The organism is Corynebacterium sp. HMSC30G07 (genome assembly GCF_001806945.1).
In the GTDB taxonomy this organism is placed as follows: Bacteria; Actinomycetota; Actinomycetes; order Mycobacteriales; family Mycobacteriaceae; genus Corynebacterium; species Corynebacterium riegelii.
The window spans coordinates 116,203-171,361 of record NZ_KV786480.1 but is presented as its reverse complement, the minus strand read 5'-3'; the positions used below and the strand labels follow the sequence as shown (position 1 = coordinate 171,361).

Below are 55,159 nucleotides of genomic sequence, written 5' to 3'. Positions count from 1 at the left end.
CGCCCTCAAAGTGCTCAAGGGCCTGCTGCAGTTTCGCTACCTTGCTGGCAACATCGCGCTCCTGGCTATGCGTCATCGTCCTCATCGTCGAAGTCAACGTTTGGCACCATGTCAATCGCGTCGTCCGTCAGCGCGTCATCCTCGTCCGTTTTACCCGCGTACTTGCCAACGCCCAAAGCCTTGAAAATCTTGTCCTCAATCTCATCGGCCAGTTCAGGGTTGTCCTTGAGGAATTGACGGACCTTCTCCTTGCCCTGGCCCAGCTGCTCCCCTTCGTAGGTGAACCAGGAGCCGGACTTCTTCACAATGCCGTTGTCCACGCCCATGTCAATGATGGAGCTTTCGCGCGAAATGCCCTCGCCATACATGATGTCGAACTCCGCGATCTTAAACGGCGGAGACACCTTGTTCTTGACCACCTTGAGCTTAGTGCGGTTACCAATAGAATCCTGGCCGTCCTTCAGCGTCTGGATTCGGCGCACGTCACAGCGCACAGAAGCGTAGAACTTCAGTGCCTTACCGCCTGTGGTGGTCTCGGGGGAACCGAACATGACGCCAATCTTTTCACGCAGCTGGTTGATGAAGATGGCGGTGGTGCCGGAGTTGTACAACGCACCGGTCATCTTGCGCAGCGCCTGAGACATCAGGCGGGCCTGCAAACCAACGTGGCTGTCACCCATCTCGCCTTCAATTTCCGCCTTCGGTGTTAGCGCCGCCACGGAGTCAATCACGATGATGTCAATGGCACCGGAGCGCACCAGCATGTCTGCAATTTCCAGAGCCTGTTCACCGGTATCTGGCTGGGAGACCAGCAGATTATCTGTATCCACGCCCAGCTTTGCCGCATAGTCCGGGTCAAGCGCGTGCTCCGCATCGATGAACGCCGCGATACCGCCTGCCTTTTGGGCCTGTGCGATGGCGTGCAGTGCAACCGTCGTCTTACCGGAAGACTCCGGGCCGTAGATTTCTACTACGCGCCCGCGTGGCCAGCCGCCAATGCCCAGAGCAACGTCGATAGCAGTGTTGCCAGAGGAGATGGACTGAATCGGCGGGCGCTTTTCCTCGCCCAGGCGCATGATGGCGCCCTTGCCAAAGTCCTTCTCAATCATTGCCATTGCCGCATCAAGTGCGTTTTGGCGGTCATTGCCCGCAGCAGCGGTCTTCTTCTTTGCAGCCATGTTTTCTCCTTAGGATTTTTATTGCTTATAGGTATTAGACGTTGGCTACCGGTGGTTCGGTTCCCTCGCAGCCGAAATTCATCCTAATTTCCTCAACACACACGAAATACCATACACGCAAGGGTGTTCGATTAGAGGTAGGGGCGCGAAATATTATTTCCCGGGCCGGTCTACTCCCAAGCGCCGTTCCGCTGGCACGTCAAAGGCATTGCACAGCCCCTCCCACACCTCGCGCGGATCGACACCACTTTCGATGAGCTCACTTGCCGTCATATCGCTAGAGGCAAGCACCTGGGAACGAATGATCCATTCCGCACGCTCCGGGCCAAACTCATCACGAACAAGCTGATGAAATTCCGTCAATCGCATACGGCCAACCTACCTAAGCACCCCTCAATACCACGCATTGAACAGCGTTCAGGTAGGTTTTTCACATGACCAACTCTGAATCACCCCAGGCGAATGCCGCCTCAACGTCCCGCAGCTCTACCGCAACTGCAACTGATATCGCCTACATCGCCGTCTTCGCCGCCATCATCATGGTGCTTGGCTTTGTTGCCATCCCCGCCGGAGTATTCGGTGTGCCGATTGTCCTGCAGAATGCCGCAGTGATCCTGGCCGCCCTAGTGCTGGGCAGCCGCCGCGGTTTCCTCACCACGTTGCTCTTCTTGGCTGTCGGTCTTGCATTTCCCGTTCTTGCAGGTGGCCGCACCACGATTGCCGCGCTCGGCGGCCCCACCGCGGGTTACCTTGTTGGGTATCTCATTGCAGCGCTTGTCGCTGGCGCCATTGCATACCGCGCACCGTTTTCCGCAAACCGCGCTGTAACCACCGGTATCTTCATCGTGGCTGGCTACCTCGGCCTATTCATGCAGTACCTCTTTGGCGTGTTCGGCATGATGCTTCGCCTGGACTTGACCTTCGGTGCCGCATGGGCAGCACAGTTGCCATTCCTTTTGCCGGATGCAATTAAGGTGGCCGTCATGATTGCTATCGCCCTTGCTGTCCACACCGCGTTTCCGGACCTTCGCGGCAAGCTCGGCAAACGCTAATGCCCACCATCGAGTTCCGCGGCGCAGCAGTCACCTATGACGACAAGCAGATCCTCGCGCCGCTCACCCTCAGGCTGACCGAGCAACGCATCGGCATCATTGGTTCAAACGGGTCCGGCAAATCCACCGCTGTGCGCCTGATTAACGGCCTTATTGAGCCGACTGAGGGTGACGTGCTTGTCAACGGTTTGTCTACCGCGAAGGACGCAAAGACTATCCGCAAACAGGTCGGTTTTGTCTTCTCCGATGCGGAGAATCAGATTGTGATGCCGCGGGTTGCCGATGATGTCGCATTCTCTTTGCGCCGTTTCAAGCTGCCCCGCACCGAGGTCCAGTCACGCGTTGCTGCTGTCCTTGAGCGCTTCGAGCTAGCCAGTCACGCCGAGCACTCCCCGCACACCCTCTCCGGTGGAGAAAAACAAATGCTGGCACTCGCGTCAGTGTTGGTCACCGAGCCGGAAACCATTATTTGCGACGAACCAACGACTCTTCTAGATCTACGCAACCGGCGCCGCATCATCCGCGAGCTCATGGCCCTCGACCAGCAGCTCATTGTGGTCACACACGATCTGGACATGCTGCGGGATTTCGACCGTGTCCTGGTGCTCAACGATTCGCAGCTGCTTTTCGACGGCACCCCGAACGCCGCCATCACTTTCTACACCGACCTGATGGAAGCGAAGCCGTGATCAGAGAACTCCCCCTAGGCGTCTACGTCCCTGGCAACACGTGGCTGCACCGCACGAACCCCGCTTGGAAGTTCGTGGCGCTTGTGGCATTCATCATTGTCGCAACGTTTGCTCCAAACGCCCCGTGGCAATCCATGACCGCTCTGACCTTGGTGATGGCGCTGTACATGTGGGCTCGTATCCCGATTGAGGTTGCCTGGCGTCAGCTGGTGCCATTGCTGCCAGTGTTGATTTTCCTCGGCGCGTTCTTGGTCTGGCAAAACGGCGTGGAAGCTGCATTGACCAGCATGATCTCGCTTTTGGCTACCATTGCCGCGGCAAACCTTCTGACGCTGACCACCACAGTGGAGGCGCTACTCGATTCCCTAGATAAGGCAATGCAGCCACTAGCTCGATTCGGCGTGCCGGTGGATCTGATCAGTTTGACCATTGCTCTGACGATCCGCCTCATCCCCCTGATGCTACAAACGGCCAACGAGGTGCTCGACGCACGCAAAGCGCGTGGCGCCGGCTTCTCGGTGGCCGCCTTTGGAACCCCCCTGGTTATCCGCGCCGTGCGACGTGCCCGCATGATTGCGGAGGCACTTGTCGCGCGCGGCGCGGTGGATTAACCCCGCGAGACGAAACGCTACTCGCCGCGCAGTTCGCGCATACGCTGCGCAACTGCGTCATCCGAAACCTCGGCGCCAGCGTTATTGCCCTGCTCAATCGCCGGCTTCGCACCAGAGGTCAGCTCACCAGCCATCTCGGCGCGGATCTGCTCCAGGCGGCCGTGGCCAGCCATCTGGATACCGGCCTGCTCAACCTCAGCCATGCGGCCCTGAATCGAGTTCTGGGCCAGCTCAGCCTGGCCAAGCGCGTTGGCGTAGCGGCGCTCAATCTTGTCACGCACCTGATCCAGGTTGGGGCCCGACGCAGTAATCGCGTTCATGGACTGCATGGTCTCGGAGACCTTCTCCTGCATCTTGGCCTGCTCAAGCTGGCTAAGCAGCTTGGTGCGCTCATTGACCTGCTGCTGCAGCTGTGCCGCGTTGCGCTCAACTGCCTGCTTCGCAGAAGCCGCCTGCTGCAGAGCCTGGTCGTGCAGCTGCTTGGTGTCCTCAACGCCCTGCTCCGCGGTTACCAGCTGCGCTGCAAACGCCTCAGCAGCATTCTCGTACTCCTGTGCCTTCTGCGCGTTGCCCTCGCCGCGGGCCTTGTCGGCCAGCTGCAGTGCCTGGCGGGTATTGGCCTGCAGCTTCTCCACGTCCTCCAGGCGGCGGTTAAGCTGCATCTCCAGCTGACGCTGGTTGCCAATCACGGCAGCTGCCTGCTGGGACAGTGCCTGGTGCTGGCGCTGGGCCTCATTAATTGCCTGCTCAATCTGGACCTTCGGGTCAGCGTTTTCCTCGATCTTGCTGTCGAAGAGCGCCATCAGGTAGTTCCAGAACTTCTTGAACGGGTTCGCCATTGGTTACATAAACCTTTCGTGGAAAATTACATTTCTGCGTCCCCACTTTAGACGCGATGGGCGCGCCCCGCTTGCGCTACTCCCCCTGATAACCCACAGCGACGGGCTTAAGCCTCTGCTGCCGCAGGAGTTGTCGTACGCAGTTCCTCCGCCAAAGACGGCAGGGAGAGGTTTGCCACAGCCTCAAGCAACACCTCAGACACCGTGGTATCCAGCGCCTGGCAGATGGAGGCAAGCACCTCAGAGGACACTTCCTTGCGGCCGCGCTCAAGCTCCGAGAGGTACCCCGGGCTCACCAGTGCTTGGGTAGCTAGCTCACGAAGTGACACGCCCTTGTCCGCACGAAATGCACGCAGCGACATCCCCAGTGCTTCACGCAGCAGGGGTTCCTTCACCGGCGCGGTTGGGATAAGGGGCGCGGTGGTTAACGGTTGGTCTAGAAGCAGAGTCGTTGTTGCCATCATGAGTTCTAACGGATCAGCCCTTCAGTTTGTTCCCCAAGTGCGTGCAACACCCCGATCAGCGCTGCATCCACGGCTGAATTCCTAATGTCATTGCGGGTTCCTGCAATCACACGCTGCGGCTCAGCCGCATCTGGAACCAGCGCGAACCGAGTCTGGCTCGGCGGCAACAAATCCGCAGCCAAGCTGGATGCAGTCCAGCTCGGCCCTGCAAGGCCAATCCAGACCTCACCCACCGGGTGTCCGTCTTGGAGGTCAGGCCCTGCCACGCCAGTCAGCGCAGCCGCCCAGTCAGAACCACATGCTTGCCTGCAACCACGAGCCATCTCTCGTGCCACAGCCGCAGAGACCACACCTTCGCGTTCTACAACCTCGGCTTCTACCCCAGCGAGTGCAATCTTTAAGTCCGTGGCGTAGGTGATCAGTCCGCCGCGCAGCACGTCAGATGCTCCCGGGATGGCTGCAACACGGGCACTAGCCAAACCAGCAGTCAGTGACTCACAAAAGGAGATGGTTTGGGAGTGGTTCCGCAGTGCGTCTACAAGCAAAGGCTCAAGCATTAGCTTTCTCCGCATCAATCAAATACTGGATACCGGTCACCACCGTCACGGCAGCGGCAATAATCATCACCACGAGTGTAGGAATATCCATCCACGCTGGCAGCGGGCAAAGGTAGAGCGCAATACCCACGGTTTGCAGGACGGTCTTGAGCTTGCCGCCTTTCGACGCCGGGACGACGCGACCACGCCGCAACATCCACATGCGCCAGAACGTAATGCCCAGCTCACGCACCACAATGACCACGGTGATCCACACGGGCAAGGTGGATGCGATGTTGAGCGTGACCATGGCGGTGATCATCAGCGCTTTATCTGCAATCGGGTCAGCGATCTTGCCAAAATCCGTGATCAGACCGCGGGCGCGGGCAATGTCGCCATCCAGCTTGTCTGTAATCATCAGCGCGACGAACAGGCCGAAGGCCCACCACCAGCGCTGATCAAGCACCAACCATGCAAACACCGGGATAAACAGGATGCGCAGGCTGGTCAACATGTTTGGCAGATTCCAATTGGACTGCTTGGCCGTAGCGTTACTCACGCCATCCACCCTAGACTGCCATTCATGAGATATTTCGCTTGCACCTATACCTACGGCCCTGACGCCCAGCTTGTGGACGAGACGAGGCCCCACCACCGCGAGTTCATCGCAGGCCTGCTTGAGGCCGGTCACATCGTCGGCTCCGGGCCGTACCTTGAGGGCGGACAGGCCCTGATCATCATTCAGCTGCCGGATACCGCAGGGATTGCGGAGGCCGAAGCGTTGATGAATCAGGACCCGTATGTGACCGCTGGTGCGCTGGCAAACCGGGACATCCGTGAGTGGAACCCGGTCTCCAACATCTTCAGCTAGCTTTTCTTGCCGCCGCGGGCGACATGCAGGTGGTCGGTTTCGCGTGAGCCGGTCGCCGTGTGGTCGCCCTTGCCGGAGGTAGCCGGATCATCAATCCACGCAATGTGGTGGCCGAACTTGTCCACTTTGCGACGGTTGCCGTGATCATCAAAATCAATGTGGTAATTCTTGTCATCCGCGGAGCGGCGTCCGGCCTTCACATCAGCACGGTCCTTGATCACGGACGCCACTGCGGTGATAACCAGCACACCCACGATCACGCCGAGGGAGGTGACCGTCCCGATTTCCGGCACGCCCAAGCCCTCTCCGCCGTTGATGAAGGATAGATTGTTCTCGTGCAGGGCGTGCAGCAGCAGCTTCACGCCGATGAAGCCGAGCACGACTGCCAGGCCGTATGGCAGGTAGACGAGCTTGTCCAACAGGCCGTTGAGCAAGAAGTAGAGCTGACGCAGCCCAAGCAGCGCAAACGCGTTGGCGGTGAACACCAGGAACGCTTCCTGGGTGATGCCGTAGATGGCCGGGATGGAATCGAATGCGAACATCACGTCGATAAAGCCAATGGACAGCAGCGCGACGAACAGCGGGGTTACAGCCCGCTTGCCAGCCTGTGTGCGTGATACCAGTCGGTCACCGTGGTACGAGCTGGTCACCGGGATGACCTTGCGCAGGGTCTTGACCACAAACATGTCGTTCGGGTCCGGATCCTCCTGGTCGGTCGCTTCGTCATACACCAGCTTGATCGCGGTGTAGATGAGGAAGGCAGCGAAGATGTAGAACACATCCGACCAGGCCTCAATGATCACGGCGCCAAGCAAAATGAACAGCAGGCGGAAGATCAGCGCCATCACGATGCCGATCAGCAGCACCTTCTGCTGGTACGCACGAGGGATCTTAAACGCGCCCATGATCAGCGCGAACACAAACAGGTTGTCCACGGACAGCGAAAGCTCCGTGATGTAACCAGTGAAGAACTGAATGCCGTGTTCTGCGTCCCACAGCCACCACACGATGCCGCCAAAAATGCAGGCCATGGTCATGTAGAACGCCGCCCACCCACCGGACTCCTTCATGGAGGGCTCGTGCGGGGTGCGCACGTGGGAAACGAAATCAAAAATGAAAAAACCCAGGATCACTGCAGAAGTGATCAGCCAGATGGACAAAGGCACATGCATAAGCTTTCCTCCGGTCAGAAGTTACGTTGAAATGACCGGAGGTCTCCCCCACCTCAATGTTGCGGGGCGGCCCAGACCGGGGCGCGAGATGCGCTGCCGTGCTGACGATCCGGGCACTTACGGGGTACTCCCCTCCAAGCGCGTCTCACTCTACACCACATGGATTCGGAAGCTCGGCGACACTAGCCTGTGGAACCCAGGTGGCCTAAATGGCGAACGGGTCCTCGTTCGGGTCGAGGTGTAGACGCAGCTCGATCGCGTCCGCCACCTCGCGTGCGACCGCCTCGCCGCATTCATCAGCAACGAATGCCGCCGCCATGTCTGTACCTGCTGAGACTCCTGAGGATGTCCACCGGTCGCGATCATGCACCCAACGCGCAGAGCGGCGCCAATCGATGTCCTGGCCGAAGCTCGTGGCCCACGCTAACGCGCGCTTGTTACTCGTCGACCTTGGAGAAGACTTCCAGCGGCCCCGCTACGTCTAGAAGCTCGAAGTCCTCAAACAGGACGAAGACAATGTGCTTGGACAAGCGCGGCTTCACTACCTGCTGCATCTAGAACGCGCCGCCGGTCGGGTTGTACGTCGCCTGCACGGTGCGGGTGTCATCATCCGTATCGGAGTCACCGCTTGCTTGCGCCTCATCCTGCTCCAGACCTGCTTCCTTCGGCGCTTCGGCAGGATCGGCTCCCTTGATCATCCAGATGATCGTCTCAAGCTCCTCAGGCTTGACCAGCACCTCGCGAGCCTTCGAGCCTTCGGAGGGGCCGACAACGCCACGCGATTCCATGAGGTCCATCAGGCGACCCGCCTTGGCAAAGCCGATGCGCAGCTTGCGCTGCAGCATGGAGGTCGACCCCAGCTGGGAGGTAACCACAAGCTCGACCGCTTCGAGGAGGTCGTCGAGGTCTTTACCAATGTCATCATCAATAACCTTGGCTTCGGCCTGCTTGTCCTCGGTCACACCTTCGACGTACTCGGGCTCATCCTGGGACTTCGCGGCGTCTACAACCGCCTGGATTTCCTCATCCGTAACAAACGCACCCTGCAAACGCTGCGGCTTGCCAGCGCCCTGCGGAATGAACAGGCCATCGCCCATACCGATGAGCTTTTCTGCACCCGCCTGGTCCAGAATGACTCGCGAGTCCGTCAGCGAGGAGGTAGCAAACGCCAGTCGCGACGGCACGTTGGTCTTAATCAGACCGGTCACCACGTCTACCGACGGGCGCTGCGTTGCCAGCACCAGGTGGATACCTGCCGCGCGGGCTTTCTGGGTGATGCGCACGATGGAGTCTTCGATCTCCTTCGGTGCCGTCATCATCAGATCCGCCAGCTCATCTACCACACACACAATGAAGGGGTATGGACGCATCTCACGTTCAGAGCCCGGAGGCGCCGTGATCTCACCGCTGCGAACCTTGCGGTTGTAGTCCTTGATGTGGCGCACGCGCGCGGACTTCATGTCCATGTAGCGCTGCTCCATCTCCTCAACCAGCCACTGCAGCGCAGCTGCTGCCTTCTTCGGCTGCGTGATAATCGGCGTGATCAGGTGCGGGATGCCCTCATATGGCGTCAGCTCCACCATCTTCGGATCCACCAGAATCAGGCGCACTTCCTCCGGGGTCGCGCGGGTAAGCAGCGACACCAGCATGGAGTTCACAAACGCTGACTTACCGGAACCAGTAGAGCCCGCGACCAGCAGGTGTGGCATCTTCTGCACGCTGGCGGAAACGAAGTCGCCTTCGATGTCCTTACCAAGGCCGATGAGCATCGGGTCCGGGTCAGCCGCCACCTTCGGCGCGTCCAGCACGTCACGCAGTCGCACCATCTCACGGTCCTGGTTAGGCACCTCAATACCCACAGCAGACTTGCCCGGGATCGGAGTCAGCAAACGCACATTGTCCGTAGCCACGGCATACGCCAGGTTGGATTGGAGGTTGGTGATCTTGGAAACCTTGACACCTGGGCCCAGCTCAACCTCGTAGCGGGTCACTGTCGGGCCACGGCTAAACCCGGTCACGGTCGCGTCAACGTTGAATTCCTCAAACACGTCCGTGATGGCCTCGATCATGCGGTCGTTGGCCTCAGTGCGCGTCTTCGGAGCATTGCCGGGAACCAGCAAGCTTGTCGACGGCAACGTGTATTCCCCCGCCGCCACCTTCCGTGCCTCCTGCTGCGCAGGGTTCACCGGCGTTGTTGGTGCCTGTTGCTTTGCAACCTCAGACTTCGGCGTGCTTGCCGGCACCGCGGCAGCGTCAACGCCACTTCGAGCAATGATGGCCTGGCGCATCGCCTCACGCGAAGTCCCAACAGCATCGGGTGCTGGGACTGTCGGCTGCGGTTGTGTGACCGGCTCACGATCCAGCACGCGTGTCTCTTCGACAGCCGGCGCGGGCTTGGCCGCAGGCTTTCGTTCCGGCTTCGGCGTATCAGCTACGTCTTCAGCAAAGTCGTAGACCGTATCCCCGTCTGCCGGGTAGTTATCCATCGGCGTACGGGCTGGTGCAGGAGCAGGCGTCGGCGCTGGTGTAGGCGCAGGTGTCGGTGCCGGCGTCTGACGCACTCGTGGACGACGCGACGAGCGTGGGCGCTCCACCACCGTCTTCTCCTCAGGCTCACGTGGGCGGCGTTCACGTCCCTCGGCTATGTCCTCAAGGTCTCGGTCAACGTGACTGTAGCGGTCATCGCTGTCAGCGTCTGCGTCTTCATCCTCGAAGAACTCTTCCTCGCCTTTCTCACGCATCCTGGCAAAGAGCCCAACAAGGTAGTCATAGGTCTGACGGGTAGTAATGCCGGTTGTTTTGAGTGCGCCGTACACAATAAGCAGCGCAAGCAGTGGTACCGCCACAAACGGAGTAAAAGCTACAGACAGGACACCACCGACGAGTGTGCCAATAGCGCCGCCGGCAATCTTGCGTGTCTCCCAGTCCGCCGGAGTGCCCGCAAATACGTGAATCATGCCCAGCATGCCCACCGCAATGATACTGATCCCCAGTGCCACGCGGCCACGCACGGCATTTGGCGTACGCACGTTGAGCATCAGCGCAATCGCAATACCTACCAGGACAATCGGCAGGATCAACGCACCGGCACCAATGACCCAGTGGCAGGCCTGAGCGATCACACTACCGACGGGTCCAGCGATATCCATCCATACGGACGCACCAATAATTGCGGAAAGTCCGATAAGTACAAGGCCCCATGCATCGGCGTGAACATTGATATCTTCACTGTCACGTTCCCTCATGGGATCTTCCGATTCCTCCTGGACTTCAACCTTTGCGCGAGATTCTCTCCTGCGCGGTACATCTTCTTGCTCAGCATCATCAAACGAGGAGTCAAACGGATCAAAGTCCGCTTCCTCTTCATCGCGTCGACGGCGACGCCCGCCCCCAAAACCCGCGCCGAGACCAGCGACAGCGGATCCCACCCAACGGGTCGCAGACCCCAGCGTGCTGCCAACAACCTTGGTTGCAGAACCGACGCGCTCATTGGCAGTGTCCGCGGCGACCATAGAAGAGGTCGGCGGATGTGTCATGGACGCGGGCGCACCATAATCACGGTCACGTGAGGCTGCGTATCGGCTGCTCGAATACCCCCTTGACGCGGGGTGCGAGCGCGGCGAACGTGGTGCCGGGTTTTTGACAGACATGGGTGTAACTCTAATACCTCAAGTCACACACGTCACAGTTGCCACACCGGCACGGTATTTTAAATCTGTCGCTTCAGCCCCTTGAGCGCCGATGTGTTGCCGCTAAAACTCACATCAACCGCATCGCGACCGCTCACCCACAACAGCAGTTCGCCTGGCGCTCCACTAACTCGGAGCACGTTGTCTCCTCGCTCAGCCACCCCAGCCTTGCCACCCGCAGTAATAGGCGGCAGATCCTGCGGGGTAAGCACCACAGGTACTTCGCTGCCACGCAATGTCAACGCGGCAAAACGTTTCACGTAACGCATCAAATCAGCATTGACAGCCTTGCTGAATTCGCGCGACTGAACCACTCCCCCACCCCGACGCACATCCTCATGGTGGATGAAATGCTCCGCACCATTCATCTTCGCGTCTACAGGCGCAAGCAGCGCCGGCGGCCCGGCCACCCATTCACGCACAACATCCCCGTACGGCCGCGCCTTCTGCTTCTTCGTCTCGCGCTCCAGCAGCGGCTTGGCCGCCGGGATCAAAATCCCCGGTGCGGCCCATGGCTTACGCTCACGGATCAACAAATGCACGGCCAAATCTTGGGTGGCCCAGCCGTCGTTGAGGGTTGGGGCGTCCGGGCCAACGTCCAGAAGCAAAAGCCCCAGACGCTCACGCTCTCTTTGTGCGAAAGTCATGCCCCTTAGCCTAGCCGCACAGGTGGAGCAGTTAGAACGGCAGCGAAGATCCGCTCCCGCTAGACAGCTGCCTGCTCATATCGTTGTAGCCGCGGATAACTGGGGCGAACTGTGCCACAGTTGGATCCACAGTCACCTGGATACCGCCCGTGCCCCAGCCGAGGTCAGTAGCTGGCTTGCCGTCAACGTAGCAGCCGCTAATGCCGCCCTTGGCGTTCATCAAACACATGATGGTGTCCTTGTCATAGTGACCAATCACGCGGATGCCCTGCACGCTTGGGTTGCGGAAGTTCGGATCACCCGGACGAATCACGTCGTAGTTCCTCCAAGCCGACGCGTAGCCAGGCTCAAATGGAACCTCGGTTCCCGGTGGCAGCGGGCGACCACCCGTCCAATCCACATCCTCGTCCGCGTGTGCCGCGGGCGCAAACATCATCGTGGCTACAGTCGCAGCAGCCGCCAACATTCCGGCAGTCTTCTTTGCGGTTCTCTTTGCAGTCCTCATGCCCCAAAGTGTTGCACGCCCCGTCCAGGCGTGTCTACCCCCTTAGACACACGTCACCCGCGCGGGACAGTTCCCGCGACGTGCTCGGCTGCCCGGTCCGCCCCAGTCAACAGATATGCAGGTCTAAATATGCAGGAGTAATGGTCAGAGCACTTTTTCAATAAGGGGCCCGTTAATGAAAATTGGCCGTGACCTGCGAACCTGCATATCTTCCCCTGCATATTTGTTCCAAGGACTGCCTCCAGGCCCGGCTTCAACGACGCACCCCCGGCCCGCGTGAAGAAGTTGGGTTTGACCCCGAAAGCGTATCTACCCCCTAGACCACAACATTGTGCGGCCCTAGGGGGTAGTACGTGCGATGGCTAACGGTTAGAGCGACTCGCGGGACGCTTCCACGTCCTCATCATCAATCGGGCCCAGATCAGCGGCCATTGGGACGATAGTCGGCAAAATCACCGGCTCACGCTTGTACTTCTGGGAAATAGCGCGGCCTACCTTGCGGCGCAGCTGCTGCACCATACGCATCGCATCATTTTCACCCTGGGCAGCCAAGTCATCCATCACGGCCTCGACGGCTTCGATGAGCTTCTTGTTGAACTCACGGTCATCATCAGACCAGCCAGTGGTGGACACAGTCGGCGATTGCAGGAGGCGACCCGTACGGTCATCAATCACACACGTAATAGACAACGCACCACCGGCGGCCAGCGAAGTACGATCCGCCAGCACGTCCAGGTCCACATCACCCATGGTCTCGCCATCAACGTAGAGCTGACCCACCTGGTACTGGCCAACAACCTTGATCTTGCCCTTGGTCATATCCACAACCACGCCGTTTTGCGCAAGCGCGGTGTTCTCCGGGCGCACGCCCGTAGAGATAGCAAGCTCCTTGTTGGCGCGCATGTGGCGCCACTCGCCGTGCACCGGCATCGCGCACGTCGGACGTGCAGCGTTGTACAGCGCAAGCAGCTCACCTGCATAACCGTGGCCAGACGCGTGGACGTGAGCCTCCGCGTTGGTGATCACGTTGGCACCAATCTGGGCGAGGTTGTTGATCACGGCGAAGACCGCTTCCTCGTTGCCCGGGATGAGCGAGGAGGAGAAGATGATCGTGTCACCGTCACGAATCGTGATCTGGCGGTGCTCGCGACGTGACATACGGCTCAGCGCCGCCATCGGCTCACCTTGCGTACCAGTGGTGATCAGCACCGTCTTGTGCGGTGCCATCTTCGCGGCCTCTTCGATCGGGATGATCGTGCCCTTCGGAGCCTTAAGCAGGCTCATCTTCTCCGCAATCTCCATGTTGCGCATCATGGAACGCCCGTTGAACGCCACCTTGCGGTTGTTCGCCACAGCAGCGTTAATGGCCATCTGGACACGCGCCACGTTGGAGGCGAAAGACGAGATCACCACCCGCTGGCGAGCCTGGCTGACCAGGCGGGTCAACGTCTCCTCAATGCCAGCCTCCGAGGAAGAAATGCCCGGGATGGTGGCGTTGGTGGAGTCACACATGAACAGGTCAATGCCCTCATCGCCGTAGCGGGACAGCGCCGGGACATCCGTTGGCTTGCCGTCGTACGGCGTTTGGTCCAGCTTCACGTCACCAGTCATGACAACGTGGCCAGCGCCAGTCTTGATAGACACACCCAGGCACTCCGGAATGGAGTGGTTCACATGCCAGAAACGCACGCGGAACGGACCGACGTTAATGTCAGAGTCCTTGTTTACCTCGTGCAGCTTCGGACGCTGGCGGTGCTCCTGCGTCTTCGCGGCGATCAGCGCGTTGGTGAAGCGGGATGCGTAAATCGGGATATCGTGACGCAGCTTCAAAAGCCACGGAATCGCACCGATGTGGTCCTCGTGGCCGTGGGTGACAATCAGCGCCTCGACCTTATCCAGCTTGTTTTCAATCGGACCGAAGTCAGGCAGCACCAAGTCCACGCCCGGCTCACCGGAGTTCGGGAACAACACACCACAGTCCACAATGAGCAGGCGGCCGTTGTACTCGAAGACGGTCATGTTTCGACCAACCTCAGAAATACCACCAAGTGCGTAGATACGCAGCGTGTTGTTCGCAGGCTTCGGCGGTGCCGGCAGGCGCTTGGTCAGGTCAGCACCCTGCATGGACTTCATTGGGTTACGACGCTCACCGCGGCCCTCACCACCGTGATTGCCACCACGGCCGCGACCACGACGGCGGCGACCATTGCCGCCGCCCTGGTTGTTGCCATTGTTATTTCCGCCGTTATTTCCACCACGGCCGCCGCCGTTGGCATTGCCCTTCGCACCGCCCTTGGTGTTGTTATCTACACCAAAATCGCCGCCCTCTTGGGCGGCTGGGTTTTCAGGTGCCTGGAATACGGGCTGCTGGTCTGCAGCCTCCGGCGGCCCGGCTTTGCGCGTAACTTTGCGTGCGCGGTTACGGGGTTCATTCATATTTAGAGGACTCCAACTTTCTCCATGTCATGTCGGAGTGCCGCAACCTGTGCCTCGGTCGCCGGTGCGACTGGCAGGCGGGGATCTCCGACCTCAATGCCCTGCAAACGCAAGGCTGCTTTCGCGAATGTGACACCACCCATTACAGCCTGATGGTGTGCTAGCACGTTAATGATGTTGGCGTTAATCTCCCTCGAACGGGCGAGGTCGCCAGCCTCAAAACTTGTGAGCAATTCCCGCAGAGCACGCGGCGCCGCGTGTCCCACCACGGAGATAAAGCCAGTCGCACCCACTGCCAGCCACGGTAAGTTCAGCGGGTCATCGCCCGAGTACCAAGCAAGGTCAGTGTTTTGGATCAGCGGCGCAGCTTCCGCGAAGTCACCCTTCGCATCCTTCACTGCCTGAATGGTGTCCAGCTCAGCGAGGCGCGCGATCACGCGTCCGTCAATAGGAATACCAGAACGGCCCGGAATGTCGTACAGGCAGATCGGCAGATCCGTCGCACCTGCAACTGCCGCGAAGTGGGCGTAGACGCCCTCCTGCGAAGGCTTGGAGTAATACGGGGTGACTACCAATAGGCCGTCAGCGCCAGCATCTGCAGATGCTTTCGCAAGCTTAATCGTGGTAGCAGTGCTGTTTGTACCCGCGCCAGCGATCAGCTTGGCACGGTCGCCCACTTCCTCCTTGACCGCCTGAAGTAAAGCGACCTTTTCTTCAGTGGTGGTTGTTGGGGATTCGCCGGTCGTGCCGGCAAGGACGAGTGCGTCCAGCCCATTGTCCACAAGGTGGGCAGCCAACCTACGCCCGGCCGCGAGATCAAGTTTGCCGTTTGCATCAAACGGAGTGACCATCGCGACACAGGCGGTGCCGAACGTCTCAGCGCCGCGGTTAGCTATCAATGATGTGCCCATGGGCAAATAGACTACCCTGTTTCACCCCCAAGTTTGCACAAGAGCACACCAGTAGCGGACAAAACCTTCCGCAACCCGTAGGTAAATTACACGTAAGGACTGGTTGCCATACGTGTGCCATCAGCCAATTCACTAATCAGAAAATCGCTAAACAGCACAGGCGAGGCCTCCCGCAACAGCTCCAGACACACAATAGCCAGGGTGCGAATCTCCACGTCAGCATGCTCGGAGGCGCGTGCTGCGATAAATTCGCGCCACGCCCGGAAGTTACCGGTCACCACAAAACGGGTCTCAGTTGCGTTGGGCAGGATTGCGCGCGCAGCCTGGCGCGCCTTCTTGGCCCGAAGCAGTGCATTCGGTTCGCTCGCCAGGTTTTCCTCTAGGGCGTGCAGCAATTCGTCGTGAACAAAACGCGCCTCATCTACTGCGGCGAGGAACATGCGGTGCAGCGACTCATCTTCTGCAATCACATCCGGCACAATCACTTCCCCATCACCGGAGTGGACGAAGCGCTGCGACAACTGCGAGAAGGACAAATGCCTGTGGCGCAAAAGCTCGTTGCCAGCGGCACGCGAAAGTCCACGGATGTAGACGGTTGCAGTTGCATGCTCTAACAGCGCGTCATGGCCAACATCAATGATGTGGCGAAGATACGCATCATTTGCGCGGGTGTGCGGGTTGGGCTTATCCCAGGTTTCATAGCAAGCCCTACCAGCGAACTCCACAATGGCTTCCGCGTCCGTGGCCTCTGCATCTACCTCCCAGTCCACGCCGGTAGGCATGTGAAACGTCGAGGCTGCAATGAGCTGCACATCAAGGGTTGATTCCACGGCCATTGATTACAGCCCCAGGTAGGTGTCTAGGCCGATAGTCAGGCCAGGGTGATCTGCTACCTGACGCACACCGGTAAGCACACCTGGCACAAAGGACTCGCGGCCGTAGGAATCCTGACGGATGGTCAGGGATTGATCGGTGGTGCCAAAGATCACTTCCTCGTGCGCCACCATGCCGGTCATGCGCACGGCATGAACCTGCACACCATCCACGCTTGCTCCGCGTGCGCCCTCAAGGGACTGTTCCGTAGCGTCCGGCATGGGGGCCATTCCTGCTTCACGACGCGCACGCGCAATCCCCTGTGCCGTCTTAATCGCAGTGCCGCTCGGCGCATCAAGTTTGTTCGGGTGGTGATATTCCACAACCTCAGCAGACTCAAAGAACGGCGCAGCCTGCTTAGCAAAAGCCATGGTCAACACGGCAGAAATAGCGAAGTTCGGCGCGATCAACACGCCCACCCCGTCTGCCTCTGCGCACCACTTGCGCACCTGCTCATAGCGGGCCTCATCAAAACCGGTGGTGCCCACCACGCAGTGAATGCCATTGGAAATGCAGAACTCCAAGTTGTCCATTACGGCATTCGGGGTTGTGAAATCCACAATTACTTCTGCCCCAGCGTCAATGAGCTGTTCAAGGCTATCCCCCTGGCCAATTTCGGCGACCAGCTCCAGATCTTCCGCCGCGTTGACACCTGCGACAACTGCCGAACCCACGCGACCTTTCGCACCAAGAACTCCAACTTTCACCGTCACGTTGCCTCCGCTTCTATATGGTTGGGGGTATGAACAGAGCGTCGATAAGCATAATGCTCCTCCTTCCGCTGGCGTTGAGCGCCTGCACACAGCCGGAAGCGCCGGAGCCGACCCCGCAGGCTGTGACGCAGGAAAGCGTCGCAACTTCGCAAGCCACAACGGCGCAACCGACCACTTCGGTTGAAACGAAGGAAGCAACTACGGTCCAGCCCGCGGATAACGCCCAGGCGCAGACACTGTTTGCGCAGGACCGCGTAATGCTGCCTTCCCAGGGCAACCCGGAACTCGTGATTCAAGATGTGCGCGCCGGCACCCACACCGATGTGGACCGAGTGGTGTTTGAATACTCCGGAACCGGCCTGCCAGGCGTGATCGCGGCCTACAACCCGGATCCTCGCCAGCAGGCCTCCGGTTTGCCGATGGAGGTTCCCGGCAACGCGTTTCTGGAAATCATGATCCAGGGCACCCCTATGGCAATGATGAGCCCGCGTGAAGACCTTCTTGCGGGTGGACCAGTTGGCGTTGGCGCAGGACACGTGGTGGATGTAGTCCACGGCGGTGTGTTTGAGGCCGATACGCAGTACATCATCGGCCTTGACCAGCAGCTGCCGTTCCACGTGTACGTGCTGGAAAACCCGACGCGTATTGTGGTGGATTTTCAGCGTTAATTCACAACACACGATCACAAATGAGTGATACAGTTCACACATGGGAACTGATAGCAACAACACTCACTTAACTGAAACTGACAAGCGCGAGCTGAAGCGCGCACCACTCGGCCCCGATTCCCTGCTGTGGAAGTGGGGCGCCGACAACCGCATTCAGCTGCTGCGCGGCTACACCGGTGTGCTGCAGAATATGCACCCCGCCATTGGCCAGTCGCTGCTTGATCACTCGAAGTTTTTCGAGGAGCCGTTCTCCCGCCTGGAGCGCTCAACCCCGCAGATTATCTACTCGATTTATGACGACGGCACTCGTGCCAAGCAGGTCCGCGATTATCACCACGGCATTAAGGGCAAGCTGCGTGACGGTACCCGTTACCACTCCCTGAACCCAGACGTGTACTGGTGGGCACACGCCACCTTTGTGTGGCGCGTGATCTGGGCCCAGGAGCTCTTCGGCACCCCGTTTACTCGCGAGGAGAAAGAGCAGATCATCCAGGAGGGCGTGACCTGGTGGGACATGTACGGCATGTCCGAGCGCCCGGTGATTGACAACCTCGACGGCTACATCGAGTACTTCAAGAAGATAGAAGACACCGTCTTGGAACGCAACGAGACCGTGGACTTCGCACTGCGCACCGCACGCGTAGAGCCGGTGACCCCACCGGATGGCGTTTCCCAAGCTGTGTGGAATGTGATCTGGAAGCCGATCATGCGCTCGATGATTTGGATGACCTACGGCACCTTGAACGACAAGCAGCGTGAGATTCTGGACTTGGAGTGGACCGCGAAGGACCAGAAGCGATTTGACCGCATCGCGAAGTTTGTCCGCAAGGTCTTTGACAAGCTGCCGGAAGACAAGCGCTACATGGAGCCTGGTCGCAGCATGATGATCAAGAACGGCATGATCGAAGGCGAGTACAAGGAGCCGAAGCTGGCTGCCCCGTACGGCCACGGCGAGGAATCCGCTGATAACGCTGACGGTAAGGCCAAGGACGCTCGTTCTGGCGGTTGCCCGGTCTAAACCATTCGCTGCCATTTCACCCCGGCACAGCTGACACGAACTCACTGTGACAGCGCTGCCTGGGGCGTTTTGCTCCTCAGCCCAAGATTCAACACTCGAGAGAAAAACACCAATGCTTCCAAAACGCCTCCAAGAACGCCCGCTGCCGGAAGAGTTTGCCCGCAAGCTCTTGGTCCACTCCACCAATGCCAAATCCGGTTCTTTGGCTACCGGTGAGCTGCATGAGGTCTACTCCCCCTACTTCAGCGCCCCGCTTGGGCATGTTGGTGTCGGCTCCGTCGCAGACGTGGAGAAGGCATTCGAACTTGCCCGCCACGCCCAAAAGCAGTGGCAGGAACGCCCGATTGCTGCGCGTGCTCGCGTGATCAAGCGCTTCCATGACTTGGTGAAGAAGCACAGCGACCTTTTGGCGGACATTGTCCAGCTTGAGACCGGCAAGGACCGCACAGCGGCGTATGACGAAGTGTTGGACGTGATGAACAACGCTCGCTACTACGCCAACAACGCGGAGAAGTTCCTGTCCACCTCCAGCAAGGCTGGCGCATTTCCAGTGATCACCAGCACCACGCAGCAGCGCGTGCCCAAAGGCATTGTTGGCCAGATCAGCCCGTGGAACTACCCCCTGGCCCTTGGCGTCTCCGACGCGATTGCGGCGCTCATCGCAGGCAACGGCATCGTGGCCAAGCCGGACTGGCAAACCCCATTTTCCAACCTGATCGCGCTGCACCTCCTGCTCAACGCAGGTTTGCCGCACAACCTGTTCCAGATTGTCACCGGCTCAGGCACTGTTGTTGGCCAAGCCATCGCGCAGCGTTGTGATTACCTCATGTTCACCGGCTCCACAGCAACCGGAAAGCTCCTGGGCAAGGTTGTTGGTGAGAGGCTCGTGGGCTACTCCGCTGAGCTGGGCGGCAAGAACCCGATGATCATCGCACCCGATGCGGATGTAGCCAAGCATGCCGACACGATTGCCACCGCGTGCTTTTCCAACTCCGGCCAGCTGTGCGTGTCCATCGAGCGCATCTACGCGCACACCGACATTTACGACGAATTTCTGCACGCATTCAAAGCCGCCACCGAAAAACTCACCCTGGGCTCGGGATTGAATTGGAACTACAGCATGGGCTCGCTCATCAACCAGGATCAGCTCGACCGCGTCACGGCTTTTGTGGTGGACGCGGTTGAAAAGGGCGCAACCGTGGTCACTGGCGGCAAAGCCCGCCCGGATGTGGGGCCCTACCACTTCGAGCCGACCATCCTGACCGATCTTGGGCCAGACACAGACCTGGAAACCGAGGAAGTATTTGGTCCTGTGGTCTACGTGCAACGCGTAGACAGCCTTGAAGAGGCCGTGGAATTGGCAAATGACACCAACTACGGGCTCAACGCCTCAGTATTTGGTGCCACAGAAACCGCCGAGCGGCTGGCGTGGCAGATTGAGACCGGCAGCGTGACTATTAATGACGGCTACGCGGCCACCTGGGCCTCCATCTCCACCCCACTAGGCGGTGTGAAGGAGTCCGGCATGGCCCGGCGCCACGGGCCAGAGGGCATGACCAAGTACACCGAGGTCAAAAACATCGCCCAGCAGCGCATCATGCCAATGCGTGGCCCGAAGCAGCTGCCGCGTAAGTACTACGGGCAGCTAATGACCACGGCACTCGACCTAGGCAAGAAACTGAAGTTCCTGCCCTAGTCCTCAACCGGCACCAGGGAGATCTTGCCGCGGTTATCAATATCGCGGATCTCAACCTCAACCTTGTCGCCGACGTTGATGACGTCTTCCACATTCTCCACGCGGGTGTTGCCACCCAAGTTGGAGATGTGGATCAGGCCATCAGTGCCCGGCAGGATGGAAACGAACGCTCCGAACGCCACGGTCTTGACCACGGTGCCCAGGTAGCGCTCACCCACCTTCGGCATCTGCGGGTTCGCAATGGCGTTGATCTTCTCAATCGCCGCGTCCGCTGCAGCACCCTGGGCGGCGGAGACGTAGATCGTACCGTCGTCCTCAATCGTGATGTCCGCGCCGGTCTCCTCCGTAATGGAGTTGATGGTCTTGCCCTTCGGGCCAATAACCTCACCGATCTTGGACACCGGCACCTTCACGGTGGTGATCTTCGGAGCCAGCTCATTCATCTCATCCGGCTGGTCAATGACCTCAGCCATGGTGTCCAGGATGGTCTCACGTGCCTCGCGTGCCTGGTTCAGAGCACTTGCCAACACGTCAGACGGGATGCCGTCCAGCTTGGTGTCCAGCTGCAGCGCAGTAATGAACTCGCGGGTACCGGCAACCTTAAAGTCCATGTCACCGAACGCATCCTCTGCGCCGAGGATATCGGTCAGTGCCACGTACTCGGTCTTGCCGTTAACCTCACCAGAGACAAGGCCCATGGCAATACCAGCAACCGGAGCAGCCAGCGGCACACCAGCGTTGTACAGCGACAACGTGGAGGCACACACAGAACCCATGGAGGTCGAACCGTTGGAACCAAGCGCCTCAGAGACCTGGCGGATGGTGTACGGGAACTCCTCACGCGACGGGATCACCGGCAGCAGGGCGCGCTCTGCAAGCGCACCGTGGCCAATCTCGCGGCGCTTCGGGGAACCCACACGTCCGGTCTCACCAGTGGAGTACGGCGGGAAGTTGTAGTGGTGGATGTAGCGCTTGGAGGTCTCCGGGGTCAAAGAGTCAATGTGCTGCTCCATCTTCAGCATGTCCAGGGTGGTCACGCCAAGGATCTGGGTCTCGCCACGCTCAAACAGTGCAGAGCCGTGCGCACGCGGGATGAGCTCCACCTCTACCTCGAGGTCGCGGATGTCGGTGACCCCGCGGCCGTCGATACGGAAGCCCTCCGAGAGGATCTTGTCACGCACAATTTGCTTCTGCAGCGCGTTGTATGCGGCGCGGATCTCCTTGGAGGCGGCAGCCATCTCGTCTTTTTCGTCATCGTCGATGTCGAGCTTGTCAAAGAGGTAATCCTCGACCTCTTCCATGAACGCGTTGGACTCCTCCTCACGCTCCTGCTTGCCCGCAATCGTCATGATCTTGGACAGGCGCTTAGCGGCCTTCTTCTCCACTGCCTCAAACACCTTGTCCGAGTACGGCGGGAAGAGCGGGAACTCCTTGGCGTCCTTCGCTGCTTCCTTTGCCAGCGCGGTCTGCGCCTCGCACAGCGTCTTAATGTACGGCTTAGCAGCCTCCAGGCCCTGGGCCACGGTCTCCTCGGTCGGAGCCGGGAAGCCGTCCTTGACCAGCTTGACCACGTTAGCGCCAGCGCCGGCCTCCACCATCATGATGGCAACGTCCTGCTCGGTCCTGCGGCCACGCTTCTTTTCCACAATGCGGCCGGCAACAACCATCTCGAACAGCGCACGCTCGTGCTGTGCGTGGTTCGGGAAGGCCACCCACTGGCCCTCCGGGTGCTTGTCATCAGCAATCAGCGCCATGCGCACACCACCAACCGCGCCGGAGACCGGCAGGCCAGACAGCTGCGTTGCCGCAGAAGAACCGTTGATGGCTACAACGTCGTAGTACTCCTCCGGGTCCATGGACAGCACCGTGACCACAACCTGCACCTCGTTGCGCAGACCCTTAACAAAGGTCGGGCGAAGCGGGCGGTCAATCAAACGGCAGGCCAGGATCGCCTCAGTAGAGGGGCGTCCTTCACGACGGAAAAAGGAACCCGGAATCTTGCCTGCTGCGTACATACGCTCTTCCACGTCCACGGTCAGCGGGAAGAAATCGAAGCCCTCGCGCGGCTGGTTGGATGCGGTGACCGTGGTCAGCATCATGGTGTCATCATCCAGGTACGTGGTCACAGACCCGTCTGCCTGGCGTGCCAGCTGGCCAGTTTCAAAACGGATGGTGCGGGAACCGAAGTCACCGTTATCAATGGTGGCTACGGCCTCAGTGATGCCGTAGTCCTCATCCACAAAAACATCGAAGGAGTTTTTGGGCTTAAACATGCGAAGTAATCCTCTTTTCTGGCGATCATCGGTGCCGCCCTGGGGGTTTTCTTACAACAACAGGCCATCGTAGCAGGTCGCGCAGAAAAAGTAGAGGTCGCAGGTACAGGAAACGCAAAAACCGGCACCCGAAACGGGATACCGGTTGAAGCTTTTAAGCCGAGGGCCGAAAACTAGCGGCGCACCAATTAGCGACGCAGGCCCAGGCGAGCGATGAGGTCACGGTAACGCTCAACGTTGTTCTCGCGCAGGTACTTCAGCAGGCCACGGCGGCGACCAACCAGAAGCAGCAGGCCACGACGGGAGTGGTGGTCGTGCTTGTGGAACTTCAGGTGCTCGGTCAGGTTGTTAATACGCTCGGTCAGCAGCGCAACCTGTGCCTCCGGGGAGCCAGTGTCGGTCTCGTGCAGGCCGTACTCCTTGAGGATATCAGCCTTCTTCTCAGTGGACAGTGCCATGAGTGTTCTCCTTGGGTTTTTCAGTTCGCGCTCGAAATAAAGTCTGTTGTTGCGCCGTGACTGCCGCGAACCACAGTCAAATGACGCTAGACCGAAAAGAGACTACACCACCGGTGTGGACTGCGCCAAAACGGAAAGCCTGTTCATGAACTGCTCCAGGAAAGCGGCGGTGTCTACGCGCACGGCAACGGCGGCGTGCTTGTCTGGGTCGTTGAGCCGCGTCTCGTCACCAATCGTGCGTCCGCGGGTGGGCTCCTGGGTATCAACCTTCATGTTGATGCCAAGGGTGTCCACCAACCCGGGGTTGATCGCCACGGCAACCGCCAACGGGTCGTGCAGCCCGCAGCCGCCTAAGTGCGGCGAGGTCGTCTTGTAGGCGTTGATGTAGTAGTTCGTAATGTCTGCCAAGAAGTTGCCGCCCACTGTGCCCAGCTTCGACCACTCGGCGGTTTCCTTGGTGGTCAGCAGCGTCTGCAAAGTGACGTCCAGGCCGATCATGGTGACGTTTCGCAGCTGGCGAAACACCTTGTCCGCAGCCTCAGGGTCTTGGTAGATGTTGGCCTCGGACCAGCCGTTGACATTGCCCGGCACGGTCAAAGCGCCACCCATCATGACAATATTGGCGTTTTCGCGGAACACGTTTGAGGCCTCAATCGCCGCCGCAATAGTCGTGGACGGACCAGTTGGCACGATGACCAGCTCTTCACCAAAGCGCTCCACAGACTCCACAAGGAAGTCCACCGCGGAGAGCTGCTCTGCCTCACGCTGCGCATCCGGGATCTCCACCTCACCGATGCCGTTTTTGCCGTGGATAAACGCGGAGATCTCCTGGACCTCAAAAGACGATTGCGCCGAAGCGTGGCCCGGGCCTGCGAACACCGGCACGTCGGTGCGTCCAAACAGCTCCAGGATCGCAAGCGTGTTGCGCACCGAGTCCTCCACAAGCACATTGCCGTACGTGCAGGTCACGCCGATAAGTTCCGCCTCCGGGGAGGCCAGCGCATACGCCAGCGCCAACGCATCATCAATGCCGGTGTCTAGGTCCAGGATCAGCTTCATCGTCATGAAGCCACATGTTACGCGCCTAAAATCTCCCGCACACGCGTTACGTCACGGCTCATGTTCTCCAAAAGCTCATCAACTGAATCGAACTTCACCATGTCACGCACCTTGGCCACAAACTCCACGCGCGCCAGTCGCTCGTACAAATCGGCCTCGCGGTCCAGTACGTAGGACTCCACGCTGCGCCGCTCATCACCAAACGTCGGATTCGTCCCCACCGAAATCGCCGCCGGGTACGCCACGCCGGGTTCCATGTCGCCTTCCAGCTCACCGTTGTCTATTACGGTGAACCAGCCGGCATACACCCCGTCACCCGGCAAGGCTGCGGATTCCGGTACGTACTGGTTCGCCGTCGGGTACCCCAGCTCGCGCCCGCCGCGACCTGCGCCGCGCTCAACTGGCGCAACCACCGCGAAGTCGCGGCCCATGTAATCGCGCGCATCGGCAATCTTGCCTTGCGCTAGCTGATTGCGGATGGCGGTTGAGCAGATGTGGCCCTCATCGTCGCCAAGCAACTGCACCACTGTGACGGCAACCCCGCACTCGTCGCAAAGCTGCAGCATCGTCTGCGCAGTACCCGCCGCATCCGCACCGAAGGTGAAGTTTTCCCCCACCAACACGTGGCGTGCGTGCAGGGCACCAACGAGCACCTCCTCCACGTACGCCTGCGGGCTTAAGCCTGCGACCTCCTTACGGAAATCAATTACCAGCAGGTAATCCACGCCAAGAGCGGCGATCTGCTCCGCACGCTGCGCAAACGGCATCAGCTGCGGCGGGGCGCTCTCGGGCGCGAAGATGGTGCGTGGGTGCGGGTCAAACGTCATCACGACACTGGGCACGCCCAGTTCACGGGCTTGCTGCACCGCCTGCGAAATCAACAGTTGGTGGCCGCGGTGCACACCATCGAACACGCCGATGGTGACCACGGTGCCGCCGGAGGACCCAAACTCCGCCGGAATGTCACTGAGGCCGCGCAAAACTTTCACTCGCAACACACTACGGCATACTTTGAAAGCATGACTGATCCCCTCGCAGCTTCCGGACTTGTCATTGTGGATAAGCCCGCCGGTCTCACAAGCCATGATGTGGTTGCTCGCCTGCGGCGCATCTTCCAAACCAGGAAAGTGGGCCACGCGGGCACGCTCGACCCCATGGCCACGGGCGTGCTGGTGGCTGGCATTGAACGTGGCACGAAGCTGCTCACCCACCTGGTTGGCGCGGACAAGGTCTACGAGACCACGATCCGCCTTGGCGCATCTACCACCACTGATGATGCGGAAGGCGAGATCATTGCCACCGCCGATACCAGCCACATCACCGATGAGCAGATTGCCCAGGGTATTGCCGCACTCACCGGCGACATCATGCAGAAACCTTCTGCAGTTTCTGCCATCAAGATTGACGGCAAGCGCGCCCACGAGCGTGTTCGCGCAGGTGAAGAGGTGGACATTCCAGCGCGTCCGGTGACCGTACACAGTTTCACCCATACGGTTCGCCGCGGTGAGCACCTGGATATTGATGCCCAGGTCCACTGCTCCTCCGGCACCTACATCCGCTCGCTCGCGCGCGACCTGGGTGCCTCCCTTGGGGTTGGAGGGCATTTGGTTGCGTTACGACGCTTAAACGTCGGCCCCTACCCCGCCACCCAAGCCAAAACGCTCGAAGAGCTTGAAGCGAATCCACAACTGACCTACTCCATGGATGAGGCGTTGAAGCTGGGCTGGCCGGTGCTTGACGTCACCCAGGAGGAATACGACGCGCTGGCCTTGGGCAAATGGCTTGCACCACGCGGCCTAGACGGCGTCCACGTGGCCGTCGGCCCAGACGGGCGCGCAGTGGCCTTGGTGCGCGAGAAAGGCAAGCGCCTGGCCACCACGTTCGTGGCACGTCCCGCAACACTGTAGCCGGGCCTTCACGGCCGCGGCTACAGGGCGTTTATTGAAGAAAGGCCGAGGCGATCACGTACCCGCCACGGACAACCCAACGCCCCTCAAAGAATGCGGCGGGTGTTGGTCGGGCGAGCAGGTGGGAGGTAAACGAGCCGTCGATACGCAGCTCGATCTCTGCCTCCTCAAACCCCAGCCAACGGCGAGTCAGTGGGAACCAGCATTTGTAGGTGGCTTCCTTCGCACAGAACAACAAGCGATCCGCCCACATGTTGCCCTGGGCACGGAAGCGCTCAACAGTCTCAACCTCCGAAGGCAACGCAATCTGTGACATCACGCCGTCTGGCAACGGTTGCGCAGGCTCCGCGTCCAAGCCCATGGACCTCACCTCACGTATCGGCGCCGCGACCGCAGCACGCAAACCATCCGTGTGAGTTAGCGATCCGGTGAAGCCGGCAGGCCACAGAGGCATGCCCCGCTCCCCTCGCAGAATGGCTTGCTGGGTGGACACGCCAAGCTCCTTGAGGGCTTGGTGGGCGCACCAACGTGCGTCCCCAAACTCGCCCTTGCGCATATCCACCGCCTCTGAGACGGCAGCGCGCTCATCGGGCAAAAGATCCCGATAGTTGGTCAGATCCTTCGCATCATCATTGCGTAGGTACACCACCCGCGCTGCAGGCGGGAAAAGGGTCAGGTCCTGCATCACTGGTCCACCTCCATCACTGGGTATGGAAATGGCACAGGCGGGCACTCAAGGCGAGGCTCCCACTCACGCGGATATCCCAGCGAGACCTCAATGTGCTTGATCCCATCTACCTGCATCACACCGGGCATGTGCAGGTGCCCGTACACCACGGCCTGGGCGTTATAGCGCTGCGGCCAGCTCCGAGTGTGGCGAGTGCCGCACCACAGCGCGATCTCAGACCAGCGCATCTTCAACGTAGGTTCCTGCACCAACGGCCAGTGATTGATCAGGATCGTAGGACCGCTGATACGTGACAGGCGCTTCGTGGTGTAGGCCAAGCGATCCCAGCACCACGCACGCACGTCTACAAACGGGGCGATTGCAAACTCATCCGTCATCATGATGTTGCGTTTGCGGGCAGCTTCAACCGCATCCTCCACGCTCATGCCGGGGCCCCGAAATGAGTAGTCATACAGCGTGAACAGCGGACAGACCGTCACCCCACCAAACACGGGATACGGGTCTTCTGGGGTGATTACGCCCATCTCACGCATGGACTGCACAAGGGCCGTGTATTTGTCACGTCCACGGTGGCGGTCAGCTGAGCGTGAAAACAACTCATGGTTGCCGGGAACCCAAATGACCGTGTCAAAGCGCTGTGCGAGTTTGGCCATAGTGCGCACGATGAGGTCATGACGTTCCGCCACATCGCCTGCCACAATCAGCCAATCAGAGGGATCCTTTGGTTCAATTGCGTCGATTTGTGGCGTGTTGGCTTTCACCGCCGCATGCAAATCGCTCACTGCCCAAAGTGTGGTCATGGCGTCTAGGTTAGCGTGCCCACTTCATGGACCGGAAGCGAACGACCACGCCAATCAACCGGAGGACTACAGAGGCAAGCTGGCCCACCCAAATGCCAGTCAGCCCCCAACCAAACGCGATGGACATGAGCGTGATGGGGAAAAACACGCCAAGTACTGAGGCGATAGTCAGGTTGCGCAAAAACGCGGCGTCTGATGCGCCAAGGAGCACCCCGTCCAGGGCGAAGACCACACCGCCGACAATGATCATGGCTACAAGGCAGATCCACGGCCCGCGCAGTTGGCTATGCACGTTTGGGTCCTGGGTAAACAGCGACCAGATTTGGCCCGCAAACAACGCGAATACCGCCGCAAGCAGCACACCAAACCCGGTAGAAAAGCGCGTGGTCTGGTTGCCTACTTCCTTTGCACGTTCCACGTCGCCTGTGCCCAGCGCAGAGCCGGTGAGTGTCTGCGCTGCAATAGCAAGCGAGTCCAGCACCAGCGCAAGGAAGTTCCACAACTGCAGCAGGATCTGGTGGGCGGCCAGCGCTGCCACGCCAAAACGCCCGGCAACCGCGGCTGCGGCAAGCAGCGAGATCTGAAACGACATGGAGCGCAGAATCAAGTCGCGCCCCAACACCAGCTGATGGCGAATCACATCAAACTGTGGCGCGAAATCTCGCGAGTACCGCAGGTGCTCGCGCACCAGCACTGCAACGAACAAGCTGGCTGTAATGCCTATGCCTATCACGTTGGCTATTGCAGAGCCCACCAGTCCAAAGCGGTGCACCAGTATCGGTAGCAGGACCGCACCAGGTATCAGGCCACACAATGTCAGCCAGAACGGCAGGCGCGTGTTCTGCACCCCGCGCATCCAGCCGTTGCCGGCCATGATGAGCAGGGTCAGCGGAATGGCAAAGGCTGCTACCCGCATCCAGCGGGCGGACTCCAGACTGGTTTCATAGTTTCCGGATAGCGCCATTGCCAACGGCTGGGCGAACACCCACACGATGGTGGCCAACGCTAGTCCGACTAAGAGCGCAACCCAGCTTGCTTGGACGCCTTCTGCCACGGCCTGGTCGCGGCGGCCTGCGCCAAACATGCGCGAACTGCGCGCTGTCGTGCCGTAGGACAGAAAGGTCAGCTGGGTTGTAACCGTTGACTGGATGGCTACGCCTGCGGCAAGTGCTGCCAGTTCAGCAGTGCCAAGGCGTCCAACAACCGCCGTGTCTAAAAGCAGGTAGATCGGATTCGCCGCAAGCACACCAAGTGCCGGCAGCGCTAACGCAAGGATGCGACGCGTGCTCATAAACTCTTCGTGTCTACTCCGGAAGTGCCTGCAGCAGGTCGCGTGTGATCTGATCCAGGTTGCCAGTGGCCGAGTAGCCAGCCGCTGGGATATGACCGCCGCCGCCAAGTGCTGCGGCTACCTGAGATACGTCGATCTTGGTGGATCGTAGTGACACCGACCAGTACCGGGGTGCCTGTTGTTTAAACACCACACCTACGTCTGAGCCTTGCAACGCCCGGGCGTAATCAATAATCGCCTCTACTGCCGTCTGGCTCATACGCGCCAGCGCCTCTGCCGGCACCGCGATCACGGAAACCGTCAGACCTTTTTCACGGTAGGTGTGCAGGTCAGCCAACACTGCACCCATAATTTTCAAGTCTTCTGCACTGATGGAATCCATCAGGTCCATAGCAATCTGACGGGTGTTCAGATCGTGGCGTTGCAACTGCGCCGCCAGCTCGTGCATGCGTGGGCTTCCCCACCGGAAGTTACCGGTGTCCGTCACCAGACCCGCGTACAGGCAGTACGCGATGTCACGGTCAATGGTTACTCCCATGTGGCGGAAAAGCTCACTAATGATGGTGGTTGTGGACTCAGCATCCACAATCAAATTCATCCCACCGAACCCAGGGTTGGTTTCGTGGTGGTCAATCACCACCACGCGATCCGGGTTTTCCGCAATCGCATTTTGCAGCAAGCCGGTGCGGTCAAGCGAGGCACAGTCAACTGTGACCACTAGTGCGTCATCCGGCAGCCATGCCCCGTAGAGCACGTCATCAACTCCGGGCACTGTATCCAGGTTTCCCGCATGCGGGTAGGTCTGGCCGATGTGCACGCTGGTTTCTATACCAAGCTCGCGCAGGCCAGCAGCCAAACCGCAGGCAGAACCGACAGCGTCAGCGTCGGGTTTGACGTGCGCTACAACGGCAATCTTATGCGCGTCACGCAGGCGCGCGGCCACCGCCGCAAACGCCTGCGCTTCTTCTGGAAACAGTGACTCCACCAGGCGTTACTCCTTGTAGGGATTCGAATCGCCCGCTGGTTTTGCGCCTTCGCGCAAGCGTGCAAGTTCCGCATCGCGCTCACGTGCGCGGTTCAGGAGCTCTTCCAAGCTTGCCGACGCCCCCGGGATACTGTCGTACTCAAACGTCAGGGTAGGCGTGAATCGCACGTTCAACGCATCACCGACGATCTTGCGGATCTGACCACGTGCGCGGTGCAGGGCCTCAGCGGCCTGGTCCAGATCCGGCTCATCATCAATGTCATGGCCACGCACCGTGTAATAGACGGTTGCGTCATGCAGGTCACCTGTCACTCGGGTGTCGGTGACCGTAATCAGCTCCATACGCGGGTCTTTGATCTCCCGGTCGATCGCGGTAGCCACGATCTGTTGGATCTGCTTAGCCAAGCGCGCTGCGCGCGGATTCTCACCCATTGTGTTCCCTTTCGTTGAGCGCTAACTGTGCCTTCATTGTGCGCTAGTGGCGCACTAGTTGCGCGGCACTTCCACCATTTCGTAGGTCTGAATGATGTCGCCCACCTGGATATCCGGGTAGGACAGCACCATGCCGCACTCGTAGCCCTTGGCAACCTCGGTAGCGTCGTCCTTCTCGCGGCGCAGCGACTCAATCGTCGCGTCCGGAGTAATAACGTTGCCGTCACGGACCAGGCGCAGCTTCGCACCGCGCTTGACCTTGCCCTCGGTAACAATGCAACCAGCGATGAGGCCGACAGCGGAAGCCTTGAAGATCTGGCGGATCTCCGCAGCACCCAGCTCGCGCTCCTCGTAGATCGGCTTGAGCATGCCCTTGAGCGCCTTCTCCACCTCCTCGATGACCTGGTAGATCACCGAGTAGTAGCGGATCTCAACGCCATCAGCATTGGCTTCCTCAGTTGCCTTGCCGTCAGCGCGAACGTTGAAGGCCACAATCACAGCATCGGATGCGGCTGCGAGCAGCACGTTGGTCTGGGTTACAGCGCCAACGCCGCGGTCGATGATGTTGACCTCGACCTCGTCGTCCACCTCGATCTTGAGCAGTGCCTCCTCCAAGGCTTCCACCGAACCGGCGTTGTCGCCCTTGAGGATGAGATTGAGGGTGCTGGTCTCCTTGAGCGCCTGGTCCAGGTTCTCCAGGGAGACACGCTTCTTGGAGCGAGCCTGCATAGCTGCACGCTGGCGAGCATCACGCTGTGCGGCAATCTGACGTGCCACACGGTCATCCTCAACCACAAGCAGGTTGTCGCCTGGGCCAGGAACGCCGTTGAGGCCCTGGACCTGTACCGGACGGGACGGACCAGCCTCCTCGACGTCATTGCCCCACTCATCAACCATGCGGCGCACGCGGCCAAAGTTGCCGCCGACCACGATGGAATCACCGACGCGCAGCGTACCGCGCTGAACAATCACGGTGGAGACCGGACCACGGCCACGGTCCAGGTGGGACTCAATAGCAACACCCTGGGCATCCATGTCCGGGTTAGCGGTCAGCTCAAGCGCAGCGTCTGCCGTCAACAGCACAGCTTCAAGCAGCTCATCAATACCAGTGCCCTGCTTTGCAGAGATGTTGATGAACATGGTGTCACCGCCATACTCTTCCGGCACCAGGCCGTACTCGGTGAGCTGGCCACGGATCTTGTCCGGCTGAGCTTCCTCTTTATCCACCTTGTTCACGGCCACCACGATCGGCAGGTCCGCAGCCTTGGCGTGGTTAATCGCCTCAACCGTCTGCGGCATCACGCCGTCATCAGCAGCCACAACCAGGATTGCCAAGTCCGTGGACTTCGCACCACGGGCACGCATGGCGGTAAACGCCTCGTGGCCCGGGGTATCCAAGAAGGTGATCTTGCGGGTATCGCCATCAAGCGTGACCTCAGTCTGGTACGCACCGATGCCCTGGGTAATACCGCCGGCCTCGCCCTTGCCCACGTTCGCCTTGCGGATGGAGTCCAAAAGGCGAGTCTTACCGTGGTCAACGTGGCCCATGACGGACACCACTGGCGGACGCTGCTCAAGCGCCTCTTCGCCACCTTCATCCTCACCAAACTGCAGGTCGAAGGATTCGAGCAGCTCACGGTCCTCGTCCTCAGGCGAGACGATCTGCACTTCGTAGTTGATCTCGGCGCCGAGCAGCTGCAGCGTCTCTTCCGGGACAGACTGCGTTGCCGTCACCATCTCACCGAGGTTGAACAGCGCTTGGACCAGGTTCGATGCTTCGGTACCGATCTTGTCAGCGAAGTCCGACAGGGTGGCACCCTGACGCAGACGCACGGTCTTGCCACCGCCGTCTGGCAGACGTACACCACCAATGACGTTTGGTGCGTGCATCTCCTCGTACTCGGTGCGCTTCTGACGCTTCGACTTACGTCCACGACCCGGTGCACCGCCTGGACGGCCGAATGCGCCTGCGGTACCGCCACGACGTCCGCCGCGGCCACCACGGTAACCATCACGCGGGCCACCTGGGCCACCCTGGCCACCACGTCCGCGGCCCGGGCCGCCCTGGCCGCCACGACCACCGCGTCCAACGTTTGCGGACTTGGATGGCATTTGGGTTGGCGACGGGTGTGCCGCCATGTCCGCCGGCGATGGACGGCGTCCCTGACCCTGACCAGCGCGCTCGCCGCCCTGGCCCGGACCGCGACCGCGGCCACCACCCTGCTGGTTGCCGCCACGGCCGCCACCTGGACGCGGTGCGGGACGCTGCCCGCCCGTGTTCGAGGAGAACGGGTTGTTAGCTACACGCGGACGTCCGCCCGGCTTGGGCATAGGACGCGGCATAGCACCCGGAGTCGGGCCACCTGCGGCAGGCTTCGCTGCGCCAGGCTTCGGCGCGCCCGGCTTCGGTGCTGCCGGTTTTGCAGCGGCAGGCTTTGCAGGCTGCGCGGGCTTCGGTGCTGCCGGTTTTGCGGCAGCAGGTTTGGCCGGCTGGGTAGGCTTAGCTGCAGCCGGCTTAGCTGCAGCAGGCTTCGCTGCACCGGGTTTCGGTGCTGCCGGTTTTGCGGCAGCAGGTTTGGCCGGCTGGGCAGGCTTAGCTGCAGCAGGCTTGGCTGCACCGGGCTTGGGTGCAGCAGGTTTTGCGGCAGCAGGTTTCGCAGCCGTCGGCTTTGCAGCAGCAGGCTTTGCCGCAGGTTTCGCAGCAGCAGGCTTGCCCTCAGCTGCTTCCTCTTCGCCGCCACCGGACTGGGCCTCATAGTAGGCCTTCATCTTCTTCACCACCGGAGGTTCGATGGTGGACGAGGCGGTCTTTACAAATTCACCCTGCTCTTTGAGGGTTGCCAGTAGTTCCTTACTTGTTACGCCGAGCTGTTTAGCCAGTTCGTGAACGCGTAGCTTTCCGGGCACGTGTCTCCTTGGTTGTTCGCTAGGAGCACGTGCTTTCCAACGTCTTGCCGGAAAAGCTACATACCCCTAGATATGGTCAGTGACTTTCATCGCTGATGCTGCTTCATGGTCGCGTACTCATCAGTGTTCGGTCTTCCTATCTACGTGTGGGTCTTGGTGTGAATCGCTTGAAAGGTACTCACGTACATGACTCACGTCCACGAGTGTGGACAAGCGAAGCGCCCGAGCAAACGCACGGCGCTGCTCCGCCAGCTCTAACGCTTCCAGCGTTGGCGTAATCCACGCACCCCTACCCGGTAGGCACCGAGCAGGATCCGCAATCACGCGACCCGGGTCGTCCGGATCCGCAACGACTCGCAGCAACTGCGTGTCGGGCAACTGCTTGCGAGATGCGACGCAGGTCCGGATACGGATTGGCATACGTGACCTTTCGTCGCACGGAAACGGTTTTTAAGCCGTCCTCAAGGATACGCCACTAAACGACAAATTTGTAACTGCCTAGTTTTGCGCTTCGCCTGCGGCGGTTTCCTCGGCGACATCTGCATCCGAGTGGATGTCAATCTTCCAGCCGGTCAAGCGCGCTGCCAAACGGGCGTTCTGGCCTTCCTTACCAATGGCAAGGGAGAGCTGATAATCCGGAACAATCACACGCGCGGTCTGCGTGGCTGGGTCGGTGACCTCAACGCTGATGACCTTGGACGGCGCAAGCGCATTGCCAACGTACGCCGCCGGGTCATCCGAGTAATCAATGATGTCAATCTTCTCGCCAGCGAGTTCCTTCATAATGTTGGTGACGCGCGAGCCACGCGGGCCAATGCAGGCGCCCTTGGCGTTGACGCCCTTGACTGCGGAACGCACCGCAACCTTGGAGCGGTGACCAGCCTCGCGGGCAATGCCAACGATTTCAACGCTGCCGTCCGCAACCTCCGGCACCTCAAGCGCAAACAGGCCGCGTACCAGTTCCGGGTGGGTGCGCGAGAGATTGACCATAACGTCACGGTCCCCCTTGTTCACGCCCACCACATACGCCTTGATGCGGTCACCATGAACGAGACGCTCCCCTGGAATCTTCTCCGCCGGCAACAGGATGCCGTCCTGGGGCGCAGCCTCAGTACCGATTGCAACGGCACTGACACCACGTGCTTCCTTCATCGCGTCGCGCTCCACAACGCCAGAGACCACAGTGCCCTCCAGCTCCGCGTACTCGGAGTAGACACGACCAGCCTCTACAGAGCGCAGCTTCTTCTTAATCGCGTCACGCACCGCAACTGCGCCGATGCGGGAGAAGTTCACCGGAGTGTCGTCGTACTCAGAGATGACCTCGCCGTCCTCATCACGTTCCGTGACCAAAACAGCAACATCGCCCGTAGCCACGTCGATGTCAATGCGCGGCTCAGAGCGCTCCTCCAATGGCACCTCGCGGTAGTCACGGTATGCCCACAGCAGTGCAGTTGCGATGGTCTCCAGCAGATCCCTAACCGCAATGCCCTGGTTCTTCTCAATCGCCCTGAGGGCTTCCATATCAATATTCACTTGTCACCTCTTCGAAGTCCTTTTCCGCCAGCTCAACTTCTGCAGCTGGCGGTTTCTTAAATTCAATTTCTACCACTGCGCCCGCCAGCTCCGAAACCGGCATGGCTTGCGCAACCGGCGTTTTGGAGCCTGAAGGAATGACCACCACCTCAGTTTCATCCTGGTTCAGCGCACCAACGCGGTAGAGCTGACCAGCGGCATTAACCAAACGGCCGCGGTTGCGACGCCAGTGTCGCGGCAGCGTCAGCGGCATATCCACGCCAGGTGTAGTCAGCTCTAGCGTGTAGCCAGCGCCGAAGTTGACTTCTCCGCGTTGCTCCAAAGCGTCGAAAAGCGTGGAAAGCTCATTGGACACTTCCTCCAACTCGTCCAACGTCGGGTGGGTATCCGAGTCGAGCGCGATAACAACCTGCGATTTCTTGCCCGCCTTGACGGTCCGGATGTGCTCAATGTCCATCGCGTACGCCTGCGCAACAGGGGCTACCAGTTGTTCAAGTTCGTTATTTGTGGGAAATGCCATGGCTCAAACCTAGCGTGTAACGTGCAGCGGGTGAAGAAGTTGCTTGTTTTGCCAGCCGCATTGCTTTTATCTAGCTGCACGGTGATGGATGTTATCGGCCCGCGCGCCAACGGCGAAATCATGTCCTTGGCCAAGCAAGCCTCCGCGGATTGGGTGTGGTCCGAGGACCAGAATGCGTGGACCGAACTGCGCAAGTCCCAGAGCGAGCAGCTTCAAGACGAAGCACTGCGCCTGTGCGGCACCGACGAAACTGGACAGACCCCGCAGTCCTGCAACGTCGGATATGGCGACACCGACCTTCCGGCCGCCGCGGACGGCGCAGCCCTTTTGGAGCACACCGTTGCCGCCGCCGACAAGGTACCGGCAGATTCCGTCGACCTGGTGGTTGCCCAAGCCATCGATGCGCTGGCGCTGGCCCCGGTTGAGCTAGATATCGAGAGCCCCATTACTCACGACGCCTCACTGCAAACAGCCACCGACCTCCTCGCCGCAGAAAACGCGATGGACTACGGCCTTGGCATCGCACTGGCGTACGCCGACGGTGCACTGCGCACGCGCATTGTGGACCTGCGCGAGGCATCCCACGAACGCACAGAGGTGCTGACTGGAATGCTGACTGAGGTGCTGAGCGAGGATCTGGTACCTGCCGCCGGCTACACGTTTGCGGAAGGGTACGCAGAGCCCACGACAACGCAAGAGGCCACTGAGCTCGTCGAAACGATGCACAGTGACCTTGTTAAACAGTGGCGTTTAGCTGCCGCGGACGCGGAGTCGAAGCCCTGGCGCAAGGCGGCGATCCAACTCGCCGCCCACGCCCAGCGCGATTAAAAGCGCAGGGCGGAGTATCTAGCCGCGGACGAGCTCGATGACCTTGTCCACGATTTCGTCTGCGGGAACCTCAAGCGTTTCGCCGCCACGGATGCGCAGCTCCACAATGCCATCTGCAAAGGAGCGGCCCAGGATCACCACGAACGGCATGCCAAGCAGTTCGGCATCCTTGAACTTGACGCCTGGGGAGACTTTCGGACGATCGTCGTAAAGTACTTCAAGCCCTGCGGCATCAAATTCACCTACCAGGCGCTCGCCTGCCTCAAGTGCTGCGGCGTCCTTGTTCGCCACCGCAACGTGCACCTGGTACGGGGCGATCTCTACCGGCCAGACCAGACCCTTGTCGTCGTGGCGCTGCTCAGCCACAACCGCCATCATGCGGGAGACACCGATGCCGTAGGAGCCCATGGTGGGCACGGCGCGCTTGCCGTTTTCATCCAGAATCTGCACGTCCATGGCCTCGGTGTACTTGCGGCCCAGCTGGAAGATGTGGCCCAGCTCGATGCCGCGGGCAAGCTCGACAGTGCCGTTGCCGGACGGCGACGGGTCGCCTTCCTTGATCTCGGCTGCCTCAATAAACCCGTCCACGCTGAAGTCACGGCCGGCCACCAAGCCAACGACGTGCTTCTGCGGAGCGTCCGCGCCGGTGATCCAGGCGGTGCCTTCCACCACGCGCGGGTCCGCGAGCACGCGCACACCGTTAGCGTTCAGCGCGCGCGGGCCGACGTAGCCCTTGACAAGGAAACCGCTCTTGGCAAAGTCCTCCTCGCTAGCCAGCTCAAAGGTGGCCGGCTCAAGCGATGCCTCCAGGCGCTTCTCATCCAGCTCGCGATCACCCGGGATCAACACACCGACCAGCTGCGGGCCAACCGGCTTGCCGTCCTCATCCAGCGCACGTGGGTCGTTGACCTTGATCATCATGCACTTGAGCGTGTCGGCGGCTTGGGCCTCGCGGCCTTCTACAAGCACACCTGCGCTCTGCGCCCACTCAACCAGCGCAGCGATGGTCTCGGAGGCCGGAGTATCGTGCACCACAGCCTCTGGCAGCCCCTCGATCGGACGAGCCTCAGGCACAACCGTGGTCACAGCCTCCACGTTGGCCGCGTAATCGCCCGCGGTGGAGATAACAAAGGTGTCCTCGCCGTTTTCGGAGTACGCGAGGAACTCCTCGGATGCGGAGCCGCCCATAGCGCCAGAGGTGGCCTGGCAAATCTCGTAGCGGATGCCCACGCGATCAAAGATGCGCTGGTAGGCCGCACGGTGGTTCGCGTAGGACTGATCCAGGCCCTCGTCGCTCATGTCGAAGGAGTAGCTGTCCTTCATCACAAACTCGCGCCCACGCAAAATGCCAGCGCGCGGACGCGCCTCATCGCGGTACTTCGTCTGGATCTGGTACAGCGTGACCGGGAAGTCCTTGTATGAGGAGTACAGGTCCTTGACCTGGAGTGTGAACATCTCCTCGTGTGTGGGGCCCAGCAGCATGTCTGCGCCCTTGCGGTCCTTCAGGCGGAACAGGTCATCGCCGTATTCGGCCCAACGGTTGGTTGCCTCGTACGGCTCGCGCGGCAGCAGCGCCGGGAAGAGCAGCTCCTGGGCGCCCATCGCGTCCATCTCTTCGCGCACGATACCTTCGATCTTGCGCAGCGTGCGCAGGCCGAGCGGCAGCCAGGAGTACACGCCGGGTGCGGCGCGGCGTACGTAGCCGGCGCGGACGAGCAGTTTGTGGCTGGGTACCTCCGCATCGGCGGGGTCTTCGCGCAGCGTGCGCAGGAACAGTGTGGACAGGCGTGTGATCATGACCAGAAATTCTAGCGCTAGGGTTTTTGGCATGCTCATCGTGTTGCCCCCGTCTGAAACCAAAGCCCCTGGCGGCCAGTTAGGCCCCATGCGTGTGTCCTTCCCGGAGTTGGATCCGATCCGTCAAGCGCTCATGGATCAGCTCGCCTCATCCGATGTTGAAACCATGATGGACCAGCTAAAAATCCCGGCCACCAAGCGCGCTGAGGCTGAGGAGAACCTGGCATTACGCGACGCCCCAGTCATGCCAGCCATCCAGCGCTATACCGGCGTGCTCTATGACGCGCTCGATGCCGCCACACTGCCTGCCGACGCACTGAGCCACCTCGCCGTCGGGTCAGCGCTCTTTGGGCTTTTGCTTGCCGACGACCACGTGCCCCGCTACCGCGTCTCCGCCGGATCCAAGGTGAACAACAAAACCATGAAGGCGTGGTGGGGCAAGGCTGTGACCGAGCAACTGGCGCAGCAGGATTTCGTGGTGGATATGCGCTCAGGCGCCTACCAACAGCTGGGCCCGCTGGCTTCCGCAATGACGGTGCGGGTGGAGCAAGCGGACACTGGCAAGGTGGTCAGCCACTTTAATAAGCAGTACAAGGGCGAGCTTGCGCGCTCGCTCGCCCTGGCTCCGAATATTGCAGACGCCGCAAGCATTAACGACGTGGCAGATCTGGCCTCCGCGGAGGGTTTCCAGGTACGAATCGACGGCCAACAGCTCACACTGTTGGTATAACCGCAGGAAAATTTATCAATTTATCAATCTGCCCGAATTTATCAATTTATCAATCGGCAGCGGTGTTAGGATGCGGGTTATGCACAACCCGTTTCGCCCCACATTCGGCGCCAGCCCTCGCGTCTGGGCTGGACGTGACGCCGTGCTGCAAGATTTCGCCCGCGCATTACAGGGTGGTCCCGGCAACCCGGATCGCTCACTGCTCATCTCGGGCTCTCGCGGCATTGGTAAAACAGTACTCTTAACGGAGCTGGAAGACATTGCCATCCAGCACGGGTGGGTGGTGTTGCGCGCATCTGCTCGCGAGAACATGCAGCAGGTGCTGGTGGAGTCCACCATCCCTGAGGCAATCGCTCGTCTAGAGGAGCGCCCTAAACGGCAGCTGACCGGGTTTTCCGTAGCTGGCATTGGGTCGGTCAGTACCCACATCACCGATAGTGAGCCAGCCCAACGGCTGGTTGCGCAACTTCGTCGGCTGATCGACCTGCTGCATGACACCGGCGTGCTGATCACCATCGATGAGGTCCAGGACGTTGACCCTGATGACCTCACCCAGATCGCCATTGCGTACCAGGATCTGGTGCGCGATGACCTTCCGGTGGCGGTAGCCATGGCGGGGCTGACCCGCGGCATCAACCAGTTGTTGGATCTGCCCGGCGCGACGTTTTTGCGCCGTGCTCGCCATTATGAGCTGGGCCCGCTGACGTTGGACGACGCCCGACGCGCCTTCGAGGAGACATCGCAAGAGGGCGGGATTGTGTTCGCGGCTGCGGATCAGGCGGCTGAGCTGAGTCAGGGGTATCCCTATCTGGTGCAGTTGCTTGGTTTCCTTGCCTGGGAGCGGGCAGTAGAGGATTCGCTTTCTACTATCGACGCCAACGTGATCACCCTCGCTACCCCAGACGCAGTTGAGCGTCTTGGCTTGCAGGTGCACCAGCCTGCGTTGCGGGATGTGCCGCCGAAGCAGCTGGAGTTCTTGCAGACGATGGCGCTGTTAGAGGAGCAAGCCGGCACACCTGAGGTGCCGGTTGCACATGTGGCGGAGTTGATGGGGACGACGACAACGTCGGTAAGTGACACGCGTCAGAAGCTGATTGACCGTGACTTGATTACGCCCGCGGGGTGGGGGTTGGTGGAGTTTGCGCAGCCGTACCTTGGGCAGTACTTGCGTGAGCGGCGCCGTCCGAAACGCGTGCAGTAGCACGTGCAGTAACGTTTACACCCATGCACATGCGCCGCTTCCTTCTTATTTCAGTTGGCATTTACCTTGCAACGTTTGCGTATCTCCTCCTGCGCTGGGATTCGATTCCGGAGCCGGTGCCGATCCATATCGGCCCTGGCGGTGTGGATGCTTGGGCGGATAAGACGTGGCTTAGTGTTGGCGGCGCGCTGTGGATCGGTCTAGCTATTTCGGCGATGATGGCGGCGTGTGCGCTGCCTGCGAACGCTGCCACAAGGCGTCGCGAGGTCCCGGAAGCTGATGCGCTTCCCTACTCCGAAACGGCAGCGCAGCGAGTCACTGCGCTGCTGAACAAGACCAACGATTTTCTGGGACACATGGCGGTAGGCACGGCGTTAGTGCTGGCCTCGGCGCAGCTGATGATGTGTTTTCCCCGTTTGGTGCCAACTCCGCTGTGGATTGCGGGAATTGTGGTCTACTGTATGTACGCAATCGCGGCGTCTATACGCCTTATGGGCAAGTCGAGTTCCTCCTGGGAGCAGCTACCACCCGATGAGCAGGAGCAGAAGCGCGTGGAGCGGCTGAAACTAAAGGCGTCGATGGGCTTTTACAAGGAGCCGCTGGACCCGATGCCTGTGAGCATCATGCCTGCTGAGCCCGGCAAGATCCAGATCAATACCGCACACCCGGTTGGCAAGCGCCTGATGCGCCGGATCATGTGGGCGATCGTCACCTGCCTAATCGTGATTGTTGTGTTGGTGGTGCTGCTGTGATGCACGGAGTCCAGCAGCAAGCCCAGCCAAAGCCCCAGCGCAGCGCTCGCCGCAACACGCTGCGCCTTGTTATCGCACTTCTTATTGCCGTGGTTGGTATCGCAGGCATCGCGCTTGCCGTACGCATGCTCAAGGACGAAGACGCGGTGGTAGTGAGCAAGATTGTGGACGGTGACACCATCGTGGTTACCCACTCCGGCGAAGAGACGCGCGTACGCCTGCTCAACATTGACACTCCCGAAAAAGAGGAATGCCTCTACAAGGAGTCTACGAAGCACCTGGAATCCCTCATTGCTCCCGGGGAGAGCGTGAACCTGGTCTATGACGTTGAGCGTGTGGATCGCTACGGCCGGGACCTTGCGGGTGTGTACAAGCAGGACGGCACATTTGTTAATGAGGTGATGGTGGCCGACGGTTTCGCGCGCGCCGTAGAGTTTCAGCCCAACACCAAGTTCACGTCCACGATGCGCGCCGCCGAAGCTCGTGCGAAAGATGCTGGCCTAGGTATCCACGGGGTGCCCACAGACTGCTTGTTGCCTACAGACATCGCACGTGATGCCTTTGCCCGCTATCAATCAGACCCGGACCCCTTCTACCTTGATGTGATGCGTGACGCCGTGGAGGGCACAAAGAATTTCACGTACCGCGAGCAAGCACTGGATCTGATCAATAGCCTGTAGGCCATGAGCCAATCTGGAAACCTTGCCCAGAGTCTTGCCCAAGCACGCGATATCCTGAGCCACGCCAAACACATCGAGGTGTTTACTGGCGCTGGCATGAGTGCGGATAGCGGCATTGCCACCTACCGCGACGCGCAGACCGGCCTATGGGAAAACGTGGACCCGCAGGCAATGGCTTCCATCAACGCCTGGCACCGGGACGCTGACACCATGTTCGCCTGGTACCTCTGGCGCGCACACTTGGCCCAGCAGGCGCAGCCGAATGCGGGCCACTTAGCCATCGCGAACTGCCCAAAGACTACGGTGACCACCCAAAACATTGACAACCTGCACGAGCGCGCCGGGAGTCAGAACGTGGTGCACCTGCACGGTTCGCTCTTTGATTTCCGCTGTACCGACTGTGACGAGCCCTATACCGCCGAAATTGCACTGCCCCACGAGCCGGTTCCAACGATCACCCCACCGACATGCCCCACGTGCGGTGGTCTGATTCGCCCAGGTGTCGTCTGGTTCGGCGAGGCCTTGCCGGAAGCCGAGTGGCATGAGGCGGAACGACGCATGCGCACGGCCGATGCCCTGCTGATTGTTGGTACCTCGGGCGTGGTCTACCCCGCAGCTGGTTTGCCGCTGATGGCTCATGCACGCGAGATCCCGATTATTGAGGTCACCCCAATGCGCACGGACCTTTCCCACCTGGCCACGGTGGTTGTTGAAGACACCGCAGCTAACGCCCTGCCCAAGCTCTTGGGCTAGTAGTGGTAACGCGCCTGCAAGACTACAAGATCCCCGTCAACAATCATGTAGACCAGTCGGTGTTCTTGCGTAATTCTTCGTGACCAAGCACCCTCAGCACCATATTTCAAAGGCTCAGGCTTGCCTATCCCCTCAAAAGGGTCACGCAGCGTATCACGCAGCAGCTGATTGACGCGTTTGAGCATCTTTTTGTCATTGGCCTGCCAATGCAAATAGTCTTCCCACGCGTGGCTAGTCCAAACCAGCCGCATTACGCATCTAGTTCAACATCTAAGTCAACGTCGTGCTCTGCTACGGCACCGTTGAGTGCGTCCTCATATGCCTGCGTCAATCGGCGAGCATTTTCTCGCGTTTTAAACAGGTACGCGGTTTCAAGCCATGCTTCGTAATCCTCGGCAGACATAAGTACTGCATTGCCATGACGGGAAACAATCTCCACTGCATCGCGATCGTTGTTCACTTGCTGAATAAGCGGGTACAAGGTACGCCGAGCTTCAGACGCACTGATAGACATAACGCCCTCCTTACTGTCGTACCGCAAAAGGGTACCACATTTATGGTGTCGCCCGAAGCACCGTAAAGGTATTATCCCGCGCCACTTGCTCCACTGAGTCGAAGCGGCGCTGAACTTCCGGCCGATAGCGCAGGTGCGAGTTGTGCACCATGTACAGGGCCCCTCCGGGGGCGAGCATGCGTTTCGACGCATCCAGCAACCGCTGCACCAACGTCGCGTCAACCGCATTACCGTCGTGAAACGGCGGGTTGAGCGCGATGGTGTCAAAGGAGCCATCGGCAAACCGCGAGCCGGCGTCGTCCCACGTGACCTCCAGGCCGATGGCGCGCGCGGAAAGCACGGCGTCCGCATCAGCATCGGTGGCCACCCCACCAAGACCACGGGAAACAGAGCCGTTGCCACAGCCGAAGTCCAGCAGACGTCCGGGATTAGCAGGCAGGCATGAGCGCAGCAGCTCTCCGCCTCGGTCCGGCTTCGCCCCGGAAAACACACCACCGATGCTCACAAGCCCATCGCCCATCACTGGCTCGTAGGTCACATCGCGCGGGCCAGCAGCAACGAGGCAGCGGAACTTCCCGCGGCCACGGGAGGCTGCAACGGACGTAAAGGACTCTTCAAGCACCGCGTTCATGCCGCGCGACAGGTGCTTATTGTTGCCACCCAGCACCAAACGCACATCTGAGAAACCTGCGCCAGCAATAGAGCGCGCGAGATAGTCCAAGCGCGCAAGGGATTTCGGCATCTCTCCCAGAGCAACAACCTGTCCCGAAGACCCCGCCAGATAGGCATCTAGGCGCTGATCCCCCACCACCGCCGCACCCAGTGCGGCAGCCTCCTGGCAGCGCGCGTAGTCCGGATCCAGAAACGTCACCGACGCGCCAGCTTCAATCGCCGCGCGTGTGAGATCAAGCGTCGGATCCTGGCAGATCAGCGCATGCGATGGCGGGCGTGTGGCGTCGTCAAGCGAAAGCTCCCAAATCAAGCTATCCAGCGTGCGCAAGGCCAGCCACCTCCCCGAAGACGTAGACAGCGGGGTTGGTCACGGAGTGCTCCTCCATGACATCGGCAAGCGTGTCGGCGGTGGCGAAGAACACGCGTTGCGCTGCGGTCTCACCCTCCTGGATCACCGCTGCCGGGCACTGCGGTGCAAGGCCGGCTTCAAGCAATGCCGAGGCAATAGCGCGGACGTTGCGCACGCCCATCACCACCACAATCGTGCCCCCGACCTGAGCCAATGCTCCCCAGTCCACCAGGGACTTCGCGTGCCCCGGCGGCAAGTGCCCGGAGACCACCGTAAACGCGTGTGTGACTCCGCGCTGGGTCACCGGCACACCTGCCGCAGCCGGCACCGACACTGCAGAGGTCACCCCGGGCACCACCGAGCACTCCAAGCCGGCAGCCGCACAGGCCTGGAGCTCCTCAAACCCGCGGCCGAACACGTACGGATCACCGCCTTTGAGCCGCACCACCTGCTTACCCTCGCGCGCGTACTGCACGAGCAGCTCATTGATGCGCTCTTGCGCCACCTGGCGTCCGTACGGCAGCTTGGCTACATCGACGACCTCTTTGCCTTCAAGGTCGAGAAACTGCGACAGCTCCGCGGCGGGCCCGAGGTGGTCTGCAAGAATCACGTCTGCCGCCTCCAAGGCGCGCAGTCCGCGAATAGTCAGCAGGTCCCAGGCACCGGGACCGCCGCCAACAAGGGTGATGTGACCGTTTCTCATAGGGCTCAAGTCTAGGGTGGTGGCATGAACCAACCGCAGCTTGCCCACACGCTCGCAGAAATGCTGCCCGAGATGGCACAACCTCAGCCCGGCACTACCTTTGCCAACGCGCAGCTAGTGGTGCTCAATGAGGCGCTCGCGCGAGAGCTTGGGTTGAACCCCGAATGGCTGCGCAGTCATGACGGAGTGCAGTGGCTTGCCGGTTCCCAGGGTGGTCATTCCATGGCTTACTCCGGCCATCAGTTCGGCCAGTTTGTGCCCTTGCTTGGCGACGGCCGCGCCACCCTCCTCGGCAACCTCCCCACCACCGGCGACCAGGGCGGCTACGAAATCCAGCTCAAGGGCTCGGGCCTGACTGCGTTTTCTCGCCCTGGCTCCGACGGCGCTGGCGCGATTGGTCCGATGCTGCGCGAGTACCTGGTTTCAGAGTTCATGCACGCCGTGGGTATTCCGACGACGCGTTCGCTGGCGGTGCTCAGCACCGGCCAGCATGTGATTCGTAGGCAGGGCGGGGTGCCCGGCGGCATTGTGGTGCGTGTAGCCACAAGTCACTTGCGTATCGGATCGGTGCAATACGCCGCAACACAGTCCACGGAGTTGGTGGAAAAGGTCATCCGTGCAGCAGGCTTCGACTCCCCTGTCGCGCTTTTGGAACACACGCTCAATTCCCAGCTTGCGTTGGTATCCAAATGGATGCGCATTGGGTTTGTCCACGGGGTGATGAACACGGATAACGCGGCACTATCCGGTGAGACCATCGACTACGGCCCATGCGCCTTTACTGAGACGTATGACCCGAATGCGGTGTTTTCTTCTATCGACGCCCAGGGCCGCTACCGTTTTGGTCACCAGCCATCGATCGCGGTGTGGAACGTGGCCCGCCTAGCGGAGGCACTGCTTGGGGTGATGGATCAAGACACGGCCCAGTCGATTCTTGGTCAGGCGCAGCAGCGTTGGGACGCCGCCTGGAATGCCGAAGCGCCCAACCCCGAAGAGCTTGCTGCGGCAGAGGACCTCTTTGAGTTCAACGGCATCGTGTTTGGGCCACGCAACGGCATGCTGGAGCGCGCCATCGTGGAGGCGGAACGAAACAGCAACCTCGAACCGTTTCTGGAACTGGCGCGCGCAACCCAGGACCCTTTCAACCCGGAGGCTGGCCCGGAATGGATGAAGGCGCCCGAAGGCGCCTTCCCATTTCAAACGTTCTGCGGTACCTAGCTTGCGCTGGGATCCCGCAGCTGCTTACTTCGAGCCGTCCAGGTGACGCTCCTGCTCCAGCTGCAGGGTCTTCTGGGTCCATGCCCACTGCTCGTCGTAGGCGGCCTTGTCGCGCTTCAGGGACTTGCCGTAGGTCGGGAACATCTGGTGGAGGGTCTCTCCCCACTCGATCATGCGCTCACCGAAGCAACGCTCAAGCAGCTCCAGCATGGCAGCTGGGGTAATCGATGCACCCGGAGATGCGCCGAGGATACCGGCGATGCTGCCGCTCTGATCGTTGACCAGTGCGGTCCCGAATTCGAGTGAGCCAAAGCGCGGAGCAGCGGTCGGCTTGATCACCTGCACACGCTGGCCAGCAACAACCTCGGTCCAGTCCTTCGGATCTGCGTCCGGGTAGTACTCGCGCAGGACGTCCATCTTGCCGTCAAAGTTACGGAAGACCTCTTCAACCAGGTAGGTGACCAGGTTGAAGTTGGTGGCGGCAACACCCAGGTAGGACGGGATGTTGTCCGGGCGGATGGACTTGAACAGGTCCAGGTAGGAACCCTTCTTCATAAACTTCGGAGTCCAGCCACCGTACGGGCCGAACAGCAAGGACTGCTTGCCGTCAACCACGCGCAGGTCCAGGTGCGGGACAGACATCGGCGGGGCGCCAACCTTGGCCTTGCCGTAGACCTTCGCCTGGTGCTGTGCCACGAGTTCCTGGTTGGTGGTCTGCAGCCACATGCCGGAGATTGGGAAGCCCGCATAGCCGTGAACCTCCGGGACACCAGCCTTGCGCAGTAGGTCCAGTGCATAGCCGCCGGCACCGACAAAGACGAAGCGTGCGCGAGTGACCTTCTTGTCGCCCGTGTGCACGTTCTTCACAGTGACTTTCCAGAAGTTGCCCTCGCGCTTGAGGTTGGTTACTTCGTGACCAAAGCGAACCTCGGTACCGGAAGCTTTCGCGGAGTCGATGAACTGCTGGGTCAGTGCACCGTAGTTAATGTCAGTGCCGACATCGGTCCAGGAGACGGCAACCGGCTCAGCGTCGAAGTCGCGGCCCTTGGCCATCAACGGCAGCATCTCGGTGAACTTTGCGGGATCCTCGGTGAACTGCATCTCCGGGAACATGTGGTTGACGCTCAGCGCATCGTAGCGGCGCTTGAGGTAGCCAATCTGGTCTTCGCCCTGTGCGAAAGACACGTGCGGTACAGGGTTGATGAACGCGCGCGGATCCTTCAGCACATTGTTTTCAATGCTGTAGGACCAGAATTGGCGTGCCAGCTGGAACTTCTCATTGATGTTCATCGCCTTGGACACATCAATGCGGCCGTTCTTCTCCGGGGTGTAGTTCAACTCGCACAGTGCCGAGTGACCGGTACCTGCGTTGTTGAACGGGTAGGAAGACTCTTGTGCCGCGCCGTCAAGACGTTCGTAGATCACCTGGGACCATTCCGGTTCCAGTGCGTGCAGCATTGCGCCCAGGGTGGCGCTCATGATGCCGGCTCCTACAAGAAGGACATCCACCTCATCGTCGTAGTTCTTGTTAGCCATACCAAGCCACCTTCTCATCTCTTGAAATTTTGTGCTTCTACAACCCTAGTGCTTTTCCACTCTACGCTGTAGTTTGACGCTCGCGGCTAGTATTGGCCGCATGAGTCAGACCACAATTTTTCGCCCAGACATTCTCGGCCCCGACTATGAACAGGCAACGATTGATCTAGGCAAAGACCCGGACACTGGCAAAGCGGTCCAAGCGGTGGTGGTCAAGGCAATCGCTGGCAACAAGAAGGCAGATCCAAACAAACCTGCACTGCTGTGGATTCACGGCATGAGTGATTACTTCTTCCAAACACATGTGGCGGAATATTTCACCGAGCTTGGTTACCCGTTTTATGCGGTTGATCTGCGTCGCAGCGGCCGTTCCCGCAAGGCGGGCCAGCGGTGGCATTACACCCGGGATGTTGCAAATTACTACCCGGAGCTCAACGCGGCGTTAGACATCATCACAGATGACGTGGCTTCCCAAAAGGTCATTCCCGTCGCCCACTCCACTGGCGGGCTGATCGCCCCGCTGTGGCTGGATTACTTGCGCCGCGAGGACCCAAAGCGTCACGCGCACATTGCGGGGCTCATACTCAACAGCCCCTGGCTGGATCTGCAGTACCACCCCGTTTTTGTAACCCTTGCCCGTCCAGTGATGAATACTGTGGGCCGCTTCCTCCCACTGTTGCCGCTGCCGCAAGACAATTTGGGCACCTACGGCGAGTCCATCCACCACAGCAAGCATGGTGAGTGGCACTTCGATACCGCGATGAAGCCGGTCTACGGGCATCGGAAATATTTCGGCTGGATCCGCGCTATTAATAAGGCACAGCAACAGATTCACGCCGGCAACATTGATACGGGCGTGCCCACATTGACGCTTGTGTCTGCGCACTCCTATTTAGGAAAGGACTACTCGGCTGCCGCGGATACTGCAGACACGGTGTTGGACGTGGAGCAGATCCGAAGATGGGCTCCGACACTGTCTCACACCTCAACTGTTAAGACGATTGAGGGTGCACGGCATGACGTGTTTCTTTCTGAATCTTTTGCCCGCGAAGTAGCTTTTAAGACAACTGCAGAATGGTTGGAGACTCTGTGAATACGCACTATGACCTTATTATTATTGGCACTGGCTCCGGTAACACGATTTTGGACGAGCGCTTTACTGATAAGCGCGTCGCCATTGTGGAGAAGGGTGCGTTTGGCGGTACCTGCCTGAATGTCGGCTGCATCCCTACCAAGATGTACGTCTTGGCCGCCGATGCAGCCTACGCGCCACGCGAGTCTGATCGCCTTGGTATTGGTCTGGAATATAAAGGTGCGGATTGGAATGCGATTAAAGACCGCGTGTTTACCAACCGCATTGACCTGATCGCAGCCGGCGGCGAGGAGTACCGCCGTTCAGACGAATGCCCGAACGTGGATGTTTACGACCAGCCTGCCTATTTCACCGGCCCGCGCACCATCGCCACCGGCACCGCAGATGGCCCTGCAACTATTACGGCAGACCAGGTTCTGATTGCAGCCGGGTCGCGCCCCCGCATCCCGGAGTGGGCCGAGGGCGTGAACTACCACACCAATGAGGACATCATGCGCCTTGATGCGCTTCCGGAGTCCTTAATTATTGTGGGCGGCGGTTTCATCGCCATGGAGTTCGCGCACGTTTTTGATGCACTGGGCACGAAGGTGACCATTGTGAGCCGCTCGCAGATGCTTCGCTCCTTGGATCCTACGATTCGGGACGCTTTCAATGAGCTCGCCTCCGAGCGCTTCAACGTTGTTCACTCCGGCATTACGTCTGCCCGCAACACAGAGGGCGGCATTGAGCTTTTGCTTGACGACGGCACAACGCTACCCTCCCAACACCTCCTCCTTGCCACCGGCCGTATTCCCAACGGTGACGAGCTTCGCGCCGTAGACGGTGGCGTAGAACTACACCCGGATGGCCGTATCAAGGTTGATGAGTTTGGGCGCACCACCGCAGAGGGTGTGTGGGCGCTTGGCGATGTCTCCTCCCCGTATCAGCTCAAGCACGTAGCCAATGCGGAGGCCCGCGCGGTGGCGGCAAACATTGTGTCGCAGTTTGAGGGCAAGGCGCCACAGCGCACAATGCCGCATGAGCATGTCCCCTACGCCGTATTTACTCACCCGCAGATTGCCACGGTTGGTCTCAACGAGGACCAGGCGCGCGAGCAGGGTTATGACGTGACGGTGAAGGTGCAACGCTACGGCGACGTTGCTTACGGCTGGGCACTGGAAGACACCACGGGCCTTGTGAAGCTGATCGCCGACAAGGCCACCGGCCGCCTACTTGGCGCGCACTACATGGGCCCCCAGGCGTCCTCGCTTATTCAGCAGGCGATCACGATCATGGCGTTTGATCTTGATCTGCGCGAAGTTGCCCGCAAACAGTACTGGATCCACCCCGCACTGCCGGAGGTTACTGAGAACGCAATTTTGGGTCTCGAACTCGATTTTGTGGATGCGTAAACAACATGAGCAAAATTTTCTAAGTTTGAATCACCCCCGAAATAGGGGCAGGTGATGTTGCTACTGAAGCATGAGTATCGCCAGCTAGAACACTGGCGTTACTAAGTCCAGCCCACAATTTTTAAGTCAGAGAACTCTGGCAAAATTTTAGGCGTTAGGTTGCGCCGCGCTCCAAGTTACTTGCTAACATGGTCCGCGACGCTCGGAACAAGGGAGCCGCCACTTCCTACCGAGAGCCTCCAGGGTGAAGCTCCTGCTTTACTGTGGACGTCCTACAAGTACTACGAGTAAGGATTTGTTTCATGCGCAAGTTCCAGAAGGCCGCCCTCGCAGGCGCCACCGCCGTTGCTGTGGCATTCGGCTCCACCGCAGTCGCAACCGCAGCTGACGAGAACCCCGGCAACTCCAGCGAAAACCAGAGCAGCAGCTCCAACTCCAACGGCAACGAGGAGTCCAAGGAGTGGAAGGCTCCGACCAAGCCGACCACCGGTGACAAGACGAAGCCGGCGACCGGTTCCACCAAGGTTGGTGGCAAGCTGGGCGCCCACAAGGACGGCCAGGCAATCGGCACCGACTACGACGCATTCTTCGGTGGCGAGGGTTGGACCGAGCAGGCTCCGATCTACAAGCTGCTCTTCGTTGGTGGCATCGCTACCTTCGTTAGCGCGCTCGTCGGCCTCGTCTTCGGCCCGGCGTACAACTTCTTCGTCCACGGCCCGTCTTTCTAAGTCGTAGCCTCCAAACAACCTAGATATTCGAAAGAAGGATAAACATGCGTAACTTCCGCAACGCAGCCGTGGCATCCGCTACCGCAGCAGCTCTGGTTCTTGGTGGCGCAACCGTCGCTACCGCTGATGAGCCCCAGAATGACAAGGACAGCAACCTGATCTTCGCTGGCAAGCAGAAGGTTGACGGCAAGGCTGACGGCAACTGGCCGAACTCCGAGCACAAGGACAAGGACTACTTCGCTACCGACCACTTCGGCGAGAAGACCGACGTTAATGGTGTTCCGGACTGGGCTCGCTGGTGGGTTGACTCCTCCATCGTTGGCGCAATCGGTGCTGTTATCGGCCTGATCATCGCTGGCGTTAACTACGCTTCCTACAACGGCTGGATCAAGCTCTAAGCTTTCCCCGCTGTAAGCGATAACAAAGCTCCCACCCGATTGGGTGGGAGCTTTTCTGTTTGCTGAGGACTACTCCCCCAGCATGTGCTGGCCGGCAGCCACGTCAGCGTCGGGAAGGGTGAGGATCTCGTTGCCATCCTCCGTAATCAGGATCGTGTGCTCAAACTGGGCGGTGTACTCCCCGTCCCGGTTTTGGACGGTCCAGCCGTCATCCCAAATGTCATACGGCAACGCGCCGAGGTTGATCATCGGCTCAATCGTCAGCGTCATCCCCGGCTCAAGGACGTCCGTGTACGCGTCAGAGTCATAGTGCAGCACCACAAGGCCGTTATGGAAGGTGGTGCCCACGCCGTGGCCGGTGAAATCCGTAACCACGTTGTAGCCGAAGCGCTTCGCGTAGGACTCGATGACGCGACCAATGACGTTTACCTCACGTCCCGGCTTCGCAGCCTTGATACCGCGCATCATCGCCTGATACGTGCGGTCTACAAGATCGCGGTGCTCCTGGGCTACCTCACCGGCAAAAAACGTCGCGTTCGTGTCACCGTGCACGCCGTTTTTGTACGCAGTGACGTCGATGTTGGCAATATCGCCCTCCTGGATCACCGTCGTGTCCGGGATGCCATGGCAAACGATCTCATTGAGCGAAATGCAGCTGGACTTTGTGAAGCCGCGGTACCCCAGCGTAGACGGGTACGCGCCGTGATCAAGCAGGTACTCGTGGATGACGCCATCAACGTAGTCCGTGGTCACACCTGGCTTGATCTCTTTACCACCGACAGCCAACGCGTTCGCCGCAATCTTGGACGTCTCGCGCATCGCCTCAATGGTCTCTGGGCTCTGCACAAACGGCTCGCCCACATTCTCCTGGACTTCATCCTTCCAGGCGTACTCCGGCCGCTTGATCGACGCGGGTACTTTCCTAATCGGGGTGGGCTTACCTGGGGTCAATTTTCCGCGTGGATTCATGCGATCAATGTTAGCCCCTTGCCGCATCCAAGTCTGCAAGCATCGTCTGCGTCAGCGCCACGGCCGTTTCAGAGCCGCCGCCCAATACAACAAGCGTGGCAAACGCAATGTCATCGTCAGACCGGTAGCCGGTAAACCAGGAGTGCGATCCGCCGGTGATTTCGGCTTCGCCGGTTTTACCGCGGACGTCTCCAAGCGATGTAAGCCCACTTGCGGTACCACCCGGCGAGGTCACCGCAAGCATCATCTGGCGCAGCTGTTCCATCGCCTCCGGGCGGGGCTTTTCCACATGCTCATTGACTTGCGTTTCCTCCCCCGGCAGCAGGAACGGAACCGGCATCTCACCGCGTGCAGCCGTCGCAGCAACCAGCGCCATGCCAAAAGGACTTGCCAAATCATATCCCTGGCCGTAGCCGGCCTCAGTGCGCTCCAGCGGGGTCTCGCCCACCGGGATGGAGCCAGTGATGGTGTCCAAACCCGGGATCATCATGTCCAGGCCAAGTCCGAACTGCTTGCCCACCTCCTGGAGCTCGCCGGGTGCCAGTTTGGTGGAGATGTCTGCGAACGTGGTGTTGCAGGAACGCGCGAACGCTGTCTGCAACGGCACGCTGCCCATGCCAAAACCGGCGTAGTTGGTTACCGTTCGGCCGTAAATGTTCATCGTGCCGGGGCACGGGACGATGGAATCCGGGGTCAGTGATTGGCGCTCCAGGCCTGCTGCGGCGCTAATGATCTTGAACGTAGAGCCCGGCGGGTACTGGCCCATCGTGGCCAAGTTGCCCTTTTTGTCAGCTGCCGGGGTTTGGGCAACAGCCAGGATGCCGCCGGTGGATGGTCTAATCGCCACAATCATCGCTTCGCGGCCAGCAACCGGCTCTAGCGCTTGTTCCGCAGCGCGCTGCACAGCACGGTCCAGACTGACCTGGATCGCGGGTGAGGGCGCCGGGTCAACGCGCTCAACCTGTTCAAACTCCACACCGTGCTCGTTGACAACGGAGACGCTCCAGCCCGGGTCACCATCCAAATCATCGCCAACCAAGGTTGCAATACGCGCCATGATGTCCGGCGCGAAACCGGGGTCAAGGTTGACCATCGCGGCTTCCTCATTAAGCCGCACCCCCGCCTCGCCACCGAGAGCCTGCTCGAAGGCGTCCTTAGCGGTGGCAGGAATCAGGGCAGCCGAATACGTCGATTGGGTGGAGGAGAGGGCTTTGGTCAGCGACGCGGCGTCGTGAAGCGGGACTGCCCTATCAACCTCATGTGCTGCCGCAAGCGCTACAGCGATACGCTGGGCCGCCTGCGGCACGCTCTTAATGCCCTTGGGTTCCACGAGCACCCGGTACGCAACACCCGGACGAAGCAACTCCGCACCATCCGAAGAGACCACACTTGCTGGGTGTGCCGGGATCGCGCGCAGCTCCAGATGTTGGTGGGCACCCAACTTTGGGTGAATCGCAGAGGGCTGCCAGCGCACCTGCCAGCCGTCTGCGGATTGGGTGAGCGTCATATGCGCGTCATAGGCATACTCACGCTCACGCGGAAGCTGCCAGGACATACGGTACGTCGCCGTGGCAAACGCCTCGCTTTGGCTGACCTCTGTCAGCGTTGCCTCAAGCGACTCTGCCTGCAAGCCCTCCCAGGTGGTTTCGGCGGCGGACTGGGCGGTCGACGGGGCGTCGATAATCTTGCCAAATTCGGCGCGCTCTTCAAGCGCTTCCAAAAAGGCCTTCGCCACCGGCTCAGCCGAATCAGGCCTTGGTGTGCATGCCGCAAGCCCCACTGCGAGAAACAGACAGCAAAGCAGGGCAAGAAGGCGACGCATGACAAAAACGTAACAGCGCCGAGAGTCTCCCCGGCGCTGCCACAAACATGTCGGAACGCGTCTAGCGCGTAACCTTGACCTCGGCCTTGGTTCCGGCCACCTCTTCCAGGCCCTGCTCCTCAGCAATACGCAGCGCGTGTGCGATCAACGTCTCCACAATCTTGGACTCCGGCACCGTTTCCACAACCTCGCCCTTGACAAAGATCTGGCCCTTGCCGTTGCCAGAAGCCACGCCAAGATCCGCGTCACGGGCCTCACCAGGACCGTTGACAACACAGCCCATCACGGCAACGCGGAGCGGGAACTCCATGCCGTCCAGGCCAGCGGTGACCTCCTCAGCTAGCTTGTACACGTCCACCTGAGCGCGGCCACAGGACGGGCAGGAAACGATTTCAAGCTTGCGCGGGCGCAGGTTCAGCGACTGCAGAATTTGATCGCCTACCTTGATCTCCTCCACCGGGTCTGCGGAGAGGGAGACACGGATCGTGTCGCCAATACCCTGCGACAGCAGCGCACCGAACGCCACGGAAGACTTGATCGTGCCCATGAACTTCGGGCCTGCCTCCGTCACACCAAGGTGCAGCGGGTAGTCCGTCTTCTCTGCCAGCTGACGGTAGGCCTCCACCATCAGCACCGGGTCAGAGTGCTTCACAGAGATCGCAATATCGCCGTAGCCGTGTTCCTCGAACAAACCGGCCTCCCAAATCGCGGACTCCACCAACGCCTCCGGGGTGGCCTTGCCGTACTTCTCCAGTAGACGCTTGTCCAGGGAGCCACCGTTGACGCCAATACGGATCGGGATACCTGCATCCCCCGCAGCCTTAGCCACTTCCTTGACGCGGCCGTCAAACTCCTTGATGTTGCCCGGGTTCACGCGAACTGCGGCGCAGCCCGCATCGATGGCGGCGAAGATGTACTTCGGCTGGAAGTGAATATCTGCAATCACCGGAATCGGCGACTTTGCAGCAATCGCCGGCAACGCTTCCGCGTCCACCGTCTTCGGGCAAGCGACACGAACAATGTCACAACCCGCGGTGGCCAGCTGCGCGATCTGCTGCAGCGTGGCGTTAATGTCATGCGTCTTTGTCGTGGTCATGGACTGCACCGTGATCGGGTGGTCTGACCCAACGCCTACCCCACCAACCATCAGCTGACGCGTCTTGCGGCGCGGCGCCAACGTCGGCGGCGGGCCTTCTGGAATACCTAAACCGATGGGGAGATTCATGCGGTTTACCTTAGCCCAAAAGCTTCACGGGGTTCACCACGTCCGCCGCCATAACAAGCACACCAACCACCAAAAGCAGCCCTGCGATTGTGTAGGTCAACGGCATGAGCTTTTCGTAGTTCGCCGGCGGGCCAGGTGGCAGGCCACGCAGGCGCCGGAAGAAGTCCCGGATCTTCTCGTAGAAAATCACCGCGATATGCCCACCATCCAAAGGCGGCAGCGGCACCAGGTTAAACAGCGCGAGGAAGAAGTTCAGGCTGGCCAGCATCAGGAAGAACACCGGCCACAGGCTGTTTGCCGCAAGCTCGCCACCGGTACGCGACGCGCCGATGACACTGATTGGGCCCTCCACGTCACGCTCCGCACCGAATACGGATGC

Annotated in this window: 58 protein-coding genes (2 of these 58 running past the window's edge); 19 read left to right on the top strand and 39 right to left on the bottom strand. The window is 60.1% G+C overall.

Going from position 1 to position 55,159, the window contains the following annotated elements; genetic code table 11:
• From recX to HMPREF3104_RS10955, 3 genes are all read right to left on the bottom strand, one after another.
• Positions 1–76, bottom strand: partial view of a recombination regulator RecX gene (gene recX, locus HMPREF3104_RS10965; RefSeq protein WP_141738234.1) — the 5' end (the start) only. 518 nt of this gene lie to the left of the window's left edge; the window shows 76 of its 594 coding nt (coding positions 1–76); the start codon lies at positions 74–76; its stop codon lies off the left edge, out of view.
• Entirely contained in the window at positions 66–1,178 is a 1,113-nt protein-coding gene (gene recA, locus HMPREF3104_RS10960) for a recombinase RecA (RefSeq protein WP_070495902.1), read from the bottom strand. The genes recX and recA overlap by 11 nt, the downstream gene beginning before the upstream one ends.
• Before the next feature lie 153 nt (positions 1,179–1,331).
• Positions 1,332–1,547 carry a DUF3046 domain-containing protein gene (locus HMPREF3104_RS10955; protein WP_052203925.1) on the bottom strand — a complete coding sequence of 72 codons (216 nt, stop codon included), beginning with the start codon at positions 1,545–1,547 and terminating at the stop codon, positions 1,332–1,334.
• A 65-nt stretch (positions 1,548–1,612) separates the two neighbouring features.
• Here HMPREF3104_RS10955 and HMPREF3104_RS10950 point away from each other — a divergent pair, with 65 nt between their 5' ends.
• The 3 genes from HMPREF3104_RS10950 to HMPREF3104_RS10940 are packed head-to-tail and all read left to right on the top strand — an operon-like array spanning position 1,613 to position 3,530.
• Positions 1,613–2,230 carry a biotin transporter BioY gene (locus tag HMPREF3104_RS10950; protein WP_083279092.1) on the top strand — a complete coding sequence of 206 codons (618 nt, stop codon included), beginning with the start codon at positions 1,613–1,615 and terminating at the stop codon, positions 2,228–2,230.
• Positions 2,230–2,919, top strand: coding sequence for an energy-coupling factor ABC transporter ATP-binding protein (locus HMPREF3104_RS10945; RefSeq protein WP_070495900.1), 690 nt, complete (start codon positions 2,230–2,232; stop codon positions 2,917–2,919). Before HMPREF3104_RS10950 ends, HMPREF3104_RS10945 begins: the two co-directional genes overlap by 1 nt.
• Positions 2,916–3,530 (top strand): energy-coupling factor transporter transmembrane component T family protein, encoded by a 615-nt coding sequence (locus HMPREF3104_RS10940; RefSeq protein WP_070495898.1) that lies wholly within the window; start codon positions 2,916–2,918, stop codon positions 3,528–3,530. Before HMPREF3104_RS10945 ends, HMPREF3104_RS10940 begins: the two co-directional genes overlap by 4 nt.
• Before the next feature lie 17 nt (positions 3,531–3,547).
• Here the strand turns inward: HMPREF3104_RS10940 and HMPREF3104_RS10935 are convergent, their stop codons facing one another.
• The 4 genes from HMPREF3104_RS10935 to pgsA all read right to left on the bottom strand — a co-directional run bounded on the left by HMPREF3104_RS10935 (position 3,548) and on the right by pgsA (position 5,928).
• Positions 3,548–4,369 carry a PspA/IM30 family protein gene (locus tag HMPREF3104_RS10935; RefSeq protein ID WP_052203916.1) on the bottom strand — a complete coding sequence of 274 codons (822 nt, stop codon included), beginning with the start codon at positions 4,367–4,369 and terminating at the stop codon, positions 3,548–3,550.
• 107 nt (positions 4,370–4,476) lie between these two features.
• Entirely contained in the window at positions 4,477–4,830 is a 354-nt protein-coding gene (locus HMPREF3104_RS10930) for a helix-turn-helix domain-containing protein (protein ID WP_052206335.1), read from the bottom strand.
• 8 nt (positions 4,831–4,838) lie between these two features.
• On the bottom strand, positions 4,839–5,390 hold the full coding sequence (locus HMPREF3104_RS10925) for a CinA family protein (protein WP_070495896.1): 552 nt from the start codon (positions 5,388–5,390) through the stop codon (positions 4,839–4,841).
• Positions 5,383–5,928: a CDP-diacylglycerol--glycerol-3-phosphate 3-phosphatidyltransferase gene (gene pgsA, locus HMPREF3104_RS10920; protein WP_308314026.1), complete on the bottom strand. Its 546-nt coding sequence runs from the start codon at positions 5,926–5,928 to the stop codon at positions 5,383–5,385. Before pgsA ends, HMPREF3104_RS10925 begins: the two co-directional genes overlap by 8 nt.
• A 24-nt stretch (positions 5,929–5,952) precedes the next feature.
• On the opposite strand from pgsA, the gene HMPREF3104_RS10915 reads away from it, so the two are divergent.
• A complete protein-coding gene (locus HMPREF3104_RS10915) occupies positions 5,953–6,240 on the top strand; it encodes a YciI family protein (RefSeq protein WP_070495892.1) in 288 nt (95 codons plus the stop codon).
• Here the strand turns inward: HMPREF3104_RS10915 and HMPREF3104_RS10910 are convergent.
• From HMPREF3104_RS10910 to dapB, 9 genes are all read right to left on the bottom strand, one after another.
• Positions 6,237–7,412, bottom strand: coding sequence for a TerC family protein (locus HMPREF3104_RS10910; RefSeq protein WP_070495891.1), 1,176 nt, complete (start codon positions 7,410–7,412; stop codon positions 6,237–6,239). The genes HMPREF3104_RS10915 and HMPREF3104_RS10910 overlap by 4 nt on opposite strands.
• 205 nt (positions 7,413–7,617) lie before the next feature.
• Positions 7,618–7,782: a type 1 glutamine amidotransferase family protein gene (locus HMPREF3104_RS12520; protein WP_168156381.1), complete on the bottom strand. Its 165-nt coding sequence runs from the start codon at positions 7,780–7,782 to the stop codon at positions 7,618–7,620.
• Positions 7,783–7,966: 184 nt separating this feature from the next.
• Positions 7,967–11,062, bottom strand: coding sequence for an FtsK/SpoIIIE family DNA translocase (locus HMPREF3104_RS10905; RefSeq protein WP_070495889.1), 3,096 nt, complete (start codon positions 11,060–11,062; stop codon positions 7,967–7,969).
• Between the two features lie 59 nt (positions 11,063–11,121).
• Positions 11,122–11,748, bottom strand: coding sequence for a TIGR03085 family metal-binding protein (locus tag HMPREF3104_RS10900; RefSeq protein ID WP_070495887.1), 627 nt, complete (start codon positions 11,746–11,748; stop codon positions 11,122–11,124).
• Positions 11,749–11,779: 31 nt separating this feature from the next.
• Positions 11,780–12,253: a hypothetical protein gene (locus HMPREF3104_RS10895; RefSeq protein WP_141738233.1), complete on the bottom strand. Its 474-nt coding sequence runs from the start codon at positions 12,251–12,253 to the stop codon at positions 11,780–11,782.
• Positions 12,254–12,622: 369 nt separating this feature from the next.
• Complete coding sequence (locus HMPREF3104_RS10890; protein ID WP_070495885.1) at positions 12,623–14,689, bottom strand: ribonuclease J; 2,067 nt, start codon at positions 14,687–14,689, stop codon at positions 12,623–12,625.
• Positions 14,690–14,691: 2 nt separating this feature from the next.
• Positions 14,692–15,600 carry a 4-hydroxy-tetrahydrodipicolinate synthase gene (dapA, locus tag HMPREF3104_RS10885; protein ID WP_070495883.1) on the bottom strand — a complete coding sequence of 303 codons (909 nt, stop codon included), beginning with the start codon at positions 15,598–15,600 and terminating at the stop codon, positions 14,692–14,694.
• 86 nt (positions 15,601–15,686) lie between these two features.
• Positions 15,687–16,436 carry an FAD-dependent thymidylate synthase gene (gene thyX, locus HMPREF3104_RS10880; RefSeq protein WP_070495882.1) on the bottom strand — a complete coding sequence of 250 codons (750 nt, stop codon included), beginning with the start codon at positions 16,434–16,436 and terminating at the stop codon, positions 15,687–15,689.
• 3 nt (positions 16,437–16,439) lie between these two features.
• Positions 16,440–17,186 carry a 4-hydroxy-tetrahydrodipicolinate reductase gene (dapB, locus tag HMPREF3104_RS10875; RefSeq protein ID WP_070495880.1) on the bottom strand — a complete coding sequence of 249 codons (747 nt, stop codon included), beginning with the start codon at positions 17,184–17,186 and terminating at the stop codon, positions 16,440–16,442.
• A gap of 53 nt (positions 17,187–17,239) precedes the next feature.
• Here dapB and HMPREF3104_RS10870 point away from each other — a divergent pair, with 53 nt between their 5' ends.
• From HMPREF3104_RS10870 to HMPREF3104_RS10860, 3 genes are all read left to right on the top strand, one after another.
• On the top strand, positions 17,240–17,854 hold the full coding sequence (locus HMPREF3104_RS10870) for an AMIN-like domain-containing (lipo)protein (RefSeq protein WP_070495878.1): 615 nt from the start codon (positions 17,240–17,242) through the stop codon (positions 17,852–17,854).
• Positions 17,855–17,894: 40 nt separating this feature from the next.
• Positions 17,895–18,872 (top strand): oxygenase MpaB family protein, encoded by a 978-nt coding sequence (locus HMPREF3104_RS10865; protein WP_070495876.1) that lies wholly within the window; start codon positions 17,895–17,897, stop codon positions 18,870–18,872.
• A gap of 112 nt (positions 18,873–18,984) precedes the next feature.
• Positions 18,985–20,568 carry a succinic semialdehyde dehydrogenase gene (locus tag HMPREF3104_RS10860; RefSeq protein WP_070495874.1) on the top strand — a complete coding sequence of 528 codons (1,584 nt, stop codon included), beginning with the start codon at positions 18,985–18,987 and terminating at the stop codon, positions 20,566–20,568.
• Here the strand turns inward: HMPREF3104_RS10860 and HMPREF3104_RS10855 are convergent.
• The 4 genes from HMPREF3104_RS10855 to HMPREF3104_RS10840 form a co-directional block, all read right to left on the bottom strand.
• Positions 20,565–22,841 carry a polyribonucleotide nucleotidyltransferase gene (locus HMPREF3104_RS10855; protein ID WP_070495872.1) on the bottom strand — a complete coding sequence of 759 codons (2,277 nt, stop codon included), beginning with the start codon at positions 22,839–22,841 and terminating at the stop codon, positions 20,565–20,567. The two genes, HMPREF3104_RS10860 and HMPREF3104_RS10855, sit on opposite strands and share 4 nt — an antisense overlap.
• Positions 22,842–23,029: 188 nt before the next feature.
• A complete protein-coding gene (rpsO, locus tag HMPREF3104_RS10850; protein WP_052203884.1) occupies positions 23,030–23,299 on the bottom strand; it encodes a 30S ribosomal protein S15 in 270 nt (89 codons plus the stop codon).
• 102 nt (positions 23,300–23,401) lie between these two features.
• On the bottom strand, positions 23,402–24,364 hold the full coding sequence (locus HMPREF3104_RS10845) for a nucleoside hydrolase (RefSeq protein ID WP_070495870.1): 963 nt from the start codon (positions 24,362–24,364) through the stop codon (positions 23,402–23,404).
• Positions 24,365–24,375: 11 nt separating this feature from the next.
• The gene (locus HMPREF3104_RS10840; RefSeq protein WP_371441058.1) at positions 24,376–25,347 is read right to left on the bottom strand and encodes a bifunctional riboflavin kinase/FAD synthetase; all 972 of its coding nucleotides are present in this window, start codon (positions 25,345–25,347) and stop codon (positions 24,376–24,378) included.
• Between the two features lie 30 nt (positions 25,348–25,377).
• Between HMPREF3104_RS10840 and truB the strand changes: the two genes are divergently transcribed.
• A complete protein-coding gene (truB, locus tag HMPREF3104_RS10835) occupies positions 25,378–26,265 on the top strand; it encodes a tRNA pseudouridine(55) synthase TruB (protein WP_070495866.1) in 888 nt (295 codons plus the stop codon).
• A 31-nt stretch (positions 26,266–26,296) separates the two neighbouring features.
• On the opposite strand, the gene HMPREF3104_RS10830 is transcribed toward truB, so the two are convergent.
• From HMPREF3104_RS10830 to rimP, 9 genes are all read right to left on the bottom strand, one after another.
• Entirely contained in the window at positions 26,297–26,950 is a 654-nt protein-coding gene (locus tag HMPREF3104_RS10830; protein WP_070495865.1) for a 4'-phosphopantetheinyl transferase family protein, read from the bottom strand.
• On the bottom strand, positions 26,950–27,753 hold the full coding sequence (locus HMPREF3104_RS10825) for a metallophosphoesterase family protein (RefSeq protein ID WP_070495863.1): 804 nt from the start codon (positions 27,751–27,753) through the stop codon (positions 26,950–26,952). The genes HMPREF3104_RS10830 and HMPREF3104_RS10825 overlap by 1 nt, the downstream gene beginning before the upstream one ends.
• 10 nt (positions 27,754–27,763) lie before the next feature.
• On the bottom strand, positions 27,764–29,044 hold the full coding sequence (locus HMPREF3104_RS10820; RefSeq protein ID WP_070495861.1) for an MATE family efflux transporter: 1,281 nt from the start codon (positions 29,042–29,044) through the stop codon (positions 27,764–27,766).
• A 13-nt stretch (positions 29,045–29,057) separates the two neighbouring features.
• On the bottom strand, positions 29,058–30,029 hold the full coding sequence (locus tag HMPREF3104_RS10815; protein ID WP_141738232.1) for a DHH family phosphoesterase: 972 nt from the start codon (positions 30,027–30,029) through the stop codon (positions 29,058–29,060).
• 6 nt (positions 30,030–30,035) lie between these two features.
• Positions 30,036–30,461, bottom strand: a complete 426-nt coding sequence (gene rbfA / locus HMPREF3104_RS10810) for a 30S ribosome-binding factor RbfA (protein WP_070495859.1) — start codon at positions 30,459–30,461, stop codon at positions 30,036–30,038.
• Positions 30,462–30,515: 54 nt separating this feature from the next.
• Positions 30,516–33,368 (bottom strand): translation initiation factor IF-2, encoded by a 2,853-nt coding sequence (gene infB, locus HMPREF3104_RS10805; protein WP_070495857.1) that lies wholly within the window; start codon positions 33,366–33,368, stop codon positions 30,516–30,518.
• A gap of 120 nt (positions 33,369–33,488) precedes the next feature.
• A complete protein-coding gene (locus HMPREF3104_RS12165) occupies positions 33,489–33,788 on the bottom strand; it encodes a YlxR family protein (protein WP_083279087.1) in 300 nt (99 codons plus the stop codon).
• 78 nt (positions 33,789–33,866) lie between these two features.
• Positions 33,867–34,901, bottom strand: a complete 1,035-nt coding sequence (gene nusA, locus HMPREF3104_RS10800; protein ID WP_052203867.1) for a transcription termination factor NusA — start codon at positions 34,899–34,901, stop codon at positions 33,867–33,869.
• Positions 34,891–35,421 carry a ribosome maturation factor RimP gene (gene rimP / locus HMPREF3104_RS10795; RefSeq protein WP_052203865.1) on the bottom strand — a complete coding sequence of 177 codons (531 nt, stop codon included), beginning with the start codon at positions 35,419–35,421 and terminating at the stop codon, positions 34,891–34,893. Before rimP ends, nusA begins: the two co-directional genes overlap by 11 nt.
• A 30-nt stretch (positions 35,422–35,451) precedes the next feature.
• Between rimP and HMPREF3104_RS10790 the strand changes: the two genes are divergently transcribed.
• Positions 35,452–36,249 carry a DUF4439 domain-containing protein gene (locus tag HMPREF3104_RS10790; protein WP_246816424.1) on the top strand — a complete coding sequence of 266 codons (798 nt, stop codon included), beginning with the start codon at positions 35,452–35,454 and terminating at the stop codon, positions 36,247–36,249.
• An 18-nt stretch (positions 36,250–36,267) separates the two neighbouring features.
• On the opposite strand, the gene HMPREF3104_RS10785 is transcribed toward HMPREF3104_RS10790, so the two are convergent.
• A complete protein-coding gene (locus HMPREF3104_RS10785) occupies positions 36,268–38,046 on the bottom strand; it encodes a proline--tRNA ligase (protein ID WP_070496045.1) in 1,779 nt (592 codons plus the stop codon).
• Between the two features lie 31 nt (positions 38,047–38,077).
• Between HMPREF3104_RS10785 and HMPREF3104_RS10780 the strand changes: the two genes are divergently transcribed.
• From HMPREF3104_RS10780 to HMPREF3104_RS10760, 5 genes are all read left to right on the top strand, one after another.
• On the top strand, positions 38,078–38,776 hold the full coding sequence (locus HMPREF3104_RS10780) for a YaaA family protein (protein ID WP_070495855.1): 699 nt from the start codon (positions 38,078–38,080) through the stop codon (positions 38,774–38,776).
• 79 nt (positions 38,777–38,855) lie between these two features.
• Positions 38,856–39,977, top strand: coding sequence for an ATP-binding protein (locus HMPREF3104_RS10775; protein ID WP_070495853.1), 1,122 nt, complete (start codon positions 38,856–38,858; stop codon positions 39,975–39,977).
• A 29-nt stretch (positions 39,978–40,006) separates the two neighbouring features.
• Positions 40,007–40,729: a DUF1648 domain-containing protein gene (locus HMPREF3104_RS10770; protein WP_168156380.1), complete on the top strand. Its 723-nt coding sequence runs from the start codon at positions 40,007–40,009 to the stop codon at positions 40,727–40,729.
• A complete protein-coding gene (locus HMPREF3104_RS10765; protein WP_070495850.1) occupies positions 40,729–41,409 on the top strand; it encodes a thermonuclease family protein in 681 nt (226 codons plus the stop codon). Before HMPREF3104_RS10770 ends, HMPREF3104_RS10765 begins: the two co-directional genes overlap by 1 nt.
• A gap of 3 nt (positions 41,410–41,412) precedes the next feature.
• A complete protein-coding gene (locus HMPREF3104_RS10760) occupies positions 41,413–42,162 on the top strand; it encodes an NAD-dependent deacylase (protein ID WP_070495848.1) in 750 nt (249 codons plus the stop codon).
• On the opposite strand, the gene HMPREF3104_RS10755 is transcribed toward HMPREF3104_RS10760, so the two are convergent.
• Genes HMPREF3104_RS10755 through cobA form a run of 4 tightly spaced genes read right to left on the bottom strand, consistent with a single transcriptional unit; the run spans position 42,159 to position 44,400 of the window.
• Complete coding sequence (locus HMPREF3104_RS10755) at positions 42,159–42,413, bottom strand: Txe/YoeB family addiction module toxin (protein WP_070495846.1); 255 nt, start codon at positions 42,411–42,413, stop codon at positions 42,159–42,161. The genes HMPREF3104_RS10760 and HMPREF3104_RS10755 overlap by 4 nt on opposite strands.
• On the bottom strand, positions 42,413–42,676 hold the full coding sequence (locus HMPREF3104_RS10750) for a type II toxin-antitoxin system Phd/YefM family antitoxin (RefSeq protein ID WP_052203851.1): 264 nt from the start codon (positions 42,674–42,676) through the stop codon (positions 42,413–42,415). Before HMPREF3104_RS10750 ends, HMPREF3104_RS10755 begins: the two co-directional genes overlap by 1 nt.
• A 40-nt stretch (positions 42,677–42,716) precedes the next feature.
• Positions 42,717–43,676 (bottom strand): class I SAM-dependent methyltransferase, encoded by a 960-nt coding sequence (locus tag HMPREF3104_RS10745; protein WP_070495844.1) that lies wholly within the window; start codon positions 43,674–43,676, stop codon positions 42,717–42,719.
• Positions 43,660–44,400, bottom strand: coding sequence for a uroporphyrinogen-III C-methyltransferase (cobA, locus tag HMPREF3104_RS10740; RefSeq protein ID WP_052203847.1), 741 nt, complete (start codon positions 44,398–44,400; stop codon positions 43,660–43,662). Before cobA ends, HMPREF3104_RS10745 begins: the two co-directional genes overlap by 17 nt.
• 24 nt (positions 44,401–44,424) lie before the next feature.
• Here cobA and HMPREF3104_RS10735 point away from each other — a divergent pair, with 24 nt between their 5' ends.
• Positions 44,425–45,618: a protein adenylyltransferase SelO family protein gene (locus HMPREF3104_RS10735; RefSeq protein WP_070495842.1), complete on the top strand. Its 1,194-nt coding sequence runs from the start codon at positions 44,425–44,427 to the stop codon at positions 45,616–45,618.
• Between the two features lie 24 nt (positions 45,619–45,642).
• Here the strand turns inward: HMPREF3104_RS10735 and mqo are convergent, their stop codons facing one another.
• Entirely contained in the window at positions 45,643–47,154 is a 1,512-nt protein-coding gene (mqo, locus tag HMPREF3104_RS10730) for a malate dehydrogenase (quinone) (RefSeq protein WP_070495840.1), read from the bottom strand.
• Between the two features lie 100 nt (positions 47,155–47,254).
• Here mqo and HMPREF3104_RS10725 point away from each other — a divergent pair, with 100 nt between their 5' ends.
• From HMPREF3104_RS10725 to HMPREF3104_RS10710, 4 genes are all read left to right on the top strand, one after another.
• The gene (locus tag HMPREF3104_RS10725; protein WP_070495839.1) at positions 47,255–48,247 is read left to right on the top strand and encodes an alpha/beta hydrolase; all 993 of its coding nucleotides are present in this window, start codon (positions 47,255–47,257) and stop codon (positions 48,245–48,247) included.
• Entirely contained in the window at positions 48,229–49,638 is a 1,410-nt protein-coding gene (gene mtr, locus HMPREF3104_RS10720) for a mycothione reductase (RefSeq protein ID WP_070495837.1), read from the top strand. The genes HMPREF3104_RS10725 and mtr overlap by 19 nt, the downstream gene beginning before the upstream one ends.
• 302 nt (positions 49,639–49,940) lie before the next feature.
• Complete coding sequence (locus HMPREF3104_RS10715; protein WP_070495835.1) at positions 49,941–50,366, top strand: hypothetical protein; 426 nt, start codon at positions 49,941–49,943, stop codon at positions 50,364–50,366.
• Between the two features lie 44 nt (positions 50,367–50,410).
• Positions 50,411–50,764, top strand: coding sequence for a hypothetical protein (locus HMPREF3104_RS10710; protein ID WP_070495833.1), 354 nt, complete (start codon positions 50,411–50,413; stop codon positions 50,762–50,764).
• 69 nt (positions 50,765–50,833) lie between these two features.
• Here the strand turns inward: HMPREF3104_RS10710 and map are convergent, their stop codons facing one another.
• From map to HMPREF3104_RS10690, 4 genes are all read right to left on the bottom strand, one after another.
• On the bottom strand, positions 50,834–51,733 hold the full coding sequence (gene map, locus HMPREF3104_RS10705; protein ID WP_070495831.1) for a type I methionyl aminopeptidase: 900 nt from the start codon (positions 51,731–51,733) through the stop codon (positions 50,834–50,836).
• A 10-nt stretch (positions 51,734–51,743) separates the two neighbouring features.
• The gene (locus HMPREF3104_RS10700; RefSeq protein ID WP_070495830.1) at positions 51,744–53,555 is read right to left on the bottom strand and encodes a penicillin-binding transpeptidase domain-containing protein; all 1,812 of its coding nucleotides are present in this window, start codon (positions 53,553–53,555) and stop codon (positions 51,744–51,746) included.
• Positions 53,556–53,616: 61 nt separating this feature from the next.
• On the bottom strand, positions 53,617–54,780 hold the full coding sequence (gene ispG / locus HMPREF3104_RS10695; RefSeq protein WP_070495828.1) for a flavodoxin-dependent (E)-4-hydroxy-3-methylbut-2-enyl-diphosphate synthase: 1,164 nt from the start codon (positions 54,778–54,780) through the stop codon (positions 53,617–53,619).
• Between the two features lie 10 nt (positions 54,781–54,790).
• Positions 54,791–55,159 carry the final stretch of a M50 family metallopeptidase gene (locus HMPREF3104_RS10690; protein WP_070495826.1) on the bottom strand. The gene runs 840 nt beyond the window's last position, so 369 of the gene's 1,209 nt are visible here — the last part of the coding sequence; its start codon lies off the right edge, out of view — the gene reads right to left on this strand; the stop codon is at positions 54,791–54,793.

Excerpts from the sequence above, each read along its gene's own strand:
- mtr (WP_070495837.1), top strand. The coding sequence starts at position 48,229 with ATGGTTGGAGACTCTGTGAATACGCACTATGACCTTATTATTATTGGC.
- HMPREF3104_RS10910 (WP_070495891.1), bottom strand. The coding sequence starts at position 7,412 with ATGCATGTGCCTTTGTCCATCTGGCTGATCACTTCTGCAGTGATCCTG.
- HMPREF3104_RS10935 (WP_052203916.1), bottom strand. The coding sequence starts at position 4,369 with ATGGCGAACCCGTTCAAGAAGTTCTGGAACTACCTGATGGCGCTCTTC.
- HMPREF3104_RS10930 (WP_052206335.1), bottom strand. The coding sequence starts at position 4,830 with ATGGCAACAACGACTCTGCTTCTAGACCAACCGTTAACCACCGCGCCC.
- rbfA (WP_070495859.1), bottom strand. The coding sequence starts at position 30,461 with ATGGGTGAGAATCCGCGCGCAGCGCGCTTGGCTAAGCAGATCCAACAG.
- HMPREF3104_RS10770 (WP_168156380.1), top strand. The coding sequence starts at position 40,007 with ATGCGCCGCTTCCTTCTTATTTCAGTTGGCATTTACCTTGCAACGTTT.
- HMPREF3104_RS10750 (WP_052203851.1), bottom strand. The coding sequence starts at position 42,676 with ATGTCTATCAGTGCGTCTGAAGCTCGGCGTACCTTGTACCCGCTTATT.
- HMPREF3104_RS10860 (WP_070495874.1), top strand. The coding sequence starts at position 18,985 with ATGCTTCCAAAACGCCTCCAAGAACGCCCGCTGCCGGAAGAGTTTGCC.
- HMPREF3104_RS10775 (WP_070495853.1), top strand. The coding sequence starts at position 38,856 with ATGCACAACCCGTTTCGCCCCACATTCGGCGCCAGCCCTCGCGTCTGG.
- HMPREF3104_RS10710 (WP_070495833.1), top strand. The coding sequence starts at position 50,411 with ATGCGTAACTTCCGCAACGCAGCCGTGGCATCCGCTACCGCAGCAGCT.
- HMPREF3104_RS10830 (WP_070495865.1), bottom strand. The coding sequence starts at position 26,950 with ATGCAGGACCTGACCCTTTTCCCGCCTGCAGCGCGGGTGGTGTACCTA.
- HMPREF3104_RS10870 (WP_070495878.1), top strand. The coding sequence starts at position 17,240 with ATGCTCCTCCTTCCGCTGGCGTTGAGCGCCTGCACACAGCCGGAAGCG.
- map (WP_070495831.1), bottom strand. The coding sequence starts at position 51,733 with ATGAATCCACGCGGAAAATTGACCCCAGGTAAGCCCACCCCGATTAGG.
- HMPREF3104_RS10865 (WP_070495876.1), top strand. The coding sequence starts at position 17,895 with ATGGGAACTGATAGCAACAACACTCACTTAACTGAAACTGACAAGCGC.
- dapA (WP_070495883.1), bottom strand. The coding sequence starts at position 15,600 with ATGGGCACATCATTGATAGCTAACCGCGGCGCTGAGACGTTCGGCACC.
- HMPREF3104_RS10785 (WP_070496045.1), bottom strand. The coding sequence starts at position 38,046 with ATGATCACACGCCTGTCCACACTGTTCCTGCGCACGCTGCGCGAAGAC.
- HMPREF3104_RS10945 (WP_070495900.1), top strand. The coding sequence starts at position 2,230 with ATGCCCACCATCGAGTTCCGCGGCGCAGCAGTCACCTATGACGACAAG.
- HMPREF3104_RS10855 (WP_070495872.1), bottom strand. The coding sequence starts at position 22,841 with ATGTTTAAGCCCAAAAACTCCTTCGATGTTTTTGTGGATGAGGACTAC.
- HMPREF3104_RS10825 (WP_070495863.1), bottom strand. The coding sequence starts at position 27,753 with ATGACCACACTTTGGGCAGTGAGCGATTTGCATGCGGCGGTGAAAGCC.
- HMPREF3104_RS10900 (WP_070495887.1), bottom strand. The coding sequence starts at position 11,748 with ATGACTTTCGCACAAAGAGAGCGTGAGCGTCTGGGGCTTTTGCTTCTG.
- HMPREF3104_RS10765 (WP_070495850.1), top strand. The coding sequence starts at position 40,729 with ATGCACGGAGTCCAGCAGCAAGCCCAGCCAAAGCCCCAGCGCAGCGCT.
- mqo (WP_070495840.1), bottom strand. The coding sequence starts at position 47,154 with ATGGCTAACAAGAACTACGACGATGAGGTGGATGTCCTTCTTGTAGGA.
- HMPREF3104_RS10700 (WP_070495830.1), bottom strand. The coding sequence starts at position 53,555 with ATGCGTCGCCTTCTTGCCCTGCTTTGCTGTCTGTTTCTCGCAGTGGGG.
- rimP (WP_052203865.1), bottom strand. The coding sequence starts at position 35,421 with ATGGCATTTCCCACAAATAACGAACTTGAACAACTGGTAGCCCCTGTT.
- HMPREF3104_RS10915 (WP_070495892.1), top strand. The coding sequence starts at position 5,953 with ATGAGATATTTCGCTTGCACCTATACCTACGGCCCTGACGCCCAGCTT.
- HMPREF3104_RS10895 (WP_141738233.1), bottom strand. The coding sequence starts at position 12,253 with ATGAGGACTGCAAAGAGAACCGCAAAGAAGACTGCCGGAATGTTGGCG.
- cobA (WP_052203847.1), bottom strand. The coding sequence starts at position 44,400 with ATGAGAAACGGTCACATCACCCTTGTTGGCGGCGGTCCCGGTGCCTGG.
- HMPREF3104_RS10725 (WP_070495839.1), top strand. The coding sequence starts at position 47,255 with ATGAGTCAGACCACAATTTTTCGCCCAGACATTCTCGGCCCCGACTAT.
- HMPREF3104_RS10735 (WP_070495842.1), top strand. The coding sequence starts at position 44,425 with ATGAACCAACCGCAGCTTGCCCACACGCTCGCAGAAATGCTGCCCGAG.
- HMPREF3104_RS10890 (WP_070495885.1), bottom strand. The coding sequence starts at position 14,689 with ATGAATGAACCCCGTAACCGCGCACGCAAAGTTACGCGCAAAGCCGGG.
- HMPREF3104_RS10780 (WP_070495855.1), top strand. The coding sequence starts at position 38,078 with ATGCTCATCGTGTTGCCCCCGTCTGAAACCAAAGCCCCTGGCGGCCAG.
- rpsO (WP_052203884.1), bottom strand. The coding sequence starts at position 23,299 with ATGGCACTGTCCACTGAGAAGAAGGCTGATATCCTCAAGGAGTACGGC.
- HMPREF3104_RS10950 (WP_083279092.1), top strand. The coding sequence starts at position 1,613 with ATGACCAACTCTGAATCACCCCAGGCGAATGCCGCCTCAACGTCCCGC.
- HMPREF3104_RS12165 (WP_083279087.1), bottom strand. The coding sequence starts at position 33,788 with ATGCCAATCCGTATCCGGACCTGCGTCGCATCTCGCAAGCAGTTGCCC.
- HMPREF3104_RS10955 (WP_052203925.1), bottom strand. The coding sequence starts at position 1,547 with ATGCGATTGACGGAATTTCATCAGCTTGTTCGTGATGAGTTTGGCCCG.
- thyX (WP_070495882.1), bottom strand. The coding sequence starts at position 16,436 with ATGGCCGTGGAATCAACCCTTGATGTGCAGCTCATTGCAGCCTCGACG.
- HMPREF3104_RS10820 (WP_070495861.1), bottom strand. The coding sequence starts at position 29,044 with ATGAGCACGCGTCGCATCCTTGCGTTAGCGCTGCCGGCACTTGGTGTG.
- recA (WP_070495902.1), bottom strand. The coding sequence starts at position 1,178 with ATGGCTGCAAAGAAGAAGACCGCTGCTGCGGGCAATGACCGCCAAAAC.
- truB (WP_070495866.1), top strand. The coding sequence starts at position 25,378 with ATGACTGATCCCCTCGCAGCTTCCGGACTTGTCATTGTGGATAAGCCC.
- HMPREF3104_RS10755 (WP_070495846.1), bottom strand. The coding sequence starts at position 42,413 with ATGCGGCTGGTTTGGACTAGCCACGCGTGGGAAGACTATTTGCATTGG.
- HMPREF3104_RS10715 (WP_070495835.1), top strand. The coding sequence starts at position 49,941 with ATGCGCAAGTTCCAGAAGGCCGCCCTCGCAGGCGCCACCGCCGTTGCT.
- HMPREF3104_RS10760 (WP_070495848.1), top strand. The coding sequence starts at position 41,413 with ATGAGCCAATCTGGAAACCTTGCCCAGAGTCTTGCCCAAGCACGCGAT.
- ispG (WP_070495828.1), bottom strand. The coding sequence starts at position 54,780 with ATGAATCTCCCCATCGGTTTAGGTATTCCAGAAGGCCCGCCGCCGACG.
- HMPREF3104_RS10905 (WP_070495889.1), bottom strand. The coding sequence starts at position 11,062 with ATGTCTGTCAAAAACCCGGCACCACGTTCGCCGCGCTCGCACCCCGCG.
- HMPREF3104_RS10925 (WP_070495896.1), bottom strand. The coding sequence starts at position 5,390 with ATGCTTGAGCCTTTGCTTGTAGACGCACTGCGGAACCACTCCCAAACC.
- HMPREF3104_RS10845 (WP_070495870.1), bottom strand. The coding sequence starts at position 24,364 with ATGACGATGAAGCTGATCCTGGACCTAGACACCGGCATTGATGATGCG.